Below are 57,671 nucleotides of genomic sequence, written 5' to 3'. Positions count from 1 at the left end.
TTGCGGTGCTGCTGGCCGACGATTTGATGGTCAACGCAGGCCCGTCCATCTTGTCCCAGATGGTTGAGGCCTATACCAAGCAAGGCCGTTCGGTTTTGGCTGTGCAAGAAGTAGCGCTCGATCAGGTCAAGCGCTATGGCATCGTGGCCGGCGAATCCGCGGGTCGCCAACTGATACGCGTCGAGCAAATTGTGGAAAAGCCCAGCCCCGACAAAGCCCCCTCACGCATGGGCGTGGCCGGTCGGTACATCCTGACTCCTGGCATTTTTGACGAAATCCGCAACCAGCCCACAGGCGTGGGCGGCGAGATCCAGCTGACCGACGCAATTGCCCGCTTGATGCAACGCGAAGCGGTCTATGCCTTCCAGTACGAAGGTAAGCGCTACGACTGCGGCAGCAAGGAAGGCTTTTTGGAAGCCACGGTGGAACTGGCTTTGCAGCACCCGCAAGTGGGCGCTTCTTTCCGTGAGTACCTCAAGGGTTTGAGTCTCTGATCAGCGCCGCTTGAGGCCAAAGACAAAGCTGGTTTCGGTTTTTTCCTGCATCACCAACTCATTGCCCGTCTGGCGGGCAAACGCCTCGAAATCTCGCCACGCACCCGGGTCGGTGGCGATCACCTTGAGCACCTGGCCGCTGACCATGTCATTGAGGGCCTTTTTGGCCTTCAAAATGGGCAGCGGGCAGTTCAGCCCGCTGGTGTCAATTTCCTTGTCGATGTGCATCATGTGCTCTGATTCACTTCCTGACTTTGCGCAGCACGCTCTTCCCAAGTCATGAACTTGGGCTCGATGCCAATGGTGCGCAGCCAGTCGCCCAAGGCGTAACCGGTGCCCGCAGGCCAGCAGATCAGGTCCTTGAAATCAAACATCTTGTACTCGGCCAACTCGGGCGACAAGCGCACCTCACCTTCAGCCACCGCATGGTAGGCAATGATCACCTGGTTCATGCGCTGGAAGTCGTAGACGCCGATCAACTTGAGGGCCGACACCTTCAGGTTGGTTTCTTCGGCAATCTCGCGGGTGATACCTTCTTCCGGTGTTTCGCCCGCCTCCATGAAGCCCGTGATCAGCGCAAAACGCCGCCCAGGCCAAGCCGCATTGCGGGCCAACAAAATCTGGTCACCCACCTGCACAATGCCTGCCAAAACGGGCGTGGGGTTGTTCCAGTGCGTGAAGTCGCAAGCGGTGCAACGCAGGCGCATCGTCTCGCCCCCGTCTTCCATTTGCGAGAGCCAGGCCAAAGGTTGGGCACACATTGGGCAAAAACGGTATTCAGCCATGACAACAACTCCAATCAGGCGGGGAAAACGCCCGTAGACAAATAACGGTCACCGCGGTCGCACACGATGAACACAATGGTGGCGTTCTGCGCCGTCTTGGCCACCTGCTGGGCCACCCAACAAGCACCTGCAGCGGAGATCCCCGCAAAAATGCCTTCGGTCCGCGCCATCTGGCGGCAGGTTTCTTCGGCATCGTTTTGACTGACATACACCAGCTCATCCACATGGCTGGGATCGTAAATCTTGGGCAGGTATTCTTGCGGCCACTTGCGGATGCCCGGAATGCGCGAGCCCTCGCTGGGCTGAGCACCCACGATGCGGATCGCCGGGTTCTTTTCTTTCAGAAACCGCGACACGCCCGTGATGGTGCCGGTGGTGCCCATGGCGCTGACGAAATGGGTGACCTTGCCGCCGGTTTGCTCCCAGATCTCGGGGCCAGTGGTTTCGTAGTGGATTCGCGGGTTGTCGGCGTTGGCAAACTGGTCCAGGATGCGGCCCTTGCCCTGCGTGGCCATGTTGTCGGCCAAGTCGCGGGCGTATTCCATGCCACCGCTCTTGGGTGTGAGGATCAGCTCCGCACCAAAGGCCTTCATGGTCTGGGCCCGCTCGATGGACAAGTCCTCGGGCATGATCAAAACCATTCGGTAGCCCTTGATGGCTGCTGCCATGGCCAGGGCGATGCCGGTGTTGCCCGACGTCGCCTCGATCAGGGTGTCTCCCGGCTTGATCTCGCCGCGCTCTTCGGCCCGGCGGATCATCGACAAAGCCGGTCGATCCTTGACCGAGCCCGCAGGGTTGTTGCCCTCGAGCTTGCCCAAGATCACGTTGCTACGGGCCGCCATGTCGGCAGCGCCCAATCGCTGCAAAGCCACCAAAGGTGTTTTGCCGATCGCATCTTCAATGGTTGGATAAATCATCCCATTAATGTGCCATAATTCGCTGCTTCACGAATACCGCCCGGGTGGTGAAATTGGTAGACTCAGGGGACTCAAAAAAGTGAGTGCCCTAGTAAACACTAAAGTTTACGCAGGTTGTAGCAAGGCTACAAAAAATTGTCCTACGCAATGTAGAACGCTGACGCCATAAGCACACGATTTTTTCAGCACAAAATCACGCTGAAAAAACCCATCAAATTCCCCAAAACTTCCAGCAAGTTCGAGCTGCTCGAACGTCCAGTTTCTGGACGTTTGGCGAAGCTGCTAATGCTGAAAAATTTGCAACAGCAGACTTATCAACACAGCTTAAAACTCAATTTTTAAGATGCTTGTCCAAGTAGCTTTTGATCCGACTTTGAGATAACTCATCAGCTTCTCGATCGTATCTGTGTGTGAACCTGGTGTTATTTGGAATAACTCCAGCGTAATTAAAAGAGTGCGTCGCCCCAGCGTAGATGTGCTTTTCGTATTTTGGGTTTCCAAAAGTTTCACACCAGCGGGGCAAGGCTAAGTCATCAGCTTCACCGATATGCAATTGGACAGGAAAGATTGGATCTCTTGGCGGAGATGCCAAATCTGGTGCACATGCTGGATACATGGCAACACCAACAGTGATTAGCTTCAATTCTTCATCAGTGACTTGAATTGCCGAATGAGATCGCATATTTCTCTCATTTGCCAACGCCCAAACACCTGCCCCACCTTGACTTACTCCAATGACTGCGATCTTGCCTTTATGCCAGGGCTGTTGTTGGACCCATTTAGCTACTGCGACCATGTCCGCAGCTCGGTCATCCGGCAATCCTCCGGCGACACGCCTACCAGTGTGCACTTTGATACCGCGTGCTGTGTAATGATCAACAACAACAGCGTTATAGCCCCAGCCCCGTAAGTGGCGAGCCTGTGCATATTCGATTGGCGTGACTCCTGCTGATCCATGTCCCACAATTACAGTAGGTTTGGGTTGGTTGTCACCCAACCGAATAGAAATTCGGACTGGTAGCTCCTTACCTGTGGAGTCTGTGAGATTTCGCATTTGGCTTAGGTTTGGCTGCACTGAAACAGGTACTTTGGGTCCTGTACTCACACAACCAGCCATAACAAATACAGCCGCAATCATCAGAAGTCGTTTAATCAACTGACACCTCACTTTTTAAGCACCCAAAGAAATTGTCATTGAACAGCCAGCACCGTGGCTTGGTAGCCCTGGAAAACACACTGGAAGGTAGGGTCCGCAGGTTAAGGAAAAGTAATGGGGCACGCTTGCCAACGCTTGCTCTACACTCAAGCCAAGATGTTTTGATCACCCGCCCCAAAAAAGCCCAAAATAGCGTCATTAATGTGCCATAATTTGCGTCTTGACGAATACCGCCCGGGTGGTGAAATTGGTAGACTCAGGGGACTCAAAATCCCCCGCCGCAAGGCGTGCCGGTTCGAGTCCGGCCCCGGGCACCATCTCTGGAAACCCAGCAACCATGCGGGTTCCAAGCGAACTAAGGCCAACCTTCACGGGTTGGCCTTTTTTCTTGTCTGTGCCGCTTGGGCGGGGTCTTTCATGGACTCAACCATGTATTGGTCAAAATTGTCATCACGGAGTGTGGTCATGGCGGTTGTTCTCCCTGGTTGGTGGTGTTTTCAAGAGGCGACCAACGCCAGCCCTTTGCGCTGCTCGGTGGCGAAAACTCACGCCTTGGTCAGCCCATGCGCCACAGCCTCACGCAGCGCAGCATTGACGCGGGTTTGCCAGCCTTGTCCGGTGGCCTTGAAGGCTTCAAGCACATCGGCATCCACACGCATGTTCAGGGGAGGGCGCTTCACGGCAGCGGTGGCCTGCCCCGGCCTCGCTTGATGCTGGCCTGATGCCAATAGGCCGCCACGGCGGCGGCATCCTTGGGGTCATAGGGGCCATCGGTGGCGGTGTGGGCAATTGGCGCGCCTTGGGCGGCTTCGCGTTTGACGCGCTCCCAATCGGTAACGGCAGGTTTTCTGTTTGGCTGCGACATTGTTTTTACGACCTTAAGCTGGCGCATTGGCCGTCATCGGCTTGATGCGGCTTCGGTCCTTGGCGCTTTGCCTTGCCGTCCAAAGGTCACGCTGGGTTTGCAGCGCCAGCCAATACCCCTGATTCGTCCCCAAAGCCTCGGATAAGCGCAAGTCCATATCGGCGCTCACGGCAGCATGGCCGTTCACGACACGCGACAACATCACCCGGCTGATACCAATGTGTGCGGCAAAGGCGGTCACGCTCACGCCCAAGTCATCCAGCCAGCCTGTGAGTAGTTCGCCGGGGTGTGCGGGGTTGTGCATGTTCATGGTGTGCCTTTCAGTGGTAATCCACGTAATCCAGTCATTCAACATCCTGACCGACAAAGCGCAACGTCAGCCGCCAATTGGCTTGCACGGTCAGAGCATGAAAACCAGCCCTGTCACCCGATCGGCCGTGCAGTCGCCAAGATGGGCGCATCAAGTCTTGCGGCCCACTGGCGACACTCAGCGCTGTTAGCAATTCGCGTAATCGCTTGGCGTGAATGGGTTGAATGCCTGCCATGCCACCCGTTTGGTAGATGGCCTCAAGCCCATTGTGTCGGAATGAAAGAACCATAAACTGTAAATCATGGGTTTACAAGTCGTACTTTGGCAACTTGCATTTGTCTTTTGGTTTTTCATGCCGCAACCCTTGATGCGATGAGCACCACGCTGGCGCTGGTCTCGGTCAGGAATCGTTGCAGCGTATCCAAGGCTTCCAGCTTTTGTGGCGCGTAATCGTGCCCGTCATAGCTGGCCACTTGCACGCCCGTCACGCCATGGCTCAGCAGGTGCCCACGGATTTCCTGACTGACTGACTGACAGACTGGCCAGCGGAAACCCAGCATCCATGCGGTTTCCATGCGATTAAAGGCCAACCTTCACGGGTTGGCCTTTTTTTGAGTGTGCGTCAGAACGTTGATGCGGTGTCGTGCTCATAAAACTTGCGCTTCACTGGATTTTTATTTTGATGCACAGCTGGTAACCCATCCCTCGTACGGACTTGATGGGGTTAAGTGGTCCTGTGTGCCCACTGATTTTGGTACGCAAGCGGCTGATCAACACCTCCAGGCTGGCTCTGCTGATGGAGTCTGACAAATCGAATGTCGCTGTGGATTCAATTAACTCCACATGGCCCACACAGCTGGTATTCAAGGCCAAGGTCTTGAGAATTTTGGTCTCGCCGGCGGTCAGCTCTATAGGGGCATTCAATCGGTAACGCAAGGTCAAATTGACTGTGTCCAATACCCATGGAATAGGCACTGCAACAGGCTTTAATCGGTCTGAAAGGTTGCGAATTGCAGCGACAAGCTCTGCAGGTCGTGCAGGCTTGGTGATGTAAACGTCGGCGCCGCTCTGATAACCCTCCACGCGGTCTTTACTGAGCACGCGCCCCGTCAGCATGATGATGCCGACCTGGGGTGAATGGATGCGAATTCTTTTGGCGATGCTGATGCCATCCTCATCTGCCATATTCAGATCCAACAGCAAAATATCGGTGAACCTTTCACGCAGCGCCTGGTTCAAGCTTTCTCCACTGTCAGCCGCCCTGACCACGAAGCCTTCTTCCGACAAAAAATCGCACAGCTCATGGCGCAATGTGTCGTTGTCTTCGACCACGATCAAGTCGATTTTTCTTGAGTTTTCAGTGTCTGTTTTCAAATCTTCCCCAACGGAAAAAGAAGTTGACTCGGTCCTGTTCGGTTTCATAACTCCGTTCGGAGCCCAGTTTGAGGGCCAGCGCTTGAGCCAACCACAGGCCTGTCCCGCAGCGCTTTACTTTTGGCCCCTTCTTCCCTGCAACAGCGCTTGAATACTTTGTCGGGATCAAGTTGACCTGCCTTGCCAACGGTATTGGGTATTTGGATCAGGGCCACATGGTTATAGGTGAGCAGGTTAGGGTAAACATCAGCGCAGACTTGGCTGCCATGTTCGAAATATTCAGATTTTTGGTTAATTTTTTCATCTTGGATGTTTCTTCTGTTAAGAATTTGCAAGAAATGAAAAAATCAATATATTAATATTTCAATGTAGTTAATTGCAATTTTAAGAATTATCTTAACTCATTTAACGGAAAAACCACCTTGTCCATGGCCAAACTGAACAACACACACCGCTCAGCTTTCCATACGATGGCCAAAGACGCCAAGGCTGCAGCGGTGACCATGAACGCTAACCCGGCGAGACACCGATTCATGCGTGCCCTGCTTGAATACAAAGACACGTTCTTGGCCAACATTGGCATGGCGATCAGTGGGCTGGTTTTATCCCTAACGGTACTGGTTACGGGTCCTGCGAATGCCGCCGACAGCGGCCTGCAGTACGTCAATAGGACGACAACCAACGGTTTGGGCAGCAACTCTGTGAAAGCCGTCTATGTCGTCGGCAGCAACGTTTACGCCGCCACCGCCCCTGATGGCTTTGGCTCCTCTGCCACCGGCGGCGGCCTGAGCATCTCCACGGACGGCGGGGCCACCTTCACCAACTACACCACCGCCAACGGCCTCGGCAGCAATGATGTGAGCAAAGTGTTCGTCGTCGGCAGCACCATTTACGCGGCAACCAAGGACACCACATACGGCTATGGAAGCCCCACTAAGGGTGGCTTGAGCATCTCTACCAACGGCGGCACCACCTTCACCAACAAGACCATAGCCGACGGCTTGGGCAGCAATAATGTGAATACGGTGTTTGTGGACGGTAGCACCATCTACGTCGGCACCTCCGTTACCAGTGAAGTTATAGCCACAGCACCCATCACCACAGCCAACATCACCTCGAATATCGCGACCCTGACCACGTCAACCCCTCACGGGTTGGTTGTCGGCTCCATCGTGCAAGTCAGCGGTATCAACTTCCCATTCGACGGCACATACTCCGTTACCGCCGTCCCTTCGACGACCCAGTTCTCGTTCGCAAAGACCGCGGCGGATTACACACTCCCTGCCCCTGCTGGCACCGCCAAACTTATGGTTGCCGGCGGCTTGAGTATTTCCACAAATGGTGGCGTCACTTTCACCCACTTCAACAGCACCGCGCTGTGTGGGTCCGTCAGCTGCAACCATGTGCGCGCAATCTACGCCAGTGGTTCCAACATCTACCTGGCCACGGACAACCGTCTGGTCTACTCAAATGATGGCGGAACGACATTCACCCATGCGCCCAACGGAGAATTGTCGACGCGTGGGGTTTTCAAAGACGGGACCAAAGTGTTCCTCGGCAGCAACTTTGGCTTGCAGGTCTCCACCGACAATTTTGCAACTCCGCCTGCCCTTAGAAACAGTCTTGACGGCCTAGGCGATGGAGCAGCTAATGTGGAGACGATTGCCATGGACAGTGGCAAACTCTACGTCGGCACGTGGGGCGGTTTGAGCATCTCTAGCAATGGTGGCACGTCATTCACCAACGACACCCCCGAGAACTGCCTGGGCGGCTATTTCGTCAGTGGGGTCTTCGTCAGCGGTGGCACCATCTATGCCGCAACGGATGGCGGTCTGAGCATCTCAACCGGACCCGGTGTGGGTTGCAGAACAGCTGCGGCTGCGCCGGCAGCCATTCCCACACTGTCTGAATGGGCCATGATCTTGATGGCCAGCTTGATGGGGCTCTTTGCATTTGTCAGATTGCGTAAAGTTACTCTTGGGTAGTTTTACGATGCCGACTGAATGAAGTGCACCTCACATTATGTTTTTGTAAATTTTTTCTGGTGAGTACTTAATGGCAAAGTTTTTTTATTTTTTCCCGATTTTGTTTCTTTTGCAAATGGAAAGCCATGCCGCCACAGTGATCACAATCAGGCAGGTTGGAAGCAGTGTTCAGGCCGTTGCAACAGGCTCATTGGACTTAACAGGTTTGGCAAACACTTCGCCACAAAATCCAGGTGCAAGAGTTCGGGGAGCAGGGCCGGGAGCCAACGTCATCATCGGTTTTGTTGCCGATACACCCGCTGATGGCTATACAAGCATTTCAGGACCTTCTGTGATCGGCAGTTTAGGCAACCCTCATATTACTGCCGATATTGGAAGCGGAGGCCCATTTGGCATCAATATGTCAAATGACAGACTGATCGTTCCTCAAGGTTTTACTGGGGGTGCCGTATCTGCTAACGCTACTTGGAGCAACAATACTATTGAAGGACTTAGCTTGTTCCCGGGAACCTATGTTTATACGTGGCCCGGTGATTCATTGACCATCCACATCGAAAGACCAGCCCCAATACCCACGCTCGACGAATGGGCCATGATCTTGTTGGCCAGCTTGATGGGGATCTTGGCCTTCGTGCGAATGCGCAAGGCGAATTAAAGGGTGCAGTGGCTTTGGTCTTGGCAAGGTTCGCAAGGGGAATTTGGGAACCCTGTCAGGTGTCGATCCCCGCACTCCATCGGTCGTTCCAGTTGCGCTCAATCTGCCGGCGGTCGCGTTTGGTAGGGCGACCTTGCTCTATGCTGAGCGCCGGCTCGCGACCCAAGCGGTGCTGCTCTGCGGCTTTTTGGCGGGCTTCTGTGCTTTCGGGTGTTTCTTCGTAAAGCAATTGCGCCACGGGTGCCGGGCCACGCGCACCGCTCACGCCCAAGACCCGCACCGTGCGCTCCACTGCGCCTTGGCGCAGGCGCACCGTGTCGCCCGCCTTGACTTCGCGCGAGGCCTTGGCGTCTTGGCCATTGACCTGCACGCGGTTCTTGCCGATTTCTTCGCTGGCGATGCTGCGGGTTTTGAAAAAACGTGCGGCCCACAACCATTTGTCGATGCGCAAGGAATTCATCGCAGAGGGTCCAGAAAATATCAGATCAGCTGGCCTTGTGGGCTCAGGCCATCGCGCACATGTGGGTATCGCAGCTTGAGCCGCAGTTCCTGCTTCATGCGCGTATTGTCCAGTCGCCGTGACTCGCTCATGAAACTCAGCAGCATCAAGGGCAAGGCTGAGCTGGCTTGGTCACGCGGCAGGCGGGGCGGTTTGGGCAGGCCAAACAGGCTGGCGGCCAAGTCAAAGTAGTCGCCCATTTTCAGATCGGTGTCGTCGGTGACGTTGACCACACGCTGGGGTTTACCGCGCCACAGTGCTGCCGCACAAGCGCGCGCCAGGTCGTTGGCGTGGATGTGGTTGGTGTACACATCGTCTTTGGCCGCCAGCACCGGCGTACCTTTGAGCAAGCGCTCACGGGGCGTGCCGCCTTCTCGGTCGGCCGCGTAGATACCGGGAATGCGCAACACGCTCACCCGCACACCGCTGCGCCCCAAAAACCGCATCAGGTTTTCTGCATCCACCCGGCGCTGGGCGCGGGGTGTGTGCGGGTTCACGGTTCGGGTTTCGTCCACCCGCTGCCCGCCGCAGTCACCGTATACACCCGTGGTCGAACCGTACACCAGCGCCAGCGGGGGCGTGCGCAAACGCAAAGCGCGCACGAGCGCCAAGCTGCGCGGATCACGCTCGGACGCGCCCGCACGGTCGGTCGGTGGTGGCGCCAGGTGAATCACGCGGTGGGCGATGCCCGCCAAGCGTTGAATGCTCGCGGGATCGTCCAGATTACCCAGCAAGGGGGTGATGCCGCAAGCGCGCAGCAACCGCACGCGATCGGGTGAAGAAGTCAACGCCATCAGGCGAACGCGTTGGCTTTGCGGCGCCCCCAGTTGACCCGCCGTGCGCAGCCCCACGTCGCCACAGCCCACGATCAGGACACGCTGGCGACGAAAACGGGCAGGCAGCGCGCCCAAGGGGGTTTGGTTTGAAGGCAAAATCAGGGGTTCCGGGTCAATTGCAACCCCTCAAGGATACCCAAAAGATGAGCTTTCAGATTTCCGTGCAGCCCAGTGGCCGCAGCTTCACCGCCGATACCAACGAAACCCTGCTGGCCGCTGGCATCCGCCAGGGCATTGGCCTGCCCTATGGCTGCAAGGACGGCGCTTGCGGTTCGTGCAAATGCAAAAAAGTTTCGGGCACTGTGGTGCACGGCCCACACCAAGACAAAGCTTTGTCGGAAGACGAAGAAGCCCAAGGCCTGGTGCTGACTTGCTGCGCCACCGCCCAAAGCGATGTGGTCCTCGAATCAAAACAAGTCACGGCCGAAGGCGGCCTGCCCGTCAAGAAGATGCCGGTGCGCGTGGTCACTCTGGAGAAGAAATCGCACGATGTGATTGTGCTGAAACTGCAACTGCCCGCCAACGATGTGATGAAGTTTCACGCTGGTCAGTACATCGAATTTTTGCTGCGCGATGGTTCGCGCCGCAGCTACAGCATGGCGAACGCGCCGCACACCCTGGAGGTGGCACCACCCACGGTGGAACTGCACATCCGCCACATGCCCGGCGGCAAGTTCACCGACCCAGTGTTCACCACCATGAAAGAAAAAGACATCCTGCGCGCCGAAGGCCCGTATGGCAGTTTTTACCTGCGTGAAGACAGCAACAAGCCCATGGTGCTGCTGGCCTCGGGCACGGGCTTTGCGCCCATCAAGGCGCTGATCGAGCACATGCAGCACCGCGGCATCACCCGGCCCGCCACGCTTTACTGGGGCGGCCGCCGTCCGGCAGACCTTTACATGCAAGATTGGGTGGAGGCCCGCCTGGCCGAGATGCCCAACCTGCGTTATGTGCCCGTGATCTCGAATGCCGAAGCGCAAGACCATTGGACTGGCCGCGCCGGCTTTGTGCACCAAGCGGTGTTGCAGGACTTCCCGGATTTGTCGGGCCACCAGGTCTATGCCTGCGGTGCCCCAGTCGTGGTGGACTCGGCCAAGCGCGATTACGTGGCGCAAGGCGGCTTGCCCGAAGAAGAGTTCTTCGCCGACTCGTTCACCTCCGAGGCTGACAAAGCCAAAGCCTGAAACCCTTCTTTCTGGAACCCTTCATGACCTTGATCACCCGCCGCCAATTCACTGCTGCCTCAATCGCCCTCTCGGCCCCAGCTTGGGCTCAGGGCAAAACGATCCGCATCATCGTGCCCTACGCGCCTGGTGGTCCCATCGACGTCACAGCGCGTGCACTGGCCGAGCGCGTGAAAGACAGCCTGGGCACCGTCATCATTGAAAACCGCCCCGGCGCAGGTGGCAATCTGGGTGCTGATCTTGTGGCCAAAGCGGCACCCGATGGCCTGACGATCGGCATTGCCGCCACAGCCACACACGCCATCAACCCCTGGCTGTTCGCCAAGATGCCCTACGACGCGAGCCGAGACTTTGCGCCCATCACACAAATGCTGCGCGTGCCCAATGTGTTGGTGATGAACGCCGAGACCGCACAACGCCTGAAGATCAACACGCTGGTCGATTTGGTGGCGTATGCCAAAGCCAACCCCGCCAAACTGAACTTTGGCTCGGGTGGCAACGGCAGCGCGGGGCATTTGGCGGGCGAGATGTTCAAGCGGGCTGCAGGCATTTTTGCGGTGCATATTCCCTACAACGGTGGCAACCCCGCGCAGCTGGCTTTGTTGTCGGGTCAGGTGGACTTCAACTTTGACAACCTGGCCACGGCCTCAGCCAACATCAAGGCAGGTCGCCTAAAAGCCCTGGCCGTCACCACCGCACAGCGCAGCAACGCCCTGCCCGATATTGCGAGCATGAGCGAAACCCTGAAAGACTTTTCGATCGACACTTGGTGGGGTCTGGTGGCACCTGCGGCCACGCCCCGCGATGTGGTGGACCGCCTGAACAAGGCTTTTGTGGCCGCGCTGCAAGCCCCTGAGACCAAAACACGCTTTGCCCAACTGATGGCCGAACCCGTGGGCAACACGCCTGAGCAGTTTGGTGCGTTCATGAAAACAGAGCTGACACGCTACGAAACCGTGGTCAAGGCCAGCGGCGCTCGGGTGGACTGATCACTCGCCCAGATAAGCTGCGCGGACTTTTGGGTCTGCCAGCATCTCCTTACCCACACCCGTCATGGTGATGAGACCCGAATCCATCACATAACCCCGGTCGGCAATGGCCAGCGCGCGGCTGGCGTTTTGCTCCACCAGCAGCACGGTGACGCCCTGGGCGTACACATCGCGGACCACCTCAAAGATCTTGTCGACCATGATGGGCGACAAGCCCATGGAGGGCTCATCCAGCAGCAAAACCTTGGGGCGGCTCATCAAGGCGCGGCCCATGGCCAGCATTTGTTGCTCGCCACCGGACATGGTGCCCGCCAGCTGGTCTTTGCGCTCGCGCAGACGCGGGAAAATGGTGAACATCTTTTCGATGTCGTCGGCAATGCCTGCATTGTCCGAACGGATGTACGCGCCCATTTGCAGGTTTTCGGTGATGGTCATGCGGGTGAACACGCCGCGGCCTTCCGGCACCATGGCCAGGCCTTGTTTGACCAGATCCCAAGGGCCTTGGCCCTTGATGCTTTTGCCCAGGTACTCGATGTCGCCCGCTTGCAAGGGCAAGGTGCCGGTGATGGCTTTCATGGTGGTGGTTTTGCCCGCGCCATTCGAGCCGATTAGCGAGACGAGTTCGCCTTCGCACACCTCCAGGCTCACACCTTTGACGGCCTGAATGCCGCCGTAGCCCACTTGCAGGTCTTTGACTTTCAACAGAACATTGGCCATCTCAGTGCCCTCCCGTGCCCAGATAGGCTTCAATCACTTTGTCATTTTTCTGCACATCGGCGGGCGTGCCTTCGGCAATCTGCTTGCCGTAATCGAGCACCGTGACACGGTCACACAAGCCCATGACCAGCTTCACGTCGTGTTCAATCAACAAAATGGTGCGGTTGTCTTTGCGGATCTGATCGATCAACTCGCGCAACTGAATTTTCTCGGTCGCGTTCATGCCGGCAGCTGGTTCGTCCAGCGCAATCAGCTGCGGGTCAGTGGCCAAGGCGCGGGCGATTTCCAGGCGACGCTGGTCGCCATACGACAGCGTGCGGGCTTTGTAATCGGCGTATTTGCCGATGCCCACATAGTCGAGCAGCTCTTGCGCACGCTTGGCAATCGCAGCCTCTTCGGCCTTGAAGCCGGGCGTGCGAAAAATCGCACCCAGCAAGCCCGAATGGGTGCGCACATGGCGACCCACCATCACGTTTTCAAGCGCTGTCATTTCGGCGAACAAGCGGATGTTCTGGAACGTACGGGCAATGCCCGCCTTGGCCACTTCGTGCACCGCTGTGGGCTGGTAGGGCTTGCCTGCCAGCTCAAAAGTGCCGCTGTCTGGCGTGTACAAACCGGTGATCACGTTAAAAAACGTGGTCTTGCCCGCGCCGTTGGGGCCGATCAGGCCATAGACCTGACCGCGCTTGATGGTGATGCCCACATCAGAAAGGGCCTGCAGGCCACCGAATCGTTTGGAGATGCCTGAGACGTTGAGAACAGTGTCTTGGTTGGCGGATGGGTTCATGGTCTGCTCCTTCATTTCGGCGTGAGCGATTTGCCATGCTCAGGCGAAGGCCACAGCCCGCGAGGCCGCATCAACATGATCACGATCATGGCCAGGGCCACCAGCAACTGGCGCAAGATGGCCGCGTCCAGCCGGCCCCCGGTCATCTCCTGCAAAGGTCCCGCCACATAGCGCAACACCTCGGGCAAAGCCGACAACAAGATCGCGCCAAGAATCACGCCGGGCAAATAGCCCAGCCCGCCCAAAACCACCATGGCCACGATCATCACCGACTCCATCAAACTGAAGGACTCGGGCGAGATGAAGCCCTGGAAGCCCGCAAACATCGCACCCGACACGCCACCAAAAGTGGCGCCCATGCCAAAAGCCAGCAGCTTCAGGTTGCGGGTGTTCAGGCCCATGGCCTTGGCGGCGATTTCATCTTCACGAATGGCCATCCAGGCGCGGCCAATGCGGGACACCTCCAAGCGGTGCGAAACGACAATGGTCACCAGCACCAGACTCAGGAACAGGTAGTAGTAAAGCGAGACCGAGGCGATTTCGAAGTCGCCAATCATCAGCTTTTGACCCAGGTTCACACCAAAGATCGAGATCGGATCGATCTGGGACAAGCCCTTGGGGCCGTTGGTGATGTTGACCGGGTGGTCCAGGTTGTTCATGAACACACGGATGATCTCGCCAAAACCCAAGGTCACGATGGCCAAATAGTCGCCACGCAACTTGAGCGTGGGCGCCCCCAGCAGCATGCCGAACAAACCCGCCAAAGCGGCAGCCACAGGCAAGATGAGCCAAATGGGCATGTGCATGCCCGTGGGATAGGCGGCAGCAATCCACGCAAAGGTGTTGGTCAGATGTGGTGACGACAAGAGGCCGTACATGTAGGCCCCCACCGCAAAGAAAGCCACATACCCCAGGTCAAGCAGTCCCGCGTAGCCCACCACGATGTTCAGGCCAATGGCCAGCAGGATGTAGAGCAAAGCCATGTCGGCAATGCGCACCCAGGCGTTGCCAAACATTTGCAGGATCAAGGGCAAAGCGATGAGCGCTGCACCAACCAGGATGTACTGAAGTGTCTTGTTGTTTTTCATGTTCACCTCCATTAAGCGCGGTCGGCCACACGTTCACCCATGAGGCCCGAGGGGCGCAGGGTCAGCACGATGATCAAGACAATGAACGCAAAAATGTCGGTGTAGTGGCTGCCCAGGACCCCCCCAGTCAGGTAACCGATGTAGCCCGAACCAATGGCTTCGATCAGGCCCAGCAAAATGCCACCAATGACGGCTCCAGCCAGGTTGCCAATGCCGCCAAACACCGCAGCGGTGAAAGCTTTGAGGCCAGGCAAGAAGCCCATCGCGTGTTGCGCTGTGCCGTAGTTGGACGCGTACATCACACCGGCAATGGCGGCGAGTACGGCACCGATCACGAAGGTGGCTGAGATGACCATGTCAGGCTTGACGCCCATCAAGGCGGCCACACGCGGGTTCTCAGATGTGGCACGCATCGCGCGGCCCAAGCGGGTGTAATTGACCAACCACATCAAGATGGCCAAGGACACGGCCGTGACGCCCAAAATCATGATTTGTGTGGGCGTGATCACCACACCACCCATGTTGATCGGGGTGCTGGAGAGCAATGTGGGGTAAGCCTTGTAGTTGGGTTTCCAGATGATCATGGCCAGGGTTTGCAGCAAGATGCTCATGCCAATGGCGGTGATCAGGGGGGCCAGCTTGGGGCTGTTGCGCAGCGGCCGGTAAGCGATTTTTTCAATGGTGAAGTTGAGCACCACCGCCACCACACAGGCGATCAAGGTGGCCAAAATCAAAATGGCCCAACCCGGCGCACCGGGCATGGCGCCTTGCATCATTCCGATGGCAGACCAACTCGTCAAAGCACCCACCATCAGCACTTCTCCGTGCGCAAAGTTGATCAGGTTGATGATGCCGTACACCATGGTGTAGCCCAAGGCCACCAGGGCGTACATGCTGCCCATGACCAGGCCGTTGATGACCTGCTGCAGAAAGACGTCCATTGATTTCTCCGTGTTTTGAACTGCGCTTAACAGTTCTTCGCTTCGGTTGTTTTTTCGGATCGGCCAGCACCTTGTGGGCGCACCAAACCACTAGCAAAAACCCCGCCAGATTCGTGCGATTCCGGGCGGGGTGGCGGGATTGTAGTGAAAGAAAGGACCGCACCAGTATTCATTGCTGTCGGGACTTACCCTTTGGCTGAATTTTTCTTTCGCAGTTCTTCCAGTTTGTCGGCAATTTTGATTTCTAGCCCCCGGCGAACCGGTTTGTAAAAGCCGGGATCCGCCATGCCATCGGGCAGGTAACGCTCGCCTGCAGCAAAGCCATCTTCTTCGTCATGCGCATAGCGATAGCCTTTGCCGTAGTCCAACTGCTTCATGAGTTGGGTGGGCGCATTGCGCAAATGCATAGGCACAGGGCGGGTGCCATCTTGCTTGACCCAGGCTTTGGCCTCCTTGAATGCTTTGTAAGCGGCATTCGATTTGGGGGCCACCGCCAGATAAATCACACACTGCGCCAGCGTCAACTCACCCTCGGGGCTGCCCAGTCGTTCGTACACGTCGGCAGCATCGAGCGCCATGCGAAGCGCTCGCGGATCGGCCAGGCCAATGTCTTCGCTGGCCATGCGGATCAGGCGGCGGGCCATGTAGCGCGGATCCGCACCCCCGTCGAGCATGCGCACGAACCAATACAGGGCGGCATCCGGGTCCGAGCCCCGCACCGATTTGTGCAGCGCGCTGATGGTGTCGTAGAACTGCTCGCCGCCCTTGTCGTAGCGGCGCATGCGCTCGCCCAGCACCCGCATCAACCAAGCGTCGGTCACTGGGTCGATGCTTTCCTGCCCGGCCGCCATGGCCAGCGTCTCCAAGGTATTGAGCAACCGCCTGGCGTCGCCGTCGGCATAGGCCAACAAGCGGGCCAGCGCCTCCGGCTCAATAGCGGGAATGGCCTGGATGGCCTGGGCCCGCACCACGATGTGCTGCAAGTCGTCCTCGGAAAGGGGCTGCAGCACGTACACGGCCGCCCGGGAGAGCAAGGCCGAGTTGACCTCAAAAGACGGGTTTTCGGTGGTGGCCCCGATGAAGGTGAACAGCCCACTTTCGACATGCGGCAAAAAAGCGTCTTGCTGGCTTTTGTTGAAGCGGTGCACCTCGTCCACAAACATGATGGTGCGCTGGGGGTTCAAGCCCGTGCGGGCGACTTCGGCTTTCTCTACGGCTTCGCGGATGTCTTTGATGCCCCCCAGCACCGCACTGATGCTCAAAAATTGCGCTTCAAACGCATCGGCCATCAAACGGGCGATGGTGGTTTTGCCCACACCAGGCGGTCCCCACAAAATGCAGCTGTGCGGCTGTCCCGACTCGAAAGCCAAGCGCAAGGCCATGCCTTCACCCAACAAATGCTGCTGGCCAATCACCTCACCCAAGTGGCGCGGGCGCAAGCGCTCGGCCAGGGGCGCCTGGGGCGACATGGGAGCAGGTTTCATGACACGAGCCCAGCCCGCTTCAAGGTTTGATCACATCGGCACCCGCCGGGGGCTTGAAAGTGAAGGTACTGGCAGGCAAAGCCGGGTTGAGTTCGAAGGCGGAGAAGGTCAGCAAAGAGCGCTGACCGAGGCTGTCTTGCACATCCAGCACCGCCAGCTCGGGGCCAGCAGCGCTGACACGCAAGCCGACCATGACCGAGCGGATCGGGCCCTCACGCTGTACGGGCGTCGCCCGCACCCACTGCAGGCCCTCCTGAGCAGGCTCGGGGGTGAACTGGAAATCGGCTTTGAGGGCCTGCAAATCGGAAGCGGCTGTCAACAAAGCGGCCGGTGTGGCCCCCAGCACCTGCGACTGTGGGCGGGCAGTGACCTGGTTCAGGTCCACATCGTGCAACCACAGGGTTTGACCATCGGCCACCAGGGTTTGCAAAAAGGGCTTGCGGTAATCAAAGCGGAACTTGCCCGGCCTTTGAAATTCGAATCGACCACTCGATGTCTTGGTGCGCGTCACCTGCCCCGCCCTGGTCGGCGAAGTGACGACCTGGGTGAAGTCGGCACGACCGCTGCGCGCTTGCTTCATGAACTGGGCCAGCAGGTCCACGCTGTCGGCCTGTGCGGGCAGGGCCAAGGCCCACACCGCAACGGCCAACACAGCCCCGCCCCCCCAACCCAGCACCGTGCGTCGCTGCTCAACATTGTTTTTCATTCGATTCACTCTGCCCGAGCGGGCACCAAAATTTCACGCTGACCACTGCCGCTCATGGCGCTGACCAGTCCGGCTTTTTCCATGTCTTCCACCAGACGGGCGGCGCGGTTGTAGCCAATCTTGAGGTGGCGCTGCACCAAGGAGATGCTGGCCTTTCGGTTCTTCAGCACCACTTCTACAGCTTGGTCATACATCGGGTCTTTTTCGGCGTTGTCACCCTCGCCCAGCATGCCGCCATCGTCGTCGGTGGTGCCGCCTTCAAGCACACCTTCGATGTAATCGGGCTCACCCTGGCTCTTGAGGTAATTCACCACGCGGTGCACTTCCTCGTCACTCACAAAAGCGCCATGCACCCGGATCGGGAAACCCGTGCCTGACGGCATGTACAGCATGTCACCCATGCCCAGCAAAGCCTCGGCACCCATTTGGTCGAGGATGGTGCGGCTGTCGATCTTGCTGGAGACCTGGAACGCAATGCGGGTCGGGATGTTGGCCTTGATGAGGCCGGTGATCACATCCACGCTGGGGCGCTGCGTGGCCAAAATCAAATGGATGCCCGCCGCACGGGCTTTCTGGGCCAAGCGCGCAATCAGCTCTTCGATCTTCTTGCCCACCACCATCATCAGGTCGGCCAACTCGTCGATCACCACCACGATGTGCGGCAGGCGCTTGAGCGGTTCGGGATCGTCTGGCGTGAGGCTGAAGGGGTTGTAGATGAACTCTTCGCGGGCGGTGGCATCGTCGATTTTTTGGTTGTAACCGGCCAGGTTGCGCACGCCCATTTTGCTCATCAACTTGTAGCGCTTTTCCATCTCGCCCACACACCAGTTCAGACCGTTGGCAGCCTGGCGCATGTCGGTCACCACTGGGGCCAGCAGGTGTGGAATGCCTTCATAAACCGACATCTCCAGCATCTTGGGGTCGATCATCAAAAGGCGCACATCGCGCGCTTCGGCTTTGTACAGCAACGACAGGATCATGGCGTTGATACCGACCGACTTGCCCGAACCCGTGGTGCCCGCCACCAGCACATGCGGCATCTTGGCCAAATCGGCGACCACCGGGTTGCCGATGATGTCCTTGCCCAGGCCCATGGTCAACATGGACTTGGCTTCGTTGTAGACCTGCGAGCCCAGAATTTCGCTGAGCTTGATCGACTGGCGCTTGGCGTTGGGCAACTCCAGTGCCATGAAGTTCTTGCCTGGAATTGTCTCGATCACCCGGATCGACACCAGGCTGAGGGAACGCGCCAGGTCTTTGGCCAAGTTCACCACCTGGGAGCCCTTGACGCCTGTTGCCGGTTCGATTTCGTAACGCGTGATCACCGGGCCGGGGGCAGCAGCTACCACACGCACCTCGACACCAAAATCCTTGAGCTTTTTCTCGATCAGGCGGCTGGTCATTTCCAGCGTATCCGGTGAGACGGTCTCTTGCCGAATGGACAGGCTGTCGAGCAAATCCACCTGAGGCAGCTTGCTGTCGGGCAATTCGTTGAAGAGGGGTTTCTGTCGCTCCTTGATCACGCGGTCGCTGCGTGGCACATCCATCACGGGGGACTCAATGACCCTTGGCACGGCCTTGTTCGCAGGCGTGGACACAGCAGGCAAATCCAGCTGACCCTCTGGCGAAACAAGACCAGGTAAGTTCACATCCCACTGCGGATCGATGGCCTGGGTGGAAAGGGCCTGTTGGCGCTCGCGCAAAGCCTGTTGGCCCAAGGCCATGTCTTCTTCGATCTCGCGCTTTTCATGTTGCGATCGGATTAAGGCATCGAGCTGCGCACCGATTTTTTCGGCCAACTGACCCCATGAAAACCGGAACACCATGGCCACGCCCACCAGGAACAACACAATGCCCAAAAGGGCTGAACCGTTAAAGCCCAATCCGTGCACAGCAGCAGCGCCAGCCGAATAACCCAGCACACCGCCGCTGTGCCCAGGCAAGCCGGTTTCGAGCCGGTACAAGCGCGTCCACTCCATCCCGCAACTGGCAACAAGCAACACCGCCAAACCCAGCCAAAACACCCACAAACTGCGCCACCAAGAGGGCTTGTCCAAATCGGACTGTGGGTCAACGCCGCGCAACCAACGGGCCAAGGCCACCAACCAGGCTCGGTAGCCCGCCAACACACACCACCAAGCTGAAAAACCCAACATGAAATAAGCCAGATCCGCGACCAAGGCCCCCCAACGACCCACCCCGTTGCGCACAGCCGCGCTGCTGCCCGAAGTGGACCATGCCGGATCTTGCGGGTGATAACTCCACAAGGCCACTGTTAAAAAGAGGAGCAGACCCGCACCCAACAGCAAGAGGATTTCTTGGGCAAAACGTGACCACAAGGTCACAGTCGCAGCGGGGGCGGCGTCAGGGCCATCTCGGGTCAGGGTGTTCAGTGAGTAAGTCATAAATGAAGACTCAAGCTTACCCGATCAAGGCCAGACCTGGCGCATCGGCTTGCACCCTATTGCCAGAGCTGTTGTCCCACGACCGACAAAGCCACAGCAAAGCCTTAAAGCCCGACGCGTTTGCGTGTTTCTTACAATGCAGGTTGGTGTAATTTTCCGCACCGCTTTGTCTTTTTACCGGATGGCCCTTTTCATGTCGACCCCAACCCAACACGCACACGTTCTCATTCTCGGCTCTGGCCCCGCCGGTTACAGCGCCGCCGTTTATGCCGCCCGCGCTAACCTCAAACCCGTCTTGATCACCGGCATGGCGCAAGGCGGCCAGCTCATGACCACCACCGAAGTGGACAACTGGCCCGCTGACGTGCACGGCGTGCAAGGCCCGGACTTGATGCAACGTTTTCAGGAGCATGCCGAACGCTTCAACACCCAAATCATTTTTGACCATATCCACACCGTCAAGCTGGATCAACGCCCCTTCACCCTGATCGGCGACAGCGGTACTTACACCTGCGACAGCCTGATCATCGCCACCGGCGCTTCGGCCAAATACCTGGGCCTGCCGTCAGAGACCGCCTTCATGGGCCGCGGCGTGAGCGGCTGCGCCACCTGCGACGGCTTTTTCTACCGCGACCAGCTGTGCTGCGTGGTGGGCGGCGGCAACACCGCCGTCGAAGAAGCCCTGTACCTTTCCAACATCGCCAGCAAGGTCTATTTAATCCACCGCCGCGACAAGTTCAAAGCCGAGCCCATTTTGGTGGACAAGCTGATGGACAAGGTTGCCGCCGGCAAGGTCGAGCTCAAAACCTTCCAAACGCTGGAAGAGGTGCTGGGTGACAACACCGGCGTGACCGGCGTGCGCTTGAAAAGCACCAAAGATGGCAGTTTGGAAGACGTGGAACTTAAAGGCTGCTTCATCGCCATTGGCCACTCTCCCAATACCGACATCTTCCAGGGCCAGCTCGAACTCGAAAACGGCTACATCGTGACCCAAAGCGGCCTGAAGGGTTTTGCCACCCAAACTTCGGTGCCCGGCGTTTTCGCTGCAGGCGACGTGCAAGACCACGTGTACCGCCAGGCCATCACCAGCGCGGGCACGGGCTGCATGGCCGCGCTCGATGCGCAGCGTTTTCTGGAACAGCACAACGGCTGATTTCTGGTTATAATCCAAGGCTTTGCTGCTTCTGCCCGGACTTTTGTTCGGGGCTACAGGCACAGCGATCTGGGATACCGCCACCCATCTTGGCGAGGTGAGGCTGGAGCGCCAGGTCCCGTGCAAATCTGCACGAGACCCATCGGCACCGGCTGTTTAAAAAGTATCGGAGTGTCCACATGGCACGCGTCTGCGAAGTAACGGGCAAAGGCCCAATGACGGGAAACAACGTTTCCCACGCCAACAACAAAACCAAGCGCCGGTTCCTGCCGAACCTGCAATACCGTCGTTTCTGGGTCGAGAGCGAAAACCGTTGGGTGCGTCTGCGCGTCTCCAGCGCCGCCCTGCGCCTGATCGACAAAAATGGCATTGATGTCGTTCTCGCTGACCTGCGCGAACGCGGTCAAGCCTAAACCCAGAACATTAGGAGTCATCTACCATGGCAACCAAAGGCGGACGCGAAAAAATCAAGCTGGAATCCACAGCTGGCACTGGTCACTTCTACACGACCAGCAAAAACAAGAAAACCATGCCCGAGAAAATGTCGATCATGAAGTTCGACCCCAAAGCTCGCAAGCACGTTGAATACAAAGAAATCAAGCTGAAGTAATTCGGCCTGAGCTTTTCAAGAAAAAACCCGCTGTTCACACAGCGGGTTTTTTTATGGCTTGGGCGCTTTGTGAACCCTCTGCGGCCGCACACCCCAGATGGCCTTCAATCTGCCGGCCGCATCAGGTCGATCAGTTCGGCCATGCTTTGCACATCCAGCTTCATCATGATGTTGCTCTTGTACTGCTTGGCTGTGGCGTATGAAATACCCAATTTCTTGCTGATCTCCTGATTGCCAAAACCCGCCAGCAGCAGCTGCAAGGCTTCTCTCTCGCGGGGCGCTAAACGAGTGACGCGATCCTTCTGGGCAAACTGTCGTTTTTTTTCAGCCTGGATCGCAAGGTCTTTGGCAATGCCATTGCGAACAGCCTCCAACAAATCGAGGCGGCTAAGGGGTTTCACCAAAAATTGCAAGGCGCCGTTGCCAAGCGCGGTCACAGCCTGCTGAACGGTGCTCTCTCCAGAGACAAACACCACCGGCATGCTCAAGCCCATCTCAACCAAGCGGGCCTGCACCTCCACACCGGTCATGCCAGGCAAACGCATGTCCAGCAAAACCATAGCGGGTGTCACGGGCGCCACAAACTGCAAGAAAGCCGCAGGGTCATCAAACGCATAAACACGATAGCCCTGCCCCTTCAACACCCGTGACATGCTCTCGCGCATGGCCAGATCGTCTTCGACCATGAACACATGACCCTCAACGTCGATCGCCTTGACTGGCACTTGTTCGGTGGACAGGCCCGCATCGGTCATCATGATTTTTTCTCCTGAAAGGGCAATTGCAAGCTCATGCCAACCAGCCCGTTTTGTTCGTAGACATTCATGGCCCCGCCGTGGTGTTCGATGATGGCACGGCTCAGCCACATACTTTGACTGAAATGCTGGGTACCACGATCCAAAGCCTCAGCGAGCTGGGCCGTGGTGATGGGCAAACCATCATCAAGGAAGCGCAGGTGAACAAAACTCCCAATGCAGGTGGTGGTGATCTGCATATAACGAACATTCGGACTGCTTCGCTTGAGCACGTGCAGCAAAATCCCGGTCAATGCTGACTCCAATTGAACCGGGTCGCCTTGCACCATCACCGCTTCGCTGACCAACAAAGAAACATGCACACGCTGACGGCCAAATTCGGTCTGGAAGCCGCGGACCAGGTCCGCAAGCAGTTGGGACAAATCGACCTGCACATGTACCGTGATATCGACTTCTATAAACCGGCGAAAATCCCGCACCACCTCGGTGGCCGCAGTACTGCCAGCCACCAACTGCTGCAACAGTTGGGCCCGCTCCAGCGGAATCAGCGAAGCGTCTTCGGCCAACAAATAGTCTGCATTGAGCCGGATGGCGCCCAGAGGCTGGTTGATCTCGTGGGCTAAGGAACTCATGATGGCCGGCAGGTTTTGCGAGCGGGCTGCAAAAGACAAAGCCTGCAGCATCTCGTTTTTTTCGTTGAGCAACTGATTGAGTTGCTGGTTGAGTTGGTCAGCTTGCTCCTTCTGGTCTCTGACCGCCATCTTTTGGATGACCATGCGCTCGAACCCGTATCCGTTGGCACTGATCAACATCAACGCGAGGGTAGCCACCACAAACAGCCGCATCGAAAAAGACAGAGACTCTTCGGCAAAAAGCTTAGAAAAATAGAGCCGCTGTCCAGCATTGCCCGACAGCAGCGTCCAAGACCAGAAAAAGATCAACACCATCATGGCCAGTACAGCGACACCCATCAAGTCGAGCTGAATGGATGCCGACAAACGGCGTGTCTGGCGCAAGCCATAGAGCATCCACAACAGCAACGTCAATGAGACCAGCAGCTGGTAGACCACGCGAAAATCACGGTTTTGAACGGTGAAAAACTGCACCAGCATGATCACCATCGCCAGCCCCATGGCCAGTGCACAGTTGCGTGCAAAGCGGGGGTTGTGTGGCTGATGCCAGGATCGCACCCGTAAGCCCGTGGCAAAAAAACTGGTCCACAGGAACAAGGTCGAAAAAACCAGCAACGCTCGCCCAAGCAGGGGCGCCAGCGCAATGCAGACACAGGCCATTGCCGCCGCCACGCCACCGATCACGCCATAAAGACCCATACGTTCGTCAGGCATCAATCGGCTGTCGCGAGCGGGCATGCCCGCCAGAGTCAGCCCTACAAACAGACAAGCCATCGCCAAATACAGAGGAAGAACGATATCGTTCATGTCGCCTCCAAGGGCAGACTCAGCCGCATGCGTGCGCCCGCATGGTGGGCAATGGCGTTCAGGTCACCTCTGTGCATTTGCGCGATCCGGCGACTCAACCACAGGCCCAAACCCATACCTTTAGTTTTGGTGGAAAAATTCATCTCAAAGACCTTTGAATGCAAGTCTGTGGGCAAACCCGGCCCATCGTCAACCACATCCACCAAGGCCAGTTGGTCGTGCGCCAATAAGATCACCTCGATAGAGCCACCGTCTCGGTCGGCCATGGCTTCCACGGCATTATTCACAAGGTTTTGCAGCACCATCCCCAGCTGCACTGCGCTGGCCAGGACCTGCACCCTGGCCTGTGAACGTAAGCTCAGACGCACCCCAAATTGCTGCTGCAACAAAGGGGCTTGCTGCGCGATCCAGTTTTCCAAGAAGTCAGACAAGTCCAACCGATTTTGCTGCGGCGCCTTGTCCATGAACAGGCTACGCAAGCCCTGCACGATGGCCACGGCGCGATGGTTCTCACGCAGGATCTCCTGCAGCACTTGCGATTCTTCCTCGCGGCTCAGCCGTTGGCCACTGACCAGATACTCGGCATTGAGCTGGATAGCCCCCAGTGGCTGACGCAATTCGTGCGCGAGACTGGCCATCTGCGGTTCGGCCTCACTCGCCGCATTCGAGGCCAACAGCGTCATCACCATAGACTCTTTTTCCTTGAGCATGCCCTCCACCTGCGAGACCATTTGCTGCAGTCGATCCTTTTCGTCGCGCAATGCCTGGGCCACAACAACAGCCACCGCCAACTGCGCCATAAAGCCCAAAAAGAAGGTCACCCACATCCAGTCAACCATGGCATCGGTCCAACCGGGTGCCTGCATCAGCTGCCGATCCTGCCAAGCGAACCACGCCAGCGCCGAACGGCCCAGCAACTCCGAAAGCCAGTGCGCCGTGACCATCATGAACAACATCAGACGAACGCCCTGTGGTTGTGCACGCCACAACCACCAGCTTTCAAGGACCACCCAACCAATGACCACCAGCACCTGCGCGGTCATGACCGCCATTTGCCACGGGCCAGTCAGCACCATGTTCAGCGTCAGGTGTGTCAAAGACACCATGAGAACAGCCCAGGCCGCTTGGCGTTGGGAGGTCACTGGCATGGGCCTGCGCTGCCAACGCAAAAAAACGATTAGAAAGGCATAGTTGGCCTCGCCCAACATTTTGGCGATCGCACCAAGCGCCAGATCGCCATCGGTCAGGCGGTAGGCCCCATAAAACAAGGCGGTGAAGAGCGTCGTGACGAGCAGAAAAATACCCGACCGCCCCAAACTCATGGGTCGCCACAAGCCTGTGGTGGCCAGGCACAGCCCCACAAAGCCCAGCACCGCCAAGGGCAAAACCAAATCCATGCAAAATCTTCAGAAACAAAAATTTTGAAGTATTCAGCTGCAGCGCTCCACCCACAATCCGCGCACAGATATCCTCCAAATGGCGGATATCCGTATCAGAACCGCCCAAACGCAAGCGATGGAATGCCACGTTGCCGATGTCATTGCGAGGAACGAAGAAATCCATGGATCGCCACGACTTGCATATGGATTGCCGCGTCGCTGCGCTCCTCGCAATGACGGGGGGATTGCTGCGCTGCGCTCGCAATGACAATGAACCCGTCATGGCGAGGAACGAAGCCATCTCAGCCCAGCATACGCTCGTACAAATCCAGCCACTGCGGGTTAAGCGCCTCAATCAGGTCGATCTTGCGCTGCCGCGAGCCTGCCTTGAGTTGCTTTTCACGCAGGATCGCCGAGGCCATCGTCTCATGCTGTTCGTACCACACCAATTGATGCACCCGGTACTGACTGGTGAAGCCTTGCGTGACCCCATTTTTGTGCTGCCAGACCCGCGCACCGAGTTGGCTGGTCACGCCCACATAGAGCGTGCCATGGCGCCGGCTAGCCATGATGTAGACGCACGGATTTTTCATATCCTCGACCTCCCCTTTTTTGGGGTGTCAGTGTAGGGACTTGCGTCGCTTCTGTCATTGCGAGGAACGAAGCCATATATGGATTGCCGTGTCGCTTCTGTCATTGCGAGGAACGAAGCAATCCATGGATTGCCACGCTGCGCTCGCAATGACGGGGAGGATTGCCGCGCTACGCTCGCAATTACTAGTGAAACGTCATCGCGAGGCCATAGACCGTGGCGATCTCAATGGGCCACCATCTGGATAACCAACTTCATTCCACACGCATCTGCATAGCGGCGCAATGTATTGAGAGAGGGCGAATGATCTTTCTTGCCTAAACTGGCCTCGATGCGAGCGACCACAGGTTGAGAAACCCCCATACGGGACGCGACTTCGGCCTGGGTCAGGCCGGCCGCTGAACGAGCCTTGAGCAGAGCGGCCAAGGCTGCAAATTCGTCTTCTAGTGCGTCATAGGACACAGCAAACCTGGCGTCTGTTTTCCGACGTTTTGCGGCATAGCCTTTTGGATCAAAAGCCACGGGGCTGAACTTTTTTGGGTCAGTCATGTTTGATCTCCTTCATACGTTTTCGGGCAATTTCCAATTCTTTCGCAGGAGTTGCCTGCGTCCTCTTGATGAACCCATGCAAGATGATCACCCTCCCCCCCACAATGCAGCAAAAAATGCACGACCAATACCTTCGGCACCCTTGGCACGGATTTCGAACAAACCGTTTCCAAAAGGACGCGTGTAAGGCATCCCCAGGTTGGGGCCTGACGACACCATTTGCTCCGCAATCCGAATAAAGCTGGCACTGATTCCGGCAGGCCATGCCTCGATGGCGGATTGGACCTTGGCGTTGTAGAACTGGAGTTGGTAATCCATGCAAAGAATATAGCATGCATGCTATTTATTCGCAATGACCCAAGGGATCATCTGCTTGAAGGTTGATTCCATCCGCTCGCACTAACAAGAAACCATCATGGCGAGATAAGAAGCGATCCATGGATTGCCACGCTACGCTCGCAATGACGGGGTGTATTGCCGCGCCACGCGCATGAATTGAAGCGTCGCTTCGCTCCTCGCAATGACAAAAAACTGTCATGGCGAGGAACGAAGCCATCCACTCCCCCGTCATGGCGAGGAACGAAGCCATCCACTCCCCCGTCATGGCGAGGAACGAAGCCATCCACTCCCCCGTCATGGCGAGGAACGAAGCCATCCACTCCCCCGTCATGGCAGACATGACAAGAGGGCTTGTTCAAAGTCCCGCGTGTACCGGTCGATGTCCCAAGCGGGTTTTGCCAGCAGACGCTCGCGCAGCGTCTGCTTGAGGGTCAGCAAGCCGGCTCGGTCTGCAGCCATTTGCCGGGCGATGTCCACATAGTGTTCATCGGTCAAAGCCACCCAATCGGTCAAACCTGCCGCTGTCATGAAGCTGGCGCCCATGCGGCTGACAAAGTTTTGGCCGGATTTCACCACCACGGGCACGCCCATCCACAAGGCCTGCAGCGTGGTCGTGCCGCCGTTGTAGGGCACCGGATCCAGCGCGATGTCCACCTCTTCGTACTCGGCCATCATGTCGCTCAAGCCCGTGGGGCCCCTGAACACCACCCGCGCCAGATCCACACCCAGCGCCTGCAAGCGATCTCTGAACGCGGCTTGGGCCGAGGCGTCTTTGAAGCTCGGCGCCTTGAGCAGCAGGCGCGAGCCAGGCACTGCCTCCAGCACACGCGCCCACAGCTGCAGGGTGTGAGGTGTGAGCTTGGGTACGTTGTTGAATGAGCCGAAAGTCAGCGGCCGCTGCGCATGTTGTTCGCCATATGCCGGATAGGGATAAACCACCTCGGGCGCATAGCAAAACACGGTGTTGGGCAATCGAAGCACACGCTCGGTGAACAGGGCCTCGCTGCCCGGTGGGGCCACCACCGGGTCGGCCAGCATGGCATCGATATTGGGGACGCCCGTGGAATGCGGGTAACCCAGAAAAGACACCTGCACAGGCGCCACACGCCCAGCCAGCATGGCCATGCGGTTATGGGTGGTGTGGCCAGACAAATCCAAAAGCACATCCATACCGTCGGCCGCGATGCGCTTGGCCAGCCGCTCATCACTCCAGCCTTGCACCTGTACCCAGTGCTGCACCCGCTGGCGGGCCTTTTGCGTTTCGCTGTCCAAGGCCACGCCGGTGTAATACATCACTGTCTCGAACTTGGTTTTGTCCAGACGCGCCAGCACCGGCTGCATGAAGATGTTCACCGGGTGCTGGTGGTGCATGTCGGCGCTCAGAATGCCCAGCCGAATGCGCTGCCCAGGCTGACGTTCCCGCTGCAAAGACGCTGCGCTGCGGGCCCCTTGTCCCAGAGGGGCAAACAATCGCTTGTGCAAATCGACCACCTCGTTGGCCGACAGCCGGTCCGAATACAGACTGCTCATGGCTGCGCTGGAAGCATAGGTGCTGTCCTGCTCCTCCAAGGCGGTGTACGCGGACAGCGCTTCATCGACGTCGCCACGCCGACCAGCGATCGCAGCCCGCATGCTGGCTGCACCCGGCTGCGGCGCAATGGCCTCGGCCCGGGCCAGTGCCTGCTGGGCTTGGGCCAGGTCCCAGCTTTCGCTGCAGGCATAAGCCAGGTTCCACCAGGCCCTGTCGCTGCCGGGGTGCAGTTCGGTGGCTTTGGTGCAAACCTGTTGGGCCTCTTGCCACAGGTTGTGCCGAAAAGACACTTGGGCCAGCCGCGCCAGCGTCGGCTCGGCAGTGCTCTGGCTGGCCCGCTCAAACGCCCGGTGTGCCTCAGAGTCCATGCCCAGCCGCATCAGCATATCGCCCAGATCGATCTGCATTTCGCAGGCCACGTCGGCGTGCAGATCATCGCCTTCGTGTCGCGCCGCCATCAGGGCTTGGCGCATGGCCTCGATCGCTCGTGGTGCATCGCCCCTCTCCAGCCGGAAGTTGGCCATGTGCCAATGCAACTGCCTCAGCTTACCGTGGCCGCACACCAGCACGGCCCGCTGGTAAGCCACAGCAGCGCCAGCCCACTGGCCCAGCTCTTCCAGCACGCGCGCCAGCGACAAAAGGGCTTCAAAACGTTGCGGCTGGCATGTGGCTGCCCGGTCATACGCCTTCGCCGCTTCAGCCATGCGGGCCTGACGGCGCAGCCAGTTGCCCAACTCCAGCCAGCCTGAAAAATCATCAGGCAGGGCCTGCAAGAGTCGCTTGAAATGCTCGCCCGCGGCCGATGACTCGCCTACTGCCACTGCACACCGTGCCCGCTGCAACCACGCCCGATGCGCCTGCGGCTCCAGGGTCAGCACCTGCTCAAAGGCCGCATCGGCCTCCCGCCATCGCCCAGCCTTCATGTGTGCAACACCTTGCTGCCAGACGATGGTGGCTTCTGGGTTCAGGGTGACTTCAGAAGCAGGCGTGGTTTCAGATGTAACAGACATGTGTGAGTGCTGAAAAGGGATAGATCTTCGCTGTTTTACAGCATGGATTGCCGCGTCGCTTCGCTCCTCGCAATGACGAGTGAAACGTCATGGCGAGGGACGAAGCCATCCATGGATTGCAGCGCTGCGCGCATGGATTGAAGCGTCGCTTCGCTCCTCGCAATGACAAAAAAACTGTCATTGCGAGGTACGAAGCAATCCGGACTTCAGGTGGTGGGCACCATGTGCTGGTCAATGAGCAGCTGCGCATTGCCGTTGTTGTAGACGTTGTAGGTCTCGCTGGCGTAGCTGAAGGTGCCTGACTGTGACCAGCTGCCCAGATCGGTCAGTTGCACCGCATCGCCACTGTCGCCAGTGATCATCAGCTGCACCCGGGTGTCGGTGGCCGAAGCGTCCACATTGAAGGCATTGCTGCTGCCCAGCTCGATCACATCACGCAAGCTCAAGCGCAGCGTGTTGTTGCCCGAGCCGGTGATGTCAATCGCCTCGGTGCTGGCCAGATCGGCCTGGGTGATTGCCGTCAGGTCCAGCGTGATGCCGGTGCCGTCCAGGCGCAAAGTGTCCAGGCCCGTGCCGCCATCGACGCGCATCACGCTCTGGCTGCTGGACGCGCTGGCAAAAGCCGACACGTTGGACGCATTGAGCACCATCGTGTCGTTGCCCGCACCGCCATACAGCACGTCAGCGCCACCATTGCCCGTCAGGGTGTCGTTGCCCTGCCCGCCCAGCATCTGGTTGTTGCCGCTGGTTCCGGCCAGCGTGTCGTCACCCGCCGTGCCCAGCTTGTCGCCAGAAGCGGCCGAGAACACCGTGGGCGCCCCACTGGGGAACTGACCGCCGTAGACCACATAGACCGCACCGGTGTTGTACTTGCCCGGGGTCGCATTGTTGGTGTAGTCCGAAATCAACAGATCGGCAAAGCCATCGCCGTTGAGATCTCCGGCCGCTGATCCATGGTAGCCGTATTGGTTGTAGTAACTGCTGGTTGCTGTAGCAGCCGTGTCACCATCCAGAACCCCTTTGCCGATCTTGAAGCCATCGGTGGCATTCATGGTGGCCAGGTCGATGTTGGTGCCGGCTGTGCGCCCATACACCAACCAAGACCCCCCGCCGTAGGTGTTGTTAGAGTCCCGTATGGTGACCATCATGTCACTCAGGCCATCGCCGTTGAAGTCACCCACCATGTCAATCGCGCCATTGTTGGCATTGGCGGGGTTAGAGCCGTTGGTGTAGGTGATGCGAAAGCCATTGGTGCCCAGGCTGTTCAGATCGACCGAGGTGTTGCTGGTCTTGCCATACACCACGGCAAACTGCCCCATGGTGCCCCTGCGGTAGATCAAATCGTCCAGGCCATCGCCGTTGATGTCGCCCGTTTGGGTGCCCACCGAGTCATAGGCCGTGTCACCGCCCGAAAACGTGACCGAAAATCCGACCGAATTGAGGTTGGAGTTGGACCGCAAGGTGGTCACGCTGCTCGGCCCGCCAAACACCACATCGGATTTGAAAACCCCGCTGGATGTCTCGGTTGTAGCGAAGTCGCTGTAGCCGTCTCCGTTGAAATCGCCCACCACCACCGGCGGGAAGCCGGTGTGCAAGTCCCGGTCTGTGGTCACGTAAATGCCATTGCTGTTGGTGTTGCCAATGGCATTGAAGGTCTTGTTGCTGGTCGTGCCATCGCCAAACAAGATGAAGCTGTTTCTCCAGTTGCTGCCGTTCGAAAGACCGAGAAGGGTGTCCACATAGCCATCACCGTTGAAGTCGCCGATCGTGCCCGCGTTGGTGTTGTAGGGTGCGGTGATGGTGAACCCGTCAGACGCTTGGAAGGTGGTCTGCAAGTCGATGGGGTTGGTGGTGTTCCTGCCATACACCACATACGAGATATTCCGCCCGTCGTTGACCACCATGTCCATCAGGCCGTCGCCGTTGTAATCCTGGTTGCCACTGATGCTCAAGACTTGCGATTGGATGTAGTTTTGCGTGTGTGTGATCACAAAACCCTTGCCATTGCCCGCAGTCTCGAGCGACGTGAGGTTCAGACCGCTGATGTTCAGACCGCCCGTGCCAAACACCACATAGCTCTTGGACGGACCGGTGTCATTAGCGCTGCTGCGGGTGTTGACCACAAAGTCGGCCAAGCCATCGCCGCTGATGTCGCCCACCCCGAAAACATAGGTGCCGGCCTGGTAATGATCCACACCGCCCGCGATCGTTGAAGCCTGCACATCCCCATCGTTGGTGGGAATGGTCATGTCCAGCGGAATGGCGCTGTCGATCAGCAACTGGTAGTTGCCCGCGACCGAGTTGTACACCTTGTAAGTGCGGCCGTTGTCGGCAAAGGTGAAGGTGCTGTTGGTGGCAGGCTGCACCCATTCGTTGAGCCAGTTGCTGCCCAGGCTCAGCGCGTCGTCGCTGCTGCCGGTGATCATCAGCTGCTTGCGGGTGTCGGTGGCTGAGGGGTTGACGTTGAAGCGGTTGTAGTCACCCAGCTCACCCACATCGAGTGCAGACAGCGTGAGCGTGTTGGCGCCCGAGCCGGTGATGTCGATGTGCTCCACACTGTCCAGATCGGTACGGGTGATGGTTTTCAGGTTCAAGGCGATGCCTGCGCCGTCCAGCTTGAGCGTGTCAAGACCCGTGCCGCCGTCCACCTTCATCACCGATTGGCTGCTGTTGCTGGTGTTGGCAAAAGCCGTCACGTTGGACGCATTGATCACAAACGTGTCGTTGCCCGCACCGCCGTACAAGGCATCGGCACCCCCGGCGCCAGTCAGGGTGTCGTTGCCCGCACCCGCCACGATCTGGTTGTTGCCGCTGGTGCCGGTCAGCGTGTCGTTACCCGCCGTGCCCAGCTTGTCGCCAGAAGCGGCCGAGAACACCGTGGGCGAGCCACTGGGGAACTGACCGCCGTAGACCACATAAGTTGCGCCAGAATCACGTCCCGTGGTTGGGTTGGTGTCTTTGTGAGGGTTAGAAATGATCAGATCTGCAAAACCATCGCCATTCAAGTCCCCCGCGGCAGCGACAGACCAACCTAATTGGTTCCAAGAGCCAATCACCGTGGTGCCGTCTTGGCCCCACAAGTTGTCGGTCGTGTCCGACATGATCTTGAATCCATCGGTCGCATTGATCGAAGCTAAATCAATGTTGGTGCCACTGGTTTTGCCATACACCAACCAAGCGCCACCTTTGACATTATTGACATCGTAGGTACTGACGATCATGTCTGCCAAACCGTCGCCGTTGAAGTCGCCAACGACATCCACATCGCCCGCAGAGCCGCCCGAACTCCAATTACTGTTGAAGATACGGAAACCATTGGTGCTGGTGCCTGAAGACAGCTGCGCAGTGCTCAGAGATGTCGTCGACGTCTTACCAAAGACTACATAGACGTTGTTTTCTCCAGTGACGCGCTGATTGTTGACAATCAAATCCGTCAAGCCATCACCGTTGATGTCGCCAGATAGGGTGCCGGGTATGCCAAGACCATCATCCACACGGCTAAATCCAGTCACCTGAAAACCCACACCCGCTTTACCAATCTGACCACTGGTGTTGCTGTCACCCGCCACCAGGTTGGCAATGTTGCTAGGGCCACCAAACACCACACTCAAAGGTCCGCCGGTGCTGTTTCCGGCACCTTCCTGAACAGCAAAATCACTGTAGCCGTCACCGTTGAAATCGCCCACCACCGGTGCACGCTGAATGCTCGTACCTGCGTTGCCGGTTTGTACAAAGAAACCCATGGCCGACGAACCCGTCTGTCCAGAAGGAATCGTCACATTGGTGTTGGCCGAAGTGCCATAGAGCACATAGCCACCAGGGTTGACCGCCATGAAGGTGTCGGTGAAACCATCACCGTTCATGTCGCCGACAGGCGTGGAGTAGACCGTACCACTGGGCGCAGCTATGGTGAAACCATCACTGGGCTGAAAACCCGTGCTCAAATTCACCGGGTTGGTATTGGTCTTTCCGTACACCACATAAGACTTCGATTCGGTGCCGTTGTTCATCACGATGTCGGCCAAGCCATCACCGTTGTAATCAAAACCGCCTGCCCCGTTAGTGGCCGGGAAATAGTCGTTGTAACCAGTGCCCGTGATTGCAAAGCCCTTGCCGTTGCCTGCAGTCTGCAGTGATGTCAAATCCAGGCCATTGATGTCCAAGCCATTGCTGCCAAACACCACATAAGACCGGGAGGGCTGTTCGATCACTGTCTTGGCATTGTTCATGTCTCCGCGGGTGGTGACCATGAAGTCTTCCCTGCCGTCGCCGTTAACATCCCCCACGCCATGCAAGTCGAATCCAGCCTGGATCTGGTTCTGTCCGTTTCCTGTGATATTGAACACTTGGATGGTGCCGGACGTATTCACCGGCATGGTCAGTGAGTTGTCTGACTCCTGCACCGCACCGGTCACACCGGCCACATAAGTGTCCCGGTTCAGGTTGCCGGCCGCATCGGCGAACTTTCCGTTCTGGATGCCGACGAAACCATCGGCGGTGCTGTTGGTCGCCGCCGTGAAGGTGGCGGTGTACTGGGTGTAGCCGTTGGTGACATCGCCCGTGCCGTTGACTGGCGTCAAGGCCGTGAGCGTTCCGCCCGTAAACACCACATCGGACAGGTCAAACTGGTTGGTTGCGCTGCCCTGCACCACCGCCTCGCTGAAGGTGAAGGTGATGGTGGCGGTGTTGGTGCCGCTGTTGAGGTACAGCTGGTTGCTGCTGATGGCCACTGTGGGCGGTACGCCGTCCACCGTGATGCTGACCTGGTTGTTGCCGTCATTGACCAGCGGGCTGGTTGGGCTGGCGGTGTAGGTGTCCAGGTTGGCATTGCCCGCAATGTCGGTGAACTTGTTGTTCAACACGCCCACAGTGGCCGTGCCGCTGAAGCCGCTGTTGGCAGTGAAGGTGGCGGTGTACCGGGTGTAGCCGCCTTTGGCACCCAGGGTGCTGGTGTCGGCCATGAAGTTGCTCAGGCTGCCGCCGCTCACGTCCACATCGCTGGCGGCAAAGGTGGTGCTGGCCTCACTCAGGGTGAAGGTGATGGTGCGGGTGCTGCCGGTGCCGCTTTGGCTCACGGTCACGGTGGGGGTACTGGTGTCAATGACCAGCGTTTCAGAGTCCACACCGAGGTTGCCGTAGGCCGCTACTGCGACATTGCTGGCGTCCACAATGGTGGCCTTGATCGTGTAACTGCCAGCTGCCAATGTGTTGGCCGTGACGGCCACATCGGTGCGATCAAAGGTCCAGTTGGTGCCGTTGAGCACGGCATCGCCTTCGTAAATCACGGCTTGCGTGCTGGCGTTCAGAATCTGCACGCGCACTTTCTCGCCTGTGGCCAACACCGGCACGGTACCGCCGTAGCTCAGCAGCGTGTCGGTCGTGACGTAGTCGCTCGCGCTGACGCCCGTGTCGGTGGTGATGCCGGTGATCTCGATCGGCGTGAGGGTGTTGACGGTCACATCCACCTTGGCCAGCACCTGAGCGCTGGTGGTGCTGTGGTCATAGACCTTGTAAGTGACGCTGTTGATGGTCACATCGCCTTTGTAGCTCCAGCTGCCTGCCAGGTTGCTGTTGCCCAATATGCCCGCATTGAGACCCGTGCCGCTGACCCCGTCGTTGGCCAGGGCCTGCAGGTTGAGCGTGTCGCCGGTGTTGCCCAGCACCACCATCTGCACCTTGCCGGTGGAGCTGGTGGAGCCGGTCGCACCTGACGATTGCGTGGTGCTGCTGAAGTTGTAGTCGCTCATGGTGCTGGCATTGCTGCCACCCAGCGAGAGCACGTTGTTGGCCGTCATGGTCAGCACCGAGCTGGTGCCTTGCATCTGGATGATCTCGACTTCTTGCAGCGGCTTGACGGTCTGGTTGCCTGTGAGCGAACCCAGGTTCAGCGTGGTGCCTGCGGCCAGTCGCAAGGTGTCGACACCGGCGCCGCCTCTGATCAACCCGCCTGCAACAAGTTGGGACTGAATGCCCGTGGTGGCGGTGATGGTGTCGTTGCCACTCAATCCATTGACAGCGCCATCGGTCGCACCGAATGACAGTGACCCATTGACATTGTTCGCAGCACCGCTGATGTTGCCCGTCAGACTCCCGGCAGGCGCGGCTGAATTGGCACTGAAATTAATGTCATCGAGGCCACCGTCACCAGGACTACTTCCCCAACCATAGATGGCCAAGGTATAGGAGCCGGAGCTGGCAGGTGTCCAAGTCACATATTGTGTTCCGATACCGCCATTGGGCCCTTCTATGAAGTTCGCAGTCGCTACTGCGGTGTTGAACCAATTACCAGCATCGATAGACCATGACATTCCGCCATTGACGGCATTGACCCAATAATCAAAATTCCATTGGTAGCTTTGCCCGGCAGTGACTGTCACGCTTTGTGACCAGACCTTGTAAGCGTTCGTGGAGCCGTCCAGGCTGAATGCAAGGTACTTTTGACCGCTGACCAAATTTTGCCAAGTTGTTGGCTCGCTGTTCGGCAAGCTCCCAAGCGCATTGCCAGCCGATGTGGCATTGGGTTTGATGTACCCAACGGTATATGCAGAGCTCACTGAATTTGGTGTACTACCAAACAGCGATTGCGCAGCTGACTGTGTCAGGGTCACATCGTTGGCTGACGTACCCGCAGCCACGTTGGTGACACCATTACTGATGGCACCAGTAAGAGGTAAGTTTCCATCGAATGGCACAACCGCGATGGATGCCCCTGCATTGGACTGGGTGATCGTGGAACTGAAATCTCCGTTAGTCAGAACATTGGCACCCGAAGTGGTGACTGTGTACACGCTGGACCAATTGCTCAACTTGCCGACGCTGTCGACCTGATAAGCGTAAAAATTCTGCGTTCCTGCACCGGGCATGGTCACACTGGCGAGCGACCAGCTGAGATCATTTTGTACCGTGGCCTTGCCGAGAAACTGTGTGCGCGTGTTGTCGTAGACATACACCACATCACCCGATGCATGACCTGTGCCTTGGATGGTGAAAACACTGTTACTGGAGCTGCCGCCGTTAGCGACAGTCGCGTTGCTGGCATTCACGTCTTTGACGGCGGTGATGACCGGCGCGGGCTCGGTGTCGATGCTCAGCGTGACAAGCTGGCCTGCACCACCGTTGTTGGCCGTGCCCTCGTTGCCCACCGCATCGACCACTTTGGCGCTGTAGGTCCAGTTGGCGTTATAGCCACTGGTGTCCGTGAACACCCAAGTGGTGCCACCCGTCGGCACGGTGGCGTTGCCCAGGAAATTGCCATTGGCATAAACCTTGACCACTTCACCGGTGGCCAGTGGGGCGCTGATGAAGCCCGACAACAAACGGCCTGCACTACCGTCGCCAGTGGTCCAGTTGCTGTTGGCGCTGGTGCCGCTCACACCACTGTCCTTGGTCATGCTCGAGAGCGTGACAGTCTGGGTGGGTGCCAAGGTGTCGTAGGCGATGGTGGTCTGGTTGTTGGCTTGGTAGGTCTGACCGCTGGGTGCGGGGTTGGCGTAGGTGTCCAGGTTGAAGTTGCCCGCCGCATCGGTGAAGACGTTGGCCGCCACGGTGAGGGTGTCGGTGCCCTGCGCGTTGGCCGGTGGGGTGTACTGCACTGTGAAGACCTTGGGGTCGGCGGTGGCGGTGACGGCGCCAATGGTGGCGCCGGCGCTGCTGATGATGTCTGTCGCCGCGAGCGTGCCGCTGGCGGGCGCTTCAGAAAGCGTGAGGGTGATGGTGCCCGTCTCTGCCACTTTGAGGGTGTTGACCCCGCCGACCACGGTGCCGTTGCTGTCGGTGCGGGCCAGGGCAATGGTCGGCGCCGTGGTGTCCAGCGTGGCGCTGTCGCTTGGTGCTGCATCAGAAGCTGCGTTGCCAAAACCGTCGGTGTAGCGAACGGTCACCGTTTGGGTGGTCCCATCGTTCGGCTTGGCAAAGGTGACATCCACATAGCCACGGCTGACGTCATTGGCTGAAAGGGTCACGCTCTGGTTGGTCAGCGCGGTACTGCCGTTGGTGGCTGCAAAGGTCAGCACATCGCCGGCCTTGACCGCGCTGTTGCTGAAGTTGGCGCGGGCGGTGAAGGTGGTGCCACTGCCAATTTCGTTGGTGTTGACCCAGGTGTTGTTGTCGGCGTCGGTGCTGATGCTGAGCGTCAAGCTGACGCCTGCGTTGGTGGGCAGAACGCTGACCGCCTCGTTGATGGTGTAGGTGTTGGACGCGTCCACCAGTGTGGTGCCGTCCATGATGCGGGCCTCATACCGGTACTGCTTGCCTGCAGTCAAACCAGAGTCCTGGAACTGCCAGCTGGTGCCGCTGGTTGTCACATTGGCCGAGACTTCAACAGCCGAGCCGTTGTCTGTCACGTTGGTGCGGTAGAGCTTGAGCACCTGGTTGCCCGAGAGTGCCTGGCTGAGCGTGCCTTTGACCAGCGGCGTGACATCGCTGGTGGTGCTGCTGGTAGCCAAGGGCTGCTGGCTGCCGCCGTCGCCCGAGCCGGTGCTGCCACCAGTAGCGGTGGACTCCAAGTCACCAATGGTCACGCTGGTGTTGGCCAGCGTGACGATGTCGCCGCTGGCCATCTGGTAGGCCACATCGGTGTTGGCGCTGGTGATGGCGTTGTTGACTAACACCTCCACACCCGACAAACCACTGATGGTGTAGACCTTGTAAGTCACACCACCAATCGTGCGGGTGGCTGTGCTGCCTGGCTGCCAGTAACCGGCCAGGATGCCGTTGTTGTACTGGCCCGAGAGCTTGACCAGGTCGCTGCTGCTGCCATCGATGATCAGCTGCTTGTTGCTGGTGCTGCCGTCCAGGTTTTGCGTGGCCAGGCGCTGCACCGCGGTGGCGTTCAAGATGACGGTGTTGACCACCGCGTCAGAGCCCAGATCGATCTTCTCGAAGTTCTGCACATTGGCCTGCACTGCAGACTTGGACAAGTCCAGCGTGCTGGCGTTGGCGCTGATGCGCAGGGTGTCGACACCCGCGCCGCCGTCGAGCAGCTTGCCTGCAGTCGTCAGGTTGCTGATGTTGCTGGCGTTGATGACGACGGTGTCGTTGCCTGCACCGGCCAAGATGATGTCGGCACCGCCACCACCGGTGAGGGTGTCTGCGCCTGCGCCGCCCATTTGGGTGTTGTCGCCGGTGGTGCCGGTGGTGGAGATGGGTGAGAGGGTGGACGAGAAGAACCTGTGTGTGGGAACGTCACCGCCGCTGCCGTAGCCCCATGTTTCGGTGAAAACAAAACCACCATCAGGCAAAGCGCTTACCGTAGCTACACCTGTATCGGCATAGCCTTGCTGATGCAATGTATTTGCGATTGCGCTCTCAGTAATCTTGTTCAAATTGCTGTCGACAACAGCGATTGTGTGTTGTCTTCCTGATGATTCTTGACTCCAAACAAACACGAGCGTGCCGTCAGTCAATTCGGTGACGTCTGGGGAATCAGCCCTTCCATCTACGCTGTTATAGGCATTGGGAAGGGTTCTGAAGGCACTGACTTCAGTCGATTTGATCAAGCTCCCGCTGGCATCAAATTTCTTGGCAATAATTACATTGTCTAAACCGCTGATGTAATCACCGATCTTACTGGTAGTGACGATGACAAATCCGCCGTCTTGGGTCGGCTGTATTTGGATGTTGTCCGATCCATTGGTATTACCGCCAACCAAGATATCAAAAGCAGCCGAAAGCGTCTCGCCGTTCGGTTTGAGCACACGGGCTTTGACATCATTACCCTCATTCCAGCTCAACACCAGATTGCCATTGTTCAAACGCTCCAGATCTAGGGAAGTGCCGAGAGCGCTTGCCGACGAAGACACCAAAGTGGGCCCTTTGACCAAAGTGCCTGTAGGTGTGTATTCACGGGTGTAAAGGCCAGCACTTTCCCAATTCGTGGTTGATTTGTTGGCATAGTAGGCGACGACATAGTTTCCGGAGGCGTTGGTAGCCAGCGAGAAAGTCGAATCGTTTAGAGTTTTCACCACTCCACTAAAACTGAATTGGGTTGCATTTGCGTCGGTGACCATTTGACCGCTGCTGTTGTAAGTAGCAAACTTTATTTTGTTTTGTCCTGTGGTCTCAGAGCTTTCGTGAAATGCTGCAACAAAGCCACCACCTGAGATGGGTTCAATTGAGACTCTAATGAACCCCATGTAATCCGTGTTTATCCCTGAAGGTACGGATGTAATTGCGCTGACCAGCGCGCCTGAGCTGTTGTAAATGTTGAGTCGTGGGCCACTATTGCCCGGCCAACCACTGTTTTGGGGATTGTAGTCAGCACCAACAATGAAGTTGCCGTTGCTCAGTTGTTCAGAAAATGTATACGAACTCTGCAGAGGAGTGGGATGCATGGCGACGGTGGCGCCTTGCACAAACCCACCAACATCGCTGCCATAGCCTTGCGCATGGCTCGCGCCTGTGCCCAGCAGCTGGGCATTGGCGGCGGCGCTGTAGCTGCCGTCATTGACAACCACCGCCACACTGCCATTGCCGCTTGCCGGTGCAGCAACGGTGCCCGTGAAGACCGTTTGGCCATCGGCCCATGTGCCAGTGGGCGTCAGGGTGAGGGCAGCGCCGTTGCTGTCGTGCAAGGTCACATCCTGTGCAGTGAAGCCATTGACTGCTTGGTCAAATGTGAATGTGAATGTGATGGTTGCAGCGTTTGCTGCGGTACCCGTGGTGCTGTCGGTGATGGTCAGCGTGGGCGGTGCAGTCGGCGCACCATCGCCGTTGATCTGGGTGATGGTGGCAGTGGGCAACACGGTGTTGAATGTCGCGCTGACCTGGTTGTTGGTGTTTTCTGCACCGGTGTTGCGGTAATCGTCCGCGTTGTTGTTGCCCGCCGCATCTTTGAAGGCGCTGGCCTGCACACCCACGCTGGCCGTGCCCGTGGTGTTGGCCGTGGGCGTGAAGGTGGCGGTGTAGGTGATGTTGTTGCTGGTTGTCAGCTGCCCCAACGAGCCACCCGTCACCACGATGTCGCCCGTTTGTGTCAGGTGGTTCCACACGAAATCGGTGCTGGCTTCACTCAAGGTGAAGGTGATGGTCTCAGCGCCGATCATGGTGCCACTGCCGCTGCGGCTGACCACAATAGTCGGCGTGGTGGTGTCCAGGGTGGCACTGTCGCTGACGGTGTTGGCAGCGACATTACCGGCCAGGTCGGTATAGCGGGCGGTCACCTGCTGGACCTTGCCCTCGGTGGGCTTGGCAAAGGTGGTTTCCACGTAACCGTTGGTGATGTCGGTGGCGCTCAGGGTCACAGTCACGGGAGTAAGCGCCGTGCCATCGTTGCTGGCGGTGATGGTGATCTTGTCGCCAGCCTTGGCGGTGCTGTTGCTGAACGTAGCACGGGTGGTGAAGGTGGTGCTGCTGCCAATCTCGCTGGTGTTGACAAAGGCATTGTTGTCGGCGTCGGTGCTGATCTGAACCGCCAGGGTGATGTCGCTGTTGGCAGCCGCCGTGTCGATGACCACCACCTGTTGGTCGTAGCCACCGCCAGTGCCGTTGACCGGCGCGGTGCTGTTGAGCGCTGTTGTGCCGTTGGCGCTCACGATCGTGGCCTTGAGGCTGTAAGTGCCTGCTGCGCGGGTGTTGGTGGTGTCGTTCCACGTCCAGCTGCCATCTGCAGCCGGGGTCACAAAGGCGTTGCTGCCAATCTGGTTGTTGCTGCTGTCAAAGAGCTGCAGCATCACGCGGTCGCCGTTGGTGGAGACCCAACCGGTGATGGTGCCCTTGTAGCTCAGGGTCTGGTCGCTGGTGACAAAGTCCGTGGCGCTGGTGCCAGTGTCGGACGAGTCGGTGGCGGCATCAACGATGCTGGTGATGTCGATCGTGGCGGTGGTGTTGTTTGTTAGCTGCAGCGTGGCGCTGTCTTGAGGCTGCGTGTCGGTGGCCACGTTGCCAGCCAAATCGGTGTAGTTCACCTTGACGATCTGGGTCTTGCTGTCGGCCGGAATGGCGAAGGTGGTGTCGACGTAGCCGTTGGTGATGTCAGCAGGCGTGAGGGTCACGGTGACCGCGTTCAGAGCCACGCCGTCATTGGTGGCCGTGAAGGTGAGCTTGTCACCCGCCTTGGCGCTGCTGTTGAAGGTGGCCCGGCTGGTGAAGCTGGTGGCGCCGGCCAACTCGGCGGTGGTGACGTTGCCGTCGTTGCTGGTGTCGGTGGTGATCCTCAGGCCCAGGTTGATGTCGGTGTTGTTGGCCCCAGTGTCGATGCTGAAGACCTGGTTGTCCCAGCCGCCATTGGTCTGGTTGCCACTGACGGTGGTGGGGGCAGTGGTGTTGACCGGTGTGGTGCCGTTGGCGCTCACGATCGTGGCTTTGAGGGTATACAGACCCGCAGCGCGGTTGGTGTTGCTGTCGGTCCAGCTCCAGGTGCCGTCGGTTGCAGGCGCAGTGAAGCCGCTGGTCAAGATTTGACCAAAGGTGCCGCTGGTGGGGTCGGCGTCATAGACCTCGAGCATGACGCGGTCACCGTTGGTGGAGACCCAGCCGGTGATGCTGCCGTTGAAGGCAAGCGATCGGTCGTTGGTCTTGAAGTCGGTGGTGCTGGTGCCAGCGTCCGTGGTCATGGCCAGGATGTCGATGGTGGCCGTCGCGTTGGTGGCCGGTGGCACGTAGGTGGCTGACACCTGGTTGTTGGCCTCTTGCGTGGTGCCGGTCACCCCGCTGCGGTAGGTGTCAATGTTGCTGTTGCCCGCAGCGTCCGCAAAGCGGCTGGCGTCCACGCCAATGCTCACCGTCCCAGCTGTGCTGGGCGTGAAGGTGGCGGTGTAGCGTGTGTAGCCCGTGGCGGCCGTGCCGCTGCTGGTGTCGGGCTGCAAGCCGCTGATGGCGCCGCCGACCGCGTCGATGTCGGTGCTGATGAAGCTGGTGCTGGACACGGCTTCACTGAAGGTGAAGACGATGGACTCGGCGCCCGTGAAGCTTTGTGTGGTGTTGCCGTTGGCGCGGGTGACGGCCACGGTGGGTGGCGTGGTGTCGGCCGGCACGGTGTTGAAGGGGGCCGTGATCAGGTTGTTGGCGTCGGCCCCGTCAGCGTTCAAGTTGCCTGCGCTGTCGCTGAACTTGCTGCTGGCCACGCTGATGCTGGCGGTGCCGCTGGCATTCGCATTGGGCGTGAAGGTGGCGGTGTAGATCAGCGGGTTGGCGCTGCTTTGTGTAAGGGCACTGAGGGTGCCCCCGCTGACCGCGATGTCACCGCTGGTGCCGTTCCAAGTGAAGTCGGAGCTGGCCTCAGACAGCGTGAAGGTGATGGTCTCGGGCGCGGTGAAGGTGGCACCTGTTGTGCCCGAGCGTGACAGCGCAATGGTGGGTGCTGAGGTATCGGTGCTGAATTGGAAGACGACGATGTTGGGGCCAACGCTGTTGACGCCTTCTTCGGTGGCACCCGCCACGTTGGCCAGGTACGTGTCTTTGTTGAAGTTACCACCAGCATCGCTGAACTTGCTGCTGGCCACACCCACACTGGCCGTGCCCACCGCGTTGGGGGTCGGCGTGAAGGTGGCGGTGTAGCTGGTGCCCGAGCCTTGCAGGTTGCTCAAGGTGCCGCCCACCGCGTCCATGTCGGCCAGGCTGAAGTCGGTGCTGGCCTCTGACAGGGTGAAGGTGACAGTGATCGGCCCAGTGACGGTGCCCGAGCCCTGACGGCCCACAACGATGGTGGGCGCGGTGGTGTCGGTGTTGTAAGCCAGGGTGAGCTGGTTGTTGGCCTCCACCACTTGGCCTGTGACCGCGCTGGGGGCGCCGCTGTAGGTGTCCAGGTTCTGGTTGCCCGCCGCGTCTTGGAACTTGCCTGCGGCCACGCCGATGGTGGCGTTGCCGGTGGCGTTGGGCGTGGGCGTGAAGGTGGCGCTGTAGAGCAGCGGGTTGGTGGAGCTTTGTGCAAAGCCGCTGAGGCTTCCGCCACTCACGTCGATGTCGCCAGACGTGAAGGTGCTGCTGGCCTCGGACAGCGTGAAGTAAATGACTTCTGTGCCCGTCACGGTGCCTGCACCCGCGCGGGTGATGGCGATGGTGGGCGCTGTGGTGTCGGGGGCGCTGGTGTTGACCTGGAAGGCCACTTGGTTGTCGGCCTGGGTGCTGGCCCCGGTGGGCGCGGGGCTGACGTAGGTGTCCAGGTTTTGGTTGCCCGACATGTCGGAGAACTTGGCGTTTTTGATGCCCACGCTGCCACTGCCGCTGGTGCCCGATGTGGGCGTGTAGGTGGCGGTGTAGCGGGTGTAGCCGGTGGCTGCCGAGCCAGAGGACGGGTCGGGCTGCAGATTGCCTATGGCGCCGCCCACGGCGTCGATGTCGCTGGCGTCAAAGCTGGCCGGGTTGATGGCCTCGCTGAAGGTGAAGGTGATGCTCTCGGTGCCCGTCACGGTGCTGGTGGCGCCGCTGGTGCGGGTGACGATGACGGTGGGGGCGGTGGTGTCGGTGTTGAAGGGGGCGCTGATGAGGTTGTTGGCCTCAAAGGTGGCGCCTGTCGGGGCGGGGTTGGTGCCGGTGTCGCGGTTGGTGTTGCCGCCCGCGTCGCTGAAGGTGCTGCTGGCCACGCTGATGGTGGCGTTGCCACTGGCGTTGGCCGTGGGGGTGAAGGTGACGGTGTACTGGGTATAACCGGTGGCCGCGCTGCCGCTGGCGAGCACAGGCGCAAAACCGCTGAGCACGCCGCCCGTGGCCACCAAGTCGGTGTCAGCAAAGTCGCGCGAGGCCTCGGACAGGGTGATGTTGATCGTCTCGGCGCCGGTGAAGGTCTGGGTGGTTGCGCCGCTGGCACGGGCAATGGCCACGGTGGGCGCGGTGGTGTCGGTGTTGACGCTGAACTCAACGATGTTGTTGGCTTCTTGTGTGGTGCCCGTCACGCCGCTTTGGTAGGTGTCCAGATTCGCGTTGCTGGCCGCGTCGGTGAACTTGCCACTGGCCACCGCCACAGACGCGCTGCCCACCACGCCCGCGGTGGGTGTGAAGGTGGCGGTGTACTGGGTGTAGCCGGTGCTGGCGTTGCCGCTGGTGAGCACGGGCGCAAAGCCGCTCAAGCTGCCGCCGGAGACGTCGATGTCGCTGGCAATAAAGTTGGTGCTGGGCTCAGACAGCGTGAAGGTGATGGTCTCGGTGCTGGTGACCACGCCCGTGCCGCTGCGGTCAATGGCGATGGTGGGGGCGGTGGTGTCGGGCACCAAGGTGTTGAAGTTCAGGCTGACCTGGTTGTTGGTCTCCAGGGTCGCGCCGCTCGGAGCGGGGCTGACATAGGTGTCGGCGTTGTTGTTGCCCGCCAGATCGGCAAAGGTGCCGGACTTGACGCCCACGGTGGCGGTGCCACTGCTGTTGGCTGTCGGGGTGAAGACGGCAGCGTACTGGGTGTAGCCGCTGGTGGCGTTGCCACTGCTGGCCACGGGGGCAAAGCCGCTCAAGCTGCCGCCTTGCACGTCGATGTCGCTTTGGGTGAAGGTGGTGCTGGCCTCGCTGAGCGTGAAGTAAATCGTCTCGCTGGTGCTGACCATGCCCGCGCCTGCGCGGCTGACCACGATGGTGGGGGCGGTGGTGTCGGGCAGCTGGGTGTTGTAGGTGATGTCGATGACGTTGTTGGCCTCGACCGAGGTGCCCGAGACGCCCGTCACGTAGGTGTCGAGGTTGGCGTTGTTGCTGGCGTCGGTGAACTTGCCCGACTGCACACCAATGCGTGCCAAGCCGGCGCTGTTGCTGCTGGGCGTGAAGGTGGCGGTGTAGTCGGTGTAACCAGTGCTGGCGCTGCCGCTGGAGAGCACGGGCGCAAAGTTGGTGAGCGTGCCGCCCACCACGTCGACATCGGCCAGGCTGAAGGTGGTGCTGGCCTCAGACAGCACAAAGGTGATCTCGTCACTGCCGCCCGCAGTCAGGCTGCCGCTGCCTTGGCGGCTGAGGGCAATCTTGGGCGCGGTGGTGTCGGGGGGTACGGTGTTGTAGGCCAGTGTGACTTGGTTGTCGGCCTCGTAGCCCGTGCCGGCCACATAGGTGTCGGCGTTCTTGTTGCCTGCGTTGTCGCTGAAGGTGCCTGCGGCCACACCCACGGTGGCCGTGCCCGAGCTGCCCGCTGCAGGCGTGAAGCTGGCGGTGTACTGGGTGTAGCCAGTGCCCGGCGTGCCGCTGGTGGGCACCGGGGTGAAGGCCCCCAGCGTGCCGCCCGTGACCACCACATCGCTCAGGTCAAAGTCCATCGAGGCCTCAGACAGCGTGAAGGTGATGGTCTCGTTGGCCCCATTGGCCAAGGTGGTGCCTGCGTTGGTGCGGGCCACGATGATCGTGGGCGCTGTGGTGTCGGCTGGGATGGCGTTGTAGGTGAGGCTGACCTGGTTGTTGGTCTCCAGCACCGCACCGGCCGGCGCTGGGCTGACGTAGGTGTCCTCGTTGAGGTTGCCCGCCGCATCGGCAAAGGTGCCCGATTTGACCCCGATGGTGGCTGTGCCCGCCGTGTTGGCTGTGGGTGTGAAGGTGGCGCTGTACACGCTGGCGCTCACCTGCACCCAGCCCGACAGCGTGCCGCCTGTCACGTCCACATCGCTTTGGGTGAAGGTGCTGCTTGACTCAGACAGCGTGAAGGTGACCGAGGCCGTTTGACCTGCGCTCAGACTCGACTTGTCCAGCGTGACCGCCACGCTGGGGGCCGTGGTGTCGGGCGTGGTCGGGTTGGTGCTGGTGTTATAGCTCAGGCTGATCTGGTTGTTGGCCTCCAGCGTGGCGCCCGCAGGCGCGGGGCTCACGTAGGTGTCTGTGTTGGCATTGCCGCTCAAGTCGGTGAACTTGCCCGAAGCCACCCCGATGGTGGCCGTGCCATTGGCATTGGCTGCCGGTGTGAAGGTGGCCGCGTATTGCTTGTAGCCGGTGCCCGAAGCGCTCGAGGCCACTGGCACCAAGTTGGTGACGGTGCCGCCCGACACGTCGATGTCGGCCAGCGTGAAGGTGCTGCTGGCCTCTGACAGCGTGAAGTAGACCGTCTCGCCCGTGGCACCCACAGTGCCGCTGCCTGCACGGCTGACTTCGATGGTGGGAGGTGTGCTGTCGGCTTGGGTTGTGTTGTAGCCAATGGTCACCAGGTTGTTGGCCTCAAAGCCGCTGCCCGCCACATAGGTGTCGGTGTTGGCGTTGCCCTTGGCGTCGGTGAACTTGCCCGAGGCCACCCCGATGGTGGCCGTACCACTGGCGCCCGCATTGGGCGTGAAGGTGGCGGTGTACTGGTGGTAGCCGCTGGCGGCACTGCCGCTGCTGGCCACCGGCGCAAAGCCCGAGAGCGTGCCGCCGACCACATCGATGTCTTCCAGCGTGAAGGTGCTGGCGTTTTCACTCAAGGTGAAGGTGATGGTCTCTGTACCGCCCGAGGCCAGGCTGCCGCTGCCCGCACGCGCCACCACAATGGAAGGCGCTGTGGTGTCGGCAGGCGGGTTGGGGTTGGCCTGCGTGTTGTAGGCGATGCTGACTTGGTTGTTGGTGTTCTCTGCACCGGAGAGCTTGTAGTCGTCTTGGTTGGTGTTGCCTGCGTTGTCAGAGAACTTGCCTGCGGCCACACCGATGGTGGCGGTGCCGGTGCTGTTGGTTGAGGGTGTGAAGGTCGCTGTGTATTGGGTGTAGCCGGTGCCAGCGGTGCCACTCGTGGGCACGGGGCTGAAGTTGCTCAGGCTGCCGCCCACCACATCGATGTCGGTGGCGGCAAAGTTGGTGCTGGCCTCGCTGAGCGTGAAGGTGAGGGTCTCAGAGCTGGTGAGCGTGCCGCTGGCGGTACGCGCCACCACGATCGTGGGTGGTGTGCTGTCGCCCCCGTTGTTGCCGTAGTTGGTGATGAAGTCGACAGCGTTGTTGGCATCCGCGCCGTCGGCGTTGGCGTTTCCCGCCGCGTCGCGGAAGGCGCTGCTGGCCACGTAGATGCGGCCCGTGCCCTGCCCGCCCGCTGCCGGGGTGAAGGTGGCGCTGTAGGTGCTGGGGTTGAGCTGGGTCCAGCCAGACAGTGTGCCGCCGCTGACCTGCACGTCTGTGGACAGGAAGTCGCTAGAGGGCTCAGACAGCACAAAGGTGACGCTGGCCGACTGGCCCGCAGCGAGCGTGGCTTTGTCGGCGGTGATGGCAATGGTGGGTGCCGTGGTGTCGGGCGTTGCCGGGTTGGTGCTGGTGTTGTAGTTCAGTGACACCAGGTTGTTGCCCTCCTGCGTGGCACCCGCCGGGGCGGGGCTGACGTAGGTGTCCGCGTTGGCATTGCCCGCCGCGTCGCTGAACATGCTCGACTTGACGCCGATAGTGGCCGTGCCGCTGCTGCCCGAGCTGGGCGTAAATGTGGCGGTGTACTGCGTGTAGCCCGCACTGGCCGTGCCCGAGCTGGGCACTGGTGTGAAGTTCGACAGCGTGCCGCCTGTCACATCAATGTCGGACTGCGCAAAGGTGGTGCTCGCCTCGGAGAGCGTGAAGTAGATCGTCTCGCTCGCGGTGACGGTGCCGCTGCCTGCGCGGCTGACCTCAATGGTGGGTGCAGTGGTATCGGCAATGCGGGTGTTGTAGGCAATGACGACCTGGTTGTTCAGGTTTTCTGCGCCAGACAGGCGGTAGTCGTCTTGGTTGGCATTGCCCGCCGCGTCGGTGAACTTGCCCGCAGCCACACCAATGGTGGCCGTGCCCACGCTGTTGGCCGCTGGCGTGAAGACGGCCGTGTACTGGTGGTAACCGGTGGCCGCGCTGCCGCTGCCCGGCACGGGCGCCAAGCCGCTGAGCGTGCCGCCCGAGACGTCGATGTCGGCCAGTGTGAAGTTGCTGGCGTTTTCGCTCAAGGTGAAGGTGATCAGCTCCGTGTTGCCACTGGCCAGGCTGCTGGTGCTCGCTCGCGCCACCACGATGGTGGGCGCCGCCGTGTCGGCTGGCGGGTTGGGGTTGGCCTGGGTGTTGTAGGTGATGCTGACTTGGTTGTTCGTGTTTTCTGCGCCAGACAGGCGGTAGTCGTCTTGGTTGGTGTTGCCCGCGTTGTCGCTGAACTTGCCTGCCGCGACACCAATGGTGGCCGTGCCCGTGCTGTTGGCACTGGGCGTGAAGGTGGCCGTGTATTGGGTGTAGCCGGTGCCAGCCGTGCCGCTGGTGGGCACGGGCGTGAAGTTGCTCAGGCTGCCGCCCACCACATCCACATCGGTCTGGCCAAAGGTGGTGCTGGCTTCACTGAGTGTGAAGGTGAGTGTTTCTGCGCTGGTGAGCGTGCCACTGCCCATGCGTGCGACCACGATGGTGGGCGCGGTGGTGTCGGCTTGGTTGTTGCCGTAGTTGGTGATGAAGTTGACCGTGTTGTTGGCGTCTGCACCATCAGCATTGGCGTTCAGTGCCGCATCACGGAATGCGTTGCTGGCCACGTTCACGCTGCCCACGCCCTGGCTGCCGGCTGCCGGCGTGAAGGTGGCGGTGTACTGCGTAGGACTCACTTGCACCCAGTTGGAGAGTGTGCCGCCGCTGACGGTCACATCGCTTTGCACAAAGTCGCTGGAGGGCTCGGACAGCACAAAGCTCAGCTGCGCCGTCTGGCCGGCCGCGAGTGTGGCTTTGTCGGCCGTGATCGCGATGGTGGGGGCGGTGGTGTCCGGGGTGGCTGGGTTGGTGCGGGTGTTGTAGGCCAGCACCACTTGGTTGTTGGCCTCTTGCGTGGCCCCTGCGGGGGCGGGGCTGACGTAAGTGTCCGCGTTGGCATTGCCCGCCGCATCGGTGAACGCGCTGGATTTGACGCCAACGGTGGCGCTGCCGCTGGCGTTGGCAGACGGCGTGAAGGTGGCCGTGTATTGGGTGTAGCCGCCCGCTGCGCTGCCGCTGGTGGACACCGGCGCAAAGTTCGACAGTGTGCCGCCCGTCACATCGATGTCGGACAGGGCAAAGGTGCTGCTGGCCTCAGACAGTGTGAAGTACACCGTCTCGCTGGCAGTGACGGTGCCCGAGCCTGCGCGGCTCACTTCGATGGTGGGTCGGCTGGTGTCGTTTTGCTGCGTGTTGTAGCCAATCGAGACCAGGTTGTTGGCCTCAAAGCCCGCGCCCGCCACGTAGGTGTCGGTGTTGGCATTGCCCGCTGCGTCTTGGAACTTGCCCGCCGCCACGCCAATTGTGGCTGTGCCCACGCTGTTGGCCGCTGGGGTGAAGACGGCGGTGTACTGGTGGTAGCCGCTCGTCGCGTTGCCAGAGCCTGGCACCGGTGCAAAGCCCGAAAGCGTGCCGCCAGAGACATCGACATCGCTGGCGTTGAAACTGGTGCTGCCCTCAGACAGGGTGAAGGTGATCAGCTCGGTGTTGCCGCTGGCCAGATTGCCGCTTCCCGCACGCGCCACGATGACGCTGGGCGCCGAGGTGTCGGCTGGCGGGTTGGGGTTGGCTTGCGTGTTGTATGCGATGGAGACGAGGTTGTTGCTCTCCACCACTTGGCCGGTCACAGCACCAGTGGCGCCACTGAAGGTGTCCAGGTTCTGGTTGCCCGCGTTGTCGCTGAACTTGCCCGCCGCCACACCAATGGTGGCCGTGCCGGTGCTGTTGGCACTGGGCGTGAAGGTGGCGGTATAGACCTTGTAGCCCGTGCCTGCGGTGCCAGAGGTGGGCACCGGTGTGAAGTTCGAGAGCGTGCCGCCCGCGACGATGACGTCGGCCTGATTGAAATCGGTGCTGGCCTCGGACAGCGTAAAGCGGATGGTCTCGCTGCTGGTGAGCGTGCCGCTGCCCAGTCGCTCGACTTCGATGGTGGGCGGCGTGGTGTCAACCTCAGGTGTGAGATCGAAGTTACGATCGTTGCTGCTGCTCACGCCGTAGTCCTGCATGGCACTGGCTTGGGTGCCGCCCGTGCCCGTGACCGTGCCTTCGATCTGTGTGTCTTTGTCCGCGCTCAAATCGGCTGCAGAGACTTGAATGCTGTAAGAGCCGTCGGCAGCGGCGGAGCCCGTGAAGGCTTTGCCGTTGACGTTCAGCCAGACGGTGTCGCCTGCAGCGTATTTGCCCGTGACTTTGCCCGTGATCGCAATGCTGCCCGTGTTCTCGGAAGCGCTCAAGATGTTGTCGGCGGTCACCGGATTGATCGACAGCGCTGTTTTGGTGAGCGTGTTGCCAGCTTCGAGCGTGTAGTCCTGCGCGGCGGTGGCCTTGTCGCCTCCGGTGCCGGTGATGCTGGCTTCGATTTTGGTGTCGGGGTCGGCCTTGAGGTCGGCCATGGACACGGGCACGCTGTAGCTGCCGTCTGCTGCCACCGTGGCGGCGTAGGTTTTGCCGTTAAGCACAACCGCCACACCATCACCTGCTGCGAAGCTGCCCGTGACTTTGCCGGTCACGGTGTAGGAGCTGGCACCCTGCTCGCTGGCCAGCAGCACGTTGTCGCTGGTGATCGGGTCGAGCGTCAGGGCAGTTTTGAGGCTGGCATTGCTGGTGTCTACGCCATAGTCCTGCATGGCTTTGGCGGTCGTACCGCCCGTACCGGTGACTGTGCCTTCCACACGGGTGTCGCTGTCGGCGATCAAATCGGAGGCGGGTACATCGATGCCGAAGAAGCCGTTGTTGTCGGGCTTGCCGGTGAAGGTCTTTCCATTGATCGACAGCGTGACCGTGTCGTTGGTCGAGAAGGCGCCCGTGACGTAGCCATTGACCGAAATACTGCCCGTGGTCTCACCAGAGCTGAGCATGTTGTCTTTTGTAACGGGGTCGATCGACAGTGCGGTGATCTTTCCCGTGTTCGAAGAGGTCTCGACTTGGTATGTCTGCGCGGCAGCGGCTGCGGTGCCGCCGGTGCCGGTCACACTGGCCTCAATCGTTTTGTCGGCATCGGCCTTGAGGTCTGACGTCAAGACGCTGACACTGTATTCGCCATTGCTTTCCAGCAAAGCGGTGTAGGTGCGGCCGTTGAGCACCAAACTGACCATGTCGCCGGCCGCATAAGTGCCACTGGCAAAGCCATTCACCGTGATGTTGGTGCTGTTGCCTTCACTCTGACTCAGGATGTTGTCCAGGTTGCCCGAGATAGGCTCCAGGTACAAAGCGGTTTTAGCGGTCGGTGTGGGCGTAGGCGTGGGTGTGCTGTTGTCCACGCCATAGTCCTGCAGGGCGCTGGCTTGGGTGCCGCCTGTGCCCGTGACCGTGCCGTCGATTTGGGTGTCTTTGTCAGCGCTCAGATCGGCCGCAGGCACATTGATGCTGTAAGTGCCGTCGGCTGCGGCAGCGCCTGTGAAGGTTTTACCGTTGACGGTGAGTGTGACGGTGTCGCCCGCAGCATATTTGCCCGTGACCTTGCCTGTGATCGCCAAGCTGCCTGTGTTTTCTGCGGCGCTCAGGATGTTGTCGGCAGTGACGGGATTGATGCTCAGCGCTGTCTTGGTGCTGGTGTTGCCCGCTTCGACGGTGTAGTCCTGCGCAGCGGTGGCCTTGTCGCCGTTGGAGCCGGTGACGGTGGCTTCGATTTTGGTGTCGGGGTCGGCCTTGAGGTCAGCCATGGACACGGGCACGCTGAAGCTGCCGTCAGCGGCCACGATCGCTGCGTATTTTTTGCCGTTGAGCGCGAGCTCGACCACATCGCCTTCTTTGTACGTGCCGGTGACTTTGCCGGTCACGGTGTAGGCGCTGGCGCCCTGCTCGCTGGCCATCAGCACGTTGTCGCTGGAGATCGGGTCGATCGTCAGTGCGGTTTTGTTGCTGGCACTGTTGCTGCTGTTGGTGTCTTTGTCGCTGGCGATGTTGCCTGCGGCGTCGGTGGCCTCGGCGCGGATCTCGCCTGCGGGCACCGGGTTGACCGGCTTGAGGCTCCAGTTGCCGCTGCTGTCTGCTGTGGTCTGGCCAATCAGGTTGCCACTGGCGTCATAGACCTTCACCGTGGCGCCGGGCTCTGCTGTGCCGCTGATGGGATCGGTGGTGCCGGCCTTGCCGGCGTTGGTCATGTCAATGCGGGTGCTGGTATCGATGGTGAAGGGCTCACCCTCTGCCCCGTTCATGAAGGGGGTGTACTTGCCGTCTGGCAATGGGCCGGGCACGGTGTAGCTGTAGTTGCCGTTGGCGTCCGTGGTGGCCTTGCCCTCGTAGACAACTTTGCCGCTTTCGTCCTTGATCACCACATCAACGGTGCTGTTGGGCACCCCTTTGCCGTTGATGACCAGGTTGTTGTTCTGCTTGGTGAGGTTGTCGCTGCTGGAGCTGCCGCTGTCGCTGCCATTGCTGAGGTCGCCCCCGGTGTTGCCCTTGGTGGCACTGTCTTGGTTGGCGATGTAGGCGGCAGCCCCTGCAGCCCCCAGCAAACCGAGCGCTCCCAACAGCGGGAAGGCGACCACGCCCAGCGCTGCGCCCACGGGCGTGACTTCTGCGCCGCCCAGCGCCACGTTCACCGCCTGGCCCCCCTCGGCCAACTCGGGGATGAGGCCGGGCACGCGTGGGTCTTCCGGGATGTATTCGTAGAAGAGGCCGTTTTCTGCCTGGCCGATCACGCCGTTGTAGCCCTCGGGCATGACCTCGTAGTAGTCCTCGATGATCAGGCTGGCCTGGCTCTCGTCTTCAAAGAGGATGTGCAGGTCCTTGCCAACGCGTTTGGCCTTGACGTAATCGGGGCCCACGGGCTTTTTGCGGCCAATCTCTTGCAGTTCGTATTTGGCCCCGGCTTGCGCTTTGATGCGCACCGGCTGGCCTTTGTCACCCGCGCCTTGTTGGATGTCGATGGTTTGCTTGGTCTCGGCTTTGCCTGTGTTGACGAGGACTTTGTATTGTTTGGTCATGGCGTTTTACGGGGTATCAGACTGAAAGGGGACAGTGGGCGTAGGGCTGGCCACACTGAATAAATGGATTGCCGCGTCGCTGCGCTCCACGCAATGACATGGGTGCTGTCATGGCGAGGCGCGAAGCCATCCATAGACTGCCGCGTCGCTGCGCTCCTCGCAATGACGAGTGAACCGTCATGGCGAGGTACGAAGCCATCCATGGATTGCCACGTCGCTGCGCTCCTCGCAATGACGAGTGAACCGTCATGGCGAGGCACGAAGCCATCCATGGATTGCCGCGTCGCTGCGCTCTTCGCAATGACGAGTGAACCGTCATGGCGAGGCACGAAGCCATCCATGGATTGCCGCGTCGCTGCGCTCTTCGCAATGACGCGGTGGGGTGATTGCCGCGCTGCGATCGCAATGAAACGATGGACATCAGCGGCGCACCCCGATGACCTCCACCGTCACGCGGCGGTTAGGCTGGTTGCAGGCAATGGTTTGGGGCGTAGCCGGTTTGCCGCAGCTGCTCACCACAGGATCGCGGCTGCCGCGGCCCTCGACGGTGATGGGGGCTGCAACTGCGCCGCTGCGCATAATGTGCTCGCGCACCGTCAGCGCCCGCTCGATGGCCAAGCGCTCGTTGCGCTCGGCTTTGCCCAGCGGGTCGGCATGGCCGATCAGGTGCACGCGGTCGATGCGGCTGAAGTCTTGACTCAGGCGCGAGAGCAACTGGTCAATGGCCCGGGTGCCCGCATCGGTCATGGCGGCGCGGTCAGCGCGGTCAAAAGCGAACAGGGTGTCCGCCGTCAGTGTGTAGGTTTGATCAGGCAATGGTGCAACCACTGCCGGTGCGGTCTCGGGCTGGCAGTCGATGGCCACGCGTGAGACGGTATGGATCTGCTGGCGGGTGCCGGCCAGCTCTTGCAGCGCTTGGGCCGCTGCCACGGGTTGCAACACCGGCTTGGCACCGTTGGACTGCACACGAACGTAATGCGTTTGACCTGGCATCAAGGTCAAGGCGGTGATGGTATCGGGCAGGTCTTTGGGTGAGCTGCCCACACGCATTTGCCGCGCACCCATCTCGACGGGGCCGGTCTTGTAGCAAAGTGAACTCCATGCACCCGCTTCAAGTGAGGCGTGGTAGCGCTCGTCCAAGAAGACGCTGGTTGCGCCGGTCAAGGCGCTTTGAGCATCGCGGTACAGGACCACGCGGCTTTGGGTATGGCTGACCGCTGGCAGTGCCTTGAAGCTGCCGCCCAGTGACACGATGGGCTCCAGACTGCGTCGCTCTTTGCTGAGCTCTGGTGTTTGACGGGTGGTGGTTTGAGCGCAGCCTGCAAGCAAGAGGGCGCCCAACATCAAGCAGCTGAAAAGATTGGTTTTTTGAGTTTTCATTGTTCTTTCCTGGACAGGTTCATGTGCAAGTGCTTGGCCTGTTGTGGTCGCTGCGCACAGGGATCGATGAAAGGACGAGCGACATGGCGGCTCTGGTTCCGAATCAAAATTCGCATGGCATCAGTTTTTTCTTTAGAGTTACCATTGGTATTCAAATTTATGAATCGAGTATTTCTGTTTTTGCCAATTTCAACAATCCGCAAATAGAAATCCTCCAAATGGCGGATTCAAGACAAGAAATCGACTGAGCTTTTTTGAATGTGCAGAGCACCTTGGGCCAAGGCGCCGTTGGGGACCCATTGCCAGCAGATGGAGAACCCATTTTTTTTTGCCCGTCGGGGGCTGGGACCCGAGTTTGGGATGACAGCGGCGAATCAAGTGAGGCTGTTTGACCATTCGCCCGAGTTCGGTACAAGCGAAAAAAAAGGGCCCTGAGGGCCCTTTTAGATTAGATGCATCAATTTTCAGGTCGCTTGGCGCACAGCCCGCAACTTGACCGAGAAGTCGCGCAATGCGGCAATGCCGCTTTCTTCGGCCCGGCGGCACCAGGCTTGCAGGTCAGCGGCCAGTTGCTCGCGGGAATGCGAGGTGTTCAGCCAGATTTGGCTAAGCTCTTCGCGCATTTGAACCATTTTGTCGAGCACCGGGCTGGCGGCTCGGGCTTGTTTGAGCTGGGCCTGGGCAGATACAGGCACATTGGCGCTGTCGCGGTGCAACCAGCGCTTGGCAGCTTGCAAGACGTTGGCGTCGAGCTTGAGCTTGTCGGCCTCTTGCTGCATCACAGCGCGCACATTCCGGGCATATCCAGCCATGACTTCGTAACGGTTGGCAATCAGCGCTTCCAGGGTCTTTTCATCGGCCACGGGACGAATGTCGCCGTAAGCCAAGCGCGGGGGCGTCTTTTTGACAGTCGCCAGCCCAAGGGTTTCGAGCGTGCGGATGTACAACCAGCCGATGTCGAACTCGTAAGGCTTGACCGACAACTTGGCCGATGTGGGGTATGTGTGGTGGTTGTTGTGCAACTCTTCGCCACCGATCAGGATGCCCCAGGGCGAAATGTTGGTGCTGGCGTCGTGCGCTTCAAAGTTGCGGTAACCCCAGTAGTGGGCCGCGCCGTTGATGATGCCGGCCGCCGTGATCGGGATCCAGGCCATTTGCACCGCCCAGACGGTCAGGCCAATGAAGCCAAACAACGCCACGTCAATGATCAGCATCAAGGCCACGCCTTGCCAGGAAAAGCGGGTGTACAGATTGCGCTCAATCCAGTCGTCGGGCGTGCCGTGGCCGAAACGCTTCATGGTCTCGAGGTTTCTGGACTCTTTGCGGTAAAGCTCTGCACCCGAGAACAAAACGGTCTTAATGCCGTGCACATGTGGGCTGTGCGGGTCTTCGGCTTGCTCGCACTTGGCGTGGTGTTTGCGGTGAATGGCGGCCCACTCCTTGGTCACCTGGCCGGTGGTCAGCCACAGCCAAAAACGAAAGAAGTGCGAGGGGATCGCGTGCAGGTCCAAAGCGCGGTGCGCCTGGTGACGGTGCAGGAAAATGGTAACGCTGGCGATGGTGATGTGGGTCAGGGCCAAGGTGATCAGCACCATTTGCCACCAAGCCAGGTCGAACAGGCCGTTGCCCATCCAGTGAACCACGGCATCCAAAAAAGCCCAATCAGGCAACAACATGAGTCTGTCTTTCTACTGGCACCTGAATTCAGGCAATCCGTCAATTTTAAGTTTACCGCCCCAAAAAGGACAGCGTTTTCGGCCGACCTCGGCCGATAAGGGTTTTAAAGTATTACTTTTTGACCCAGGCTGCGGCAAAAAATCCATCCGTGGCATGGCGATGGGGCCACAGCCTCAGGAATGTGCCGGCAGGCGGGGCATCGGGGTGGGCATCGCCCGATGGGGCCGGTGAGCACAGACTGGTGGCGTGGGGCACTTTGAGCCTGTCGAGCTCTTGTGCCACGTTCAGGGGGACAAAGTCCGGGTTGGCGGCGCTGAAGGCTTGAGCGATCAGCTCGTTTTCTTCGGGCAAGACGCTGCAGGTGGCATACACCAAACGACCGCCCGACTTGACCATGCGCGAGGCGCTTTGCAGGATGGCTTGCTGCTTTTCGGTCAACTCCTGCACAGCTTGGGGCTTTTGCCGCCATTTCAAGTCGGGGTTGCGGCGCAAGGTGCCCAAGCCCGAGCAAGGCGCATCAACCAGCACGCGGTCGATCTTGCCCGACAGGCGTTTGACGCGGTCGTCGCGCTCGTGGGCAATGGCCGCCGGGTGCACATTGGACAGCCCACTGCGGGCCATGCGAGGTTTGAGCGCATCCAGGCGGTGGCCGGACACATCGAACGCGTACAAGCGTCCCGTGCTGCGCATGGCCGCGCCCAGCGCCAGCGTTTTGCCACCTGCACCGGCGCAAAAATCCACCACCATCTCGCCGCGGTGCGCGTCGAGGAGCAAGGCCAGCAATTGCGAGCCTTCGTCTTGCACCTCGATCGCGCCCCGGGTGAAGGCGTCGGTTTTTTGCAAGGCGGGTTTGCCTTGCAGGCGCAAGCCCCAAGGCGAATAGGGCGTGGCCTCAGAGGCAATGCCCGCTTGCGCCAGCTCTTTTTGGATATCGCTGCGTTTGGCGTTGAGCATGTTCACGCGCAGGTCCAAGGTGCCGGGCTGTTGCAGGTGTTCGGCCAAGTCCCAGAAATCCTCACCCAGTTGGGCTTGCAGGGCTTGGGCCATCCACTCGGGCAGGTTGTGGCGGTGCGGGGCCATCAGGGCGTCGGCCGGAATGGCGTCGCAGGTGGCCAGCCATTTTTTCTCGGTGTCGTTGAGCGCAGAGGCCAGAAAATCACGCGGGCCAAAAAAGCCCAAAATGGCCAGCTTGCGCTCTTTGGCACCCGAGCCCGAGCGGGCCAGCTGCTCAAACAACAGCTTTTTGCGCAGCACCGCAAAAGCGGTTTCGGCCAAGGTGGCGCGTTCGCGAGGCCCCAAGGCACGGTGTTCACGGAAATAACGGGAGACCACGGCGTCGGCGGGATGTTCAAATTGGAGAACCAGCCTGACCAAATCGGCGCAGGCGTCTAAAAGGGCTTTT

Annotated in this window: 40 protein-coding genes, 1 tRNA gene and 1 pseudogene (2 of these 42 running past the window's edge); 10 read left to right on the top strand and 32 right to left on the bottom strand. The window is 59.5% G+C overall.

Going from position 1 to position 57,671, the window contains the following annotated elements:
- Positions 1-494 carry the 3' portion of a UTP--glucose-1-phosphate uridylyltransferase GalU gene (gene galU, locus B9Z49_RS00495; RefSeq protein WP_108351485.1) on the top strand. The gene continues 385 nt to the left of window position 1, outside the view, so 494 of the gene's 879 nt are visible here — the last part of the coding sequence; the start codon falls outside the window, past its left edge; it ends in the stop codon at positions 492-494.
- Here galU and B9Z49_RS00490 read toward each other — a convergent pair whose 3' ends face one another.
- From B9Z49_RS00490 to B9Z49_RS00475, 4 genes are all read right to left on the bottom strand, one after another.
- Complete coding sequence (locus B9Z49_RS00490) at positions 495-722, bottom strand: sulfurtransferase TusA family protein (RefSeq protein ID WP_199224957.1); 228 nt, start codon at positions 720-722, stop codon at positions 495-497.
- Positions 722-1,279 (bottom strand): NUDIX domain-containing protein, encoded by a 558-nt coding sequence (locus B9Z49_RS00485; protein WP_108351483.1) that lies wholly within the window; start codon positions 1,277-1,279, stop codon positions 722-724. Before B9Z49_RS00485 ends, B9Z49_RS00490 begins: the two co-directional genes overlap by 1 nt.
- 14 nt (positions 1,280-1,293) lie before the next feature.
- Positions 1,294-2,196: a cysteine synthase CysM gene (cysM, locus tag B9Z49_RS00480; RefSeq protein WP_108351482.1), complete on the bottom strand. Its 903-nt coding sequence runs from the start codon at positions 2,194-2,196 to the stop codon at positions 1,294-1,296.
- A 331-nt stretch (positions 2,197-2,527) separates the two neighbouring features.
- Complete coding sequence (locus B9Z49_RS00475; RefSeq protein ID WP_108351481.1) at positions 2,528-3,334, bottom strand: dienelactone hydrolase family protein; 807 nt, start codon at positions 3,332-3,334, stop codon at positions 2,528-2,530.
- A gap of 250 nt (positions 3,335-3,584) precedes the next feature.
- Between B9Z49_RS00475 and B9Z49_RS00470 the strand changes: the two genes are divergently transcribed.
- A tRNA-Leu gene (locus tag B9Z49_RS00470) sits at positions 3,585-3,669 on the top strand.
- A 228-nt stretch (positions 3,670-3,897) separates the two neighbouring features.
- On the opposite strand, the gene B9Z49_RS00465 is transcribed toward B9Z49_RS00470, so the two are convergent.
- The 7 genes from B9Z49_RS00465 to B9Z49_RS21460 form a co-directional block, all read right to left on the bottom strand.
- A complete protein-coding gene (locus B9Z49_RS00465) occupies positions 3,898-4,032 on the bottom strand; it encodes a BrnA antitoxin family protein (protein ID WP_158273393.1) in 135 nt (44 codons plus the stop codon).
- Positions 4,029-4,217, bottom strand: a complete 189-nt coding sequence (locus B9Z49_RS21725) for a hypothetical protein (RefSeq protein WP_158273392.1) — start codon at positions 4,215-4,217, stop codon at positions 4,029-4,031. Before B9Z49_RS21725 ends, B9Z49_RS00465 begins: the two co-directional genes overlap by 4 nt.
- 13 nt (positions 4,218-4,230) lie before the next feature.
- On the bottom strand, positions 4,231-4,527 hold the full coding sequence (locus tag B9Z49_RS00460; protein WP_108351479.1) for a HigA family addiction module antitoxin: 297 nt from the start codon (positions 4,525-4,527) through the stop codon (positions 4,231-4,233).
- A gap of 34 nt (positions 4,528-4,561) precedes the next feature.
- Complete coding sequence (locus B9Z49_RS00455; protein WP_108351478.1) at positions 4,562-4,816, bottom strand: type II toxin-antitoxin system RelE/ParE family toxin; 255 nt, start codon at positions 4,814-4,816, stop codon at positions 4,562-4,564.
- A 61-nt stretch (positions 4,817-4,877) separates the two neighbouring features.
- Positions 4,878-5,102, bottom strand: coding sequence for a hypothetical protein (locus B9Z49_RS00450; protein WP_108351477.1), 225 nt, complete (start codon positions 5,100-5,102; stop codon positions 4,878-4,880).
- 88 nt (positions 5,103-5,190) lie between these two features.
- Positions 5,191-5,949 carry a response regulator transcription factor gene (locus B9Z49_RS00445; protein WP_108351476.1) on the bottom strand — a complete coding sequence of 253 codons (759 nt, stop codon included), beginning with the start codon at positions 5,947-5,949 and terminating at the stop codon, positions 5,191-5,193.
- Positions 5,946-6,236: a hypothetical protein gene (locus tag B9Z49_RS21460; protein WP_146188430.1), complete on the bottom strand. Its 291-nt coding sequence runs from the start codon at positions 6,234-6,236 to the stop codon at positions 5,946-5,948. Before B9Z49_RS21460 ends, B9Z49_RS00445 begins: the two co-directional genes overlap by 4 nt.
- A 93-nt stretch (positions 6,237-6,329) precedes the next feature.
- Between B9Z49_RS21460 and B9Z49_RS22120 the strand changes: the two genes are divergently transcribed.
- Both B9Z49_RS22120 and B9Z49_RS00430 read left to right on the top strand, forming a co-directional pair.
- On the top strand, positions 6,330-7,886 hold the full coding sequence (locus tag B9Z49_RS22120; protein WP_255418855.1) for an IPTL-CTERM sorting domain-containing protein: 1,557 nt from the start codon (positions 6,330-6,332) through the stop codon (positions 7,884-7,886).
- A 70-nt stretch (positions 7,887-7,956) separates the two neighbouring features.
- Positions 7,957-8,541, top strand: a complete 585-nt coding sequence (locus B9Z49_RS00430) for an IPTL-CTERM sorting domain-containing protein (protein ID WP_108351474.1) — start codon at positions 7,957-7,959, stop codon at positions 8,539-8,541.
- Positions 8,542-8,596: 55 nt separating this feature from the next.
- Here B9Z49_RS00430 and B9Z49_RS00425 read toward each other — a convergent pair whose 3' ends face one another.
- Together B9Z49_RS00425 and B9Z49_RS00420 are read right to left on the bottom strand one after the other, a co-directional pair.
- Positions 8,597-9,001 (bottom strand): RNA-binding S4 domain-containing protein, encoded by a 405-nt coding sequence (locus tag B9Z49_RS00425; RefSeq protein WP_108351473.1) that lies wholly within the window; start codon positions 8,999-9,001, stop codon positions 8,597-8,599.
- Positions 9,002-9,021: 20 nt separating this feature from the next.
- Positions 9,022-9,972: an SDR family oxidoreductase gene (locus B9Z49_RS00420; RefSeq protein ID WP_108351472.1), complete on the bottom strand. Its 951-nt coding sequence runs from the start codon at positions 9,970-9,972 to the stop codon at positions 9,022-9,024.
- Positions 9,973-10,019: 47 nt separating this feature from the next.
- Between B9Z49_RS00420 and B9Z49_RS00415 the strand changes: the two genes are divergently transcribed.
- Positions 10,020-11,060 carry a CDP-6-deoxy-delta-3,4-glucoseen reductase gene (locus tag B9Z49_RS00415; RefSeq protein WP_108351471.1) on the top strand — a complete coding sequence of 347 codons (1,041 nt, stop codon included), beginning with the start codon at positions 10,020-10,022 and terminating at the stop codon, positions 11,058-11,060.
- Between the two features lie 23 nt (positions 11,061-11,083).
- Positions 11,084-12,049, top strand: coding sequence for a tripartite tricarboxylate transporter substrate binding protein (locus B9Z49_RS00410; protein ID WP_108351470.1), 966 nt, complete (start codon positions 11,084-11,086; stop codon positions 12,047-12,049).
- Here the strand turns inward: B9Z49_RS00410 and B9Z49_RS00405 are convergent, their stop codons facing one another.
- From B9Z49_RS00405 to B9Z49_RS00375, 7 genes are all read right to left on the bottom strand, one after another.
- Entirely contained in the window at positions 12,050-12,766 is a 717-nt protein-coding gene (locus B9Z49_RS00405) for an ABC transporter ATP-binding protein (protein ID WP_108351469.1), read from the bottom strand.
- Between the two features lies 1 nt (position 12,767).
- Entirely contained in the window at positions 12,768-13,553 is a 786-nt protein-coding gene (locus tag B9Z49_RS00400; RefSeq protein ID WP_108351686.1) for an ABC transporter ATP-binding protein, read from the bottom strand.
- A gap of 11 nt (positions 13,554-13,564) precedes the next feature.
- Positions 13,565-14,641: an ABC transporter ATP-binding protein gene (locus B9Z49_RS00395; protein WP_108351685.1), complete on the bottom strand. Its 1,077-nt coding sequence runs from the start codon at positions 14,639-14,641 to the stop codon at positions 13,565-13,567.
- Positions 14,642-14,652: 11 nt separating this feature from the next.
- A complete protein-coding gene (locus B9Z49_RS00390) occupies positions 14,653-15,582 on the bottom strand; it encodes a branched-chain amino acid ABC transporter permease (RefSeq protein WP_108351468.1) in 930 nt (309 codons plus the stop codon).
- Positions 15,583-15,767: 185 nt separating this feature from the next.
- Complete coding sequence (locus tag B9Z49_RS00385; protein WP_108351467.1) at positions 15,768-17,066, bottom strand: replication-associated recombination protein A; 1,299 nt, start codon at positions 17,064-17,066, stop codon at positions 15,768-15,770.
- A gap of 19 nt (positions 17,067-17,085) precedes the next feature.
- Entirely contained in the window at positions 17,086-17,772 is a 687-nt protein-coding gene (gene lolA, locus B9Z49_RS00380; protein WP_108351466.1) for an outer membrane lipoprotein chaperone LolA, read from the bottom strand.
- 5 nt (positions 17,773-17,777) lie between these two features.
- Positions 17,778-20,177: a DNA translocase FtsK gene (locus tag B9Z49_RS00375; protein ID WP_108351465.1), complete on the bottom strand. Its 2,400-nt coding sequence runs from the start codon at positions 20,175-20,177 to the stop codon at positions 17,778-17,780.
- Between the two features lie 193 nt (positions 20,178-20,370).
- Between B9Z49_RS00375 and trxB the strand changes: the two genes are divergently transcribed.
- The 3 genes from trxB to rpmG all read left to right on the top strand — a co-directional run bounded on the left by trxB (position 20,371) and on the right by rpmG (position 21,940).
- Complete coding sequence (trxB, locus tag B9Z49_RS00370) at positions 20,371-21,330, top strand: thioredoxin-disulfide reductase (protein ID WP_108351684.1); 960 nt, start codon at positions 20,371-20,373, stop codon at positions 21,328-21,330.
- 179 nt (positions 21,331-21,509) lie between these two features.
- Positions 21,510-21,743: a 50S ribosomal protein L28 gene (gene rpmB, locus B9Z49_RS00365; RefSeq protein ID WP_108351464.1), complete on the top strand. Its 234-nt coding sequence runs from the start codon at positions 21,510-21,512 to the stop codon at positions 21,741-21,743.
- 26 nt (positions 21,744-21,769) lie between these two features.
- Complete coding sequence (gene rpmG / locus B9Z49_RS00360; RefSeq protein WP_006298735.1) at positions 21,770-21,940, top strand: 50S ribosomal protein L33; 171 nt, start codon at positions 21,770-21,772, stop codon at positions 21,938-21,940.
- 104 nt (positions 21,941-22,044) lie between these two features.
- Here the strand turns inward: rpmG and B9Z49_RS00355 are convergent, their stop codons facing one another.
- From B9Z49_RS00355 to B9Z49_RS00310, 10 genes and pseudogenes are all read right to left on the bottom strand, one after another.
- Positions 22,045-22,698 carry a response regulator transcription factor gene (locus tag B9Z49_RS00355; protein ID WP_108351463.1) on the bottom strand — a complete coding sequence of 218 codons (654 nt, stop codon included), beginning with the start codon at positions 22,696-22,698 and terminating at the stop codon, positions 22,045-22,047.
- Positions 22,695-24,134 carry a sensor histidine kinase KdpD gene (locus B9Z49_RS00350; protein ID WP_146188429.1) on the bottom strand — a complete coding sequence of 480 codons (1,440 nt, stop codon included), beginning with the start codon at positions 24,132-24,134 and terminating at the stop codon, positions 22,695-22,697. Before B9Z49_RS00350 ends, B9Z49_RS00355 begins: the two co-directional genes overlap by 4 nt.
- Complete coding sequence (locus B9Z49_RS00345) at positions 24,131-25,531, bottom strand: sensor histidine kinase (RefSeq protein ID WP_108351461.1); 1,401 nt, start codon at positions 25,529-25,531, stop codon at positions 24,131-24,133. Before B9Z49_RS00345 ends, B9Z49_RS00350 begins: the two co-directional genes overlap by 4 nt.
- Positions 25,532-25,815: 284 nt before the next feature.
- Positions 25,816-26,106, bottom strand: coding sequence for a GIY-YIG nuclease family protein (locus B9Z49_RS00340; RefSeq protein WP_108351460.1), 291 nt, complete (start codon positions 26,104-26,106; stop codon positions 25,816-25,818).
- 224 nt (positions 26,107-26,330) lie between these two features.
- Positions 26,331-26,654, bottom strand: a complete 324-nt coding sequence (locus tag B9Z49_RS00335) for a helix-turn-helix transcriptional regulator (RefSeq protein ID WP_108351459.1) — start codon at positions 26,652-26,654, stop codon at positions 26,331-26,333.
- A pseudogene (locus B9Z49_RS22465) lies at positions 26,647-26,873 on the bottom strand (type II toxin-antitoxin system RelE/ParE family toxin). Before B9Z49_RS22465 ends, B9Z49_RS00335 begins: the two are co-directional and overlap by 8 nt.
- Positions 26,874-26,997: 124 nt before the next feature.
- Positions 26,998-27,333, bottom strand: coding sequence for a hypothetical protein (locus B9Z49_RS00325; RefSeq protein WP_146188428.1), 336 nt, complete (start codon positions 27,331-27,333; stop codon positions 26,998-27,000).
- Positions 27,321-29,534: a tetratricopeptide repeat protein gene (locus tag B9Z49_RS00320; protein ID WP_108351457.1), complete on the bottom strand. Its 2,214-nt coding sequence runs from the start codon at positions 29,532-29,534 to the stop codon at positions 27,321-27,323. The genes B9Z49_RS00325 and B9Z49_RS00320 overlap by 13 nt, the downstream gene beginning before the upstream one ends.
- A 206-nt stretch (positions 29,535-29,740) precedes the next feature.
- A complete protein-coding gene (locus B9Z49_RS00315; protein WP_108351456.1) occupies positions 29,741-53,212 on the bottom strand; it encodes an Ig-like domain-containing protein in 23,472 nt (7,823 codons plus the stop codon).
- A gap of 420 nt (positions 53,213-53,632) precedes the next feature.
- Positions 53,633-54,592, bottom strand: coding sequence for an OmpA family protein (locus tag B9Z49_RS00310; RefSeq protein ID WP_108351455.1), 960 nt, complete (start codon positions 54,590-54,592; stop codon positions 53,633-53,635).
- Between the two features lie 23 nt (positions 54,593-54,615).
- Between B9Z49_RS00310 and B9Z49_RS00305 the strand changes: the two genes are divergently transcribed.
- Positions 54,616-54,840 carry a hypothetical protein gene (locus B9Z49_RS00305; RefSeq protein ID WP_146188427.1) on the top strand — a complete coding sequence of 75 codons (225 nt, stop codon included), beginning with the start codon at positions 54,616-54,618 and terminating at the stop codon, positions 54,838-54,840.
- A 216-nt stretch (positions 54,841-55,056) separates the two neighbouring features.
- Here the strand turns inward: B9Z49_RS00305 and B9Z49_RS00300 are convergent, their stop codons facing one another.
- Together B9Z49_RS00300 and B9Z49_RS00295 are read right to left on the bottom strand one after the other, a co-directional pair.
- Positions 55,057-56,268 carry a fatty acid desaturase gene (locus B9Z49_RS00300; protein ID WP_108351453.1) on the bottom strand — a complete coding sequence of 404 codons (1,212 nt, stop codon included), beginning with the start codon at positions 56,266-56,268 and terminating at the stop codon, positions 55,057-55,059.
- A gap of 112 nt (positions 56,269-56,380) precedes the next feature.
- Positions 56,381-57,671 carry the 3' portion of an RsmB/NOP family class I SAM-dependent RNA methyltransferase gene (locus B9Z49_RS00295; protein ID WP_108351452.1) on the bottom strand. It continues 8 nt past the right edge of the window, so 1,291 of the gene's 1,299 nt are visible here — the last part of the coding sequence; its start codon lies off the right edge, out of view; its stop codon occupies positions 56,381-56,383.

This window comes from Limnohabitans sp. 2KL-51 (assembly GCF_003063645.1).
Taxonomy (GTDB): domain Bacteria; phylum Pseudomonadota; class Gammaproteobacteria; order Burkholderiales; family Burkholderiaceae_C; genus Limnohabitans_A.
This window is presented reverse-complemented; position numbering and strand designations above follow the sequence as displayed.

What these genes read in the sequence shown, in the direction of transcription:
- B9Z49_RS00450 (WP_108351477.1), bottom strand. Translation starts at nt 5,102, where the DNA reads ATGGAAACCGCATGGATGCTGGGTTTCCGCTGGCCAGTCTGTCAGTCA.
- B9Z49_RS00485 (WP_108351483.1), bottom strand. Translation starts at nt 1,279, where the DNA reads ATGGCTGAATACCGTTTTTGCCCAATGTGTGCCCAACCTTTGGCCTGG.
- B9Z49_RS00355 (WP_108351463.1), bottom strand. Translation starts at nt 22,698, where the DNA reads ATGATGACCGATGCGGGCCTGTCCACCGAACAAGTGCCAGTCAAGGCG.
- B9Z49_RS00325 (WP_146188428.1), bottom strand. Translation starts at nt 27,333, where the DNA reads ATGTCTGCCATGACGGGGGAGTGGATGGCTTCGTTCCTCGCCATGACG.
- B9Z49_RS00320 (WP_108351457.1), bottom strand. Translation starts at nt 29,534, where the DNA reads ATGTCTGTTACATCTGAAACCACGCCTGCTTCTGAAGTCACCCTGAAC.
- B9Z49_RS00395 (WP_108351685.1), bottom strand. Translation starts at nt 14,641, where the DNA reads ATGAAAAACAACAAGACACTTCAGTACATCCTGGTTGGTGCAGCGCTC.
- B9Z49_RS00430 (WP_108351474.1), top strand. Translation starts at nt 7,957, where the DNA reads ATGGCAAAGTTTTTTTATTTTTTCCCGATTTTGTTTCTTTTGCAAATG.
- B9Z49_RS00400 (WP_108351686.1), bottom strand. Translation starts at nt 13,553, where the DNA reads ATGAACCCATCCGCCAACCAAGACACTGTTCTCAACGTCTCAGGCATC.
- B9Z49_RS00340 (WP_108351460.1), bottom strand. Translation starts at nt 26,106, where the DNA reads ATGAAAAATCCGTGCGTCTACATCATGGCTAGCCGGCGCCATGGCACG.
- B9Z49_RS00345 (WP_108351461.1), bottom strand. Translation starts at nt 25,531, where the DNA reads ATGGATTTGGTTTTGCCCTTGGCGGTGCTGGGCTTTGTGGGGCTGTGC.
- B9Z49_RS00490 (WP_199224957.1), bottom strand. Translation starts at nt 722, where the DNA reads ATGCACATCGACAAGGAAATTGACACCAGCGGGCTGAACTGCCCGCTG.
- B9Z49_RS21725 (WP_158273392.1), bottom strand. Translation starts at nt 4,217, where the DNA reads ATGTCGCAGCCAAACAGAAAACCTGCCGTTACCGATTGGGAGCGCGTC.
- B9Z49_RS00310 (WP_108351455.1), bottom strand. Translation starts at nt 54,592, where the DNA reads ATGAAAACTCAAAAAACCAATCTTTTCAGCTGCTTGATGTTGGGCGCC.
- lolA (WP_108351466.1), bottom strand. Translation starts at nt 17,772, where the DNA reads ATGAAAAACAATGTTGAGCAGCGACGCACGGTGCTGGGTTGGGGGGGC.
- B9Z49_RS00350 (WP_146188429.1), bottom strand. Translation starts at nt 24,134, where the DNA reads ATGAACGATATCGTTCTTCCTCTGTATTTGGCGATGGCTTGTCTGTTT.
- B9Z49_RS00415 (WP_108351471.1), top strand. Translation starts at nt 10,020, where the DNA reads ATGAGCTTTCAGATTTCCGTGCAGCCCAGTGGCCGCAGCTTCACCGCC.
- B9Z49_RS00445 (WP_108351476.1), bottom strand. Translation starts at nt 5,949, where the DNA reads ATGAAACCGAACAGGACCGAGTCAACTTCTTTTTCCGTTGGGGAAGAT.
- B9Z49_RS00460 (WP_108351479.1), bottom strand. Translation starts at nt 4,527, where the DNA reads ATGAACATGCACAACCCCGCACACCCCGGCGAACTACTCACAGGCTGG.
- B9Z49_RS00335 (WP_108351459.1), bottom strand. Translation starts at nt 26,654, where the DNA reads ATGACTGACCCAAAAAAGTTCAGCCCCGTGGCTTTTGATCCAAAAGGC.
- B9Z49_RS00390 (WP_108351468.1), bottom strand. Translation starts at nt 15,582, where the DNA reads ATGGACGTCTTTCTGCAGCAGGTCATCAACGGCCTGGTCATGGGCAGC.
- B9Z49_RS00375 (WP_108351465.1), bottom strand. Translation starts at nt 20,177, where the DNA reads ATGACTTACTCACTGAACACCCTGACCCGAGATGGCCCTGACGCCGCC.
- B9Z49_RS00455 (WP_108351478.1), bottom strand. Translation starts at nt 4,816, where the DNA reads ATGGTTCTTTCATTCCGACACAATGGGCTTGAGGCCATCTACCAAACG.
- rpmB (WP_108351464.1), top strand. Translation starts at nt 21,510, where the DNA reads ATGGCACGCGTCTGCGAAGTAACGGGCAAAGGCCCAATGACGGGAAAC.
- rpmG (WP_006298735.1), top strand. Translation starts at nt 21,770, where the DNA reads ATGGCAACCAAAGGCGGACGCGAAAAAATCAAGCTGGAATCCACAGCT.
- B9Z49_RS22120 (WP_255418855.1), top strand. Translation starts at nt 6,330, where the DNA reads ATGGCCAAACTGAACAACACACACCGCTCAGCTTTCCATACGATGGCC.
- B9Z49_RS00385 (WP_108351467.1), bottom strand. Translation starts at nt 17,066, where the DNA reads ATGAAACCTGCTCCCATGTCGCCCCAGGCGCCCCTGGCCGAGCGCTTG.
- trxB (WP_108351684.1), top strand. Translation starts at nt 20,371, where the DNA reads ATGTCGACCCCAACCCAACACGCACACGTTCTCATTCTCGGCTCTGGC.
- B9Z49_RS00405 (WP_108351469.1), bottom strand. Translation starts at nt 12,766, where the DNA reads ATGGCCAATGTTCTGTTGAAAGTCAAAGACCTGCAAGTGGGCTACGGC.
- B9Z49_RS00300 (WP_108351453.1), bottom strand. Translation starts at nt 56,268, where the DNA reads ATGTTGTTGCCTGATTGGGCTTTTTTGGATGCCGTGGTTCACTGGATG.
- B9Z49_RS00410 (WP_108351470.1), top strand. Translation starts at nt 11,084, where the DNA reads ATGACCTTGATCACCCGCCGCCAATTCACTGCTGCCTCAATCGCCCTC.
- B9Z49_RS00475 (WP_108351481.1), bottom strand. Translation starts at nt 3,334, where the DNA reads ATGATTGCGGCTGTATTTGTTATGGCTGGTTGTGTGAGTACAGGACCC.
- B9Z49_RS00425 (WP_108351473.1), bottom strand. Translation starts at nt 9,001, where the DNA reads ATGAATTCCTTGCGCATCGACAAATGGTTGTGGGCCGCACGTTTTTTC.
- cysM (WP_108351482.1), bottom strand. Translation starts at nt 2,196, where the DNA reads ATGATTTATCCAACCATTGAAGATGCGATCGGCAAAACACCTTTGGTG.
- B9Z49_RS00315 (WP_108351456.1), bottom strand. Translation starts at nt 53,212, where the DNA reads ATGACCAAACAATACAAAGTCCTCGTCAACACAGGCAAAGCCGAGACC.